General features: G+C 72.5%; 54 protein-coding genes and 7 tRNA genes (2 of these 61 only partly in view). 39 read left to right on the forward strand and 22 right to left on the reverse strand.

Annotated features, from left to right (window positions below; genetic code table 11):
- On the reverse strand, positions 1-1,502 hold the 5' portion of the coding sequence (locus AOM04_RS09320; RefSeq protein ID WP_062464522.1) for a DNA gyrase/topoisomerase IV subunit A. 946 nt of this gene lie to the left of the window's left edge; only the first 1,502 of its 2,448 coding nucleotides appear in the window; its start codon is at positions 1,500-1,502; its stop codon lies beyond the left edge, outside the window.
- A gap of 154 nt (positions 1,503-1,656) precedes the next feature.
- Here AOM04_RS09320 and AOM04_RS09325 point away from each other — a divergent pair, with 154 nt between their 5' ends.
- Positions 1,657-2,232 (forward strand): DUF5998 family protein, encoded by a 576-nt coding sequence (locus AOM04_RS09325; RefSeq protein ID WP_062464523.1) that lies wholly within the window; start codon positions 1,657-1,659, stop codon positions 2,230-2,232.
- On the forward strand, positions 2,229-3,395 hold the full coding sequence (locus tag AOM04_RS09330; RefSeq protein WP_062464524.1) for an alkaline phosphatase family protein: 1,167 nt from the start codon (positions 2,229-2,231) through the stop codon (positions 3,393-3,395). Before AOM04_RS09325 ends, AOM04_RS09330 begins: the two co-directional genes overlap by 4 nt.
- Before the next feature lie 18 nt (positions 3,396-3,413).
- Here AOM04_RS09330 and sepH read toward each other — a convergent pair whose 3' ends face one another.
- Complete coding sequence (sepH, locus tag AOM04_RS09335) at positions 3,414-4,466, reverse strand: septation protein SepH (protein WP_062464525.1); 1,053 nt, start codon at positions 4,464-4,466, stop codon at positions 3,414-3,416.
- A 159-nt stretch (positions 4,467-4,625) separates the two neighbouring features.
- On the opposite strand from sepH, the gene AOM04_RS09340 reads away from it, so the two are divergent.
- From AOM04_RS09340 to AOM04_RS09360, 5 genes are all read left to right on the forward strand, one after another.
- Positions 4,626-5,432: an inositol monophosphatase family protein gene (locus AOM04_RS09340; protein ID WP_062464526.1), complete on the forward strand. Its 807-nt coding sequence runs from the start codon at positions 4,626-4,628 to the stop codon at positions 5,430-5,432.
- Between the two features lie 148 nt (positions 5,433-5,580).
- On the forward strand, positions 5,581-5,880 hold the full coding sequence (locus AOM04_RS09345; protein WP_062464527.1) for a DUF4193 domain-containing protein: 300 nt from the start codon (positions 5,581-5,583) through the stop codon (positions 5,878-5,880).
- Positions 5,881-5,882: 2 nt separating this feature from the next.
- On the forward strand, positions 5,883-6,344 hold the full coding sequence (gene dut, locus AOM04_RS09350) for a dUTP diphosphatase (RefSeq protein ID WP_062464866.1): 462 nt from the start codon (positions 5,883-5,885) through the stop codon (positions 6,342-6,344).
- Complete coding sequence (locus AOM04_RS09355) at positions 6,341-6,625, forward strand: OB-fold nucleic acid binding domain-containing protein (RefSeq protein WP_062464528.1); 285 nt, start codon at positions 6,341-6,343, stop codon at positions 6,623-6,625. The genes dut and AOM04_RS09355 overlap by 4 nt, the downstream gene beginning before the upstream one ends.
- Positions 6,622-7,311 (forward strand): DUF3159 domain-containing protein, encoded by a 690-nt coding sequence (locus tag AOM04_RS09360; protein WP_062464529.1) that lies wholly within the window; start codon positions 6,622-6,624, stop codon positions 7,309-7,311. The genes AOM04_RS09355 and AOM04_RS09360 overlap by 4 nt, the downstream gene beginning before the upstream one ends.
- On the opposite strand, the gene AOM04_RS09365 is transcribed toward AOM04_RS09360, so the two are convergent.
- Positions 7,229-7,915 (reverse strand): potassium channel family protein, encoded by a 687-nt coding sequence (locus tag AOM04_RS09365; RefSeq protein WP_062464530.1) that lies wholly within the window; start codon positions 7,913-7,915, stop codon positions 7,229-7,231. The genes AOM04_RS09360 and AOM04_RS09365 overlap by 83 nt on opposite strands.
- Positions 7,912-8,577 (reverse strand): potassium channel family protein, encoded by a 666-nt coding sequence (locus tag AOM04_RS09370; protein WP_062464867.1) that lies wholly within the window; start codon positions 8,575-8,577, stop codon positions 7,912-7,914. Before AOM04_RS09370 ends, AOM04_RS09365 begins: the two co-directional genes overlap by 4 nt.
- A gap of 41 nt (positions 8,578-8,618) precedes the next feature.
- Here AOM04_RS09370 and AOM04_RS09375 point away from each other — a divergent pair, with 41 nt between their 5' ends.
- The 4 genes from AOM04_RS09375 (at position 8,619) to dxs (ending at position 16,637) form a co-directional block, all read left to right on the forward strand.
- Positions 8,619-10,547 carry an APC family permease gene (locus tag AOM04_RS09375; protein ID WP_169816432.1) on the forward strand — a complete coding sequence of 643 codons (1,929 nt, stop codon included), beginning with the start codon at positions 8,619-8,621 and terminating at the stop codon, positions 10,545-10,547.
- Entirely contained in the window at positions 10,540-11,730 is a 1,191-nt protein-coding gene (locus AOM04_RS09380; protein ID WP_062464532.1) for a class I SAM-dependent RNA methyltransferase, read from the forward strand. Before AOM04_RS09375 ends, AOM04_RS09380 begins: the two co-directional genes overlap by 8 nt.
- 92 nt (positions 11,731-11,822) lie before the next feature.
- Positions 11,823-14,618, forward strand: a complete 2,796-nt coding sequence (gene acnA, locus AOM04_RS09385) for an aconitate hydratase AcnA (protein WP_062464533.1) — start codon at positions 11,823-11,825, stop codon at positions 14,616-14,618.
- Positions 14,619-14,774: 156 nt separating this feature from the next.
- Entirely contained in the window at positions 14,775-16,637 is a 1,863-nt protein-coding gene (gene dxs, locus AOM04_RS09390) for a 1-deoxy-D-xylulose-5-phosphate synthase (RefSeq protein ID WP_062464534.1), read from the forward strand.
- Here the strand turns inward: dxs and AOM04_RS09395 are convergent, their stop codons facing one another.
- Both AOM04_RS09395 and AOM04_RS09400 read right to left on the reverse strand, forming a co-directional pair.
- Positions 16,638-17,888 carry an HRDC domain-containing protein gene (locus AOM04_RS09395; RefSeq protein WP_062464535.1) on the reverse strand — a complete coding sequence of 417 codons (1,251 nt, stop codon included), beginning with the start codon at positions 17,886-17,888 and terminating at the stop codon, positions 16,638-16,640.
- The gene (locus tag AOM04_RS09400) at positions 17,885-18,439 is read right to left on the reverse strand and encodes a DUF3000 domain-containing protein (RefSeq protein WP_062464536.1); all 555 of its coding nucleotides are present in this window, start codon (positions 18,437-18,439) and stop codon (positions 17,885-17,887) included. The genes AOM04_RS09395 and AOM04_RS09400 overlap by 4 nt, the downstream gene beginning before the upstream one ends.
- A 98-nt stretch (positions 18,440-18,537) precedes the next feature.
- On the opposite strand from AOM04_RS09400, the gene gnd reads away from it, so the two are divergent.
- The 4 genes from gnd to AOM04_RS09420 all read left to right on the forward strand — a co-directional run bounded on the left by gnd (position 18,538) and on the right by AOM04_RS09420 (position 21,967).
- Positions 18,538-19,974, forward strand: coding sequence for an NADP-dependent phosphogluconate dehydrogenase (gene gnd, locus AOM04_RS09405; protein ID WP_062464537.1), 1,437 nt, complete (start codon positions 18,538-18,540; stop codon positions 19,972-19,974).
- Positions 19,975-20,055: 81 nt separating this feature from the next.
- Positions 20,056-21,054: a cell division protein ZapE gene (gene zapE, locus AOM04_RS09410; protein ID WP_062464538.1), complete on the forward strand. Its 999-nt coding sequence runs from the start codon at positions 20,056-20,058 to the stop codon at positions 21,052-21,054.
- Between the two features lie 100 nt (positions 21,055-21,154).
- Entirely contained in the window at positions 21,155-21,337 is a 183-nt protein-coding gene (locus AOM04_RS09415) for a hypothetical protein (protein ID WP_062464539.1), read from the forward strand.
- A 12-nt stretch (positions 21,338-21,349) separates the two neighbouring features.
- Positions 21,350-21,967, forward strand: coding sequence for a dihydrofolate reductase family protein (locus AOM04_RS09420; RefSeq protein WP_062464540.1), 618 nt, complete (start codon positions 21,350-21,352; stop codon positions 21,965-21,967).
- 183 nt (positions 21,968-22,150) lie between these two features.
- On the opposite strand, the gene AOM04_RS09425 is transcribed toward AOM04_RS09420, so the two are convergent.
- A complete protein-coding gene (locus tag AOM04_RS09425) occupies positions 22,151-22,444 on the reverse strand; it encodes a hypothetical protein (protein ID WP_156160683.1) in 294 nt (97 codons plus the stop codon).
- A 249-nt stretch (positions 22,445-22,693) separates the two neighbouring features.
- On the opposite strand from AOM04_RS09425, the gene AOM04_RS09430 reads away from it, so the two are divergent.
- A complete protein-coding gene (locus tag AOM04_RS09430; protein ID WP_062464542.1) occupies positions 22,694-24,082 on the forward strand; it encodes an HNH endonuclease in 1,389 nt (462 codons plus the stop codon).
- Positions 24,083-24,173: 91 nt separating this feature from the next.
- Here the strand turns inward: AOM04_RS09430 and treZ are convergent, their stop codons facing one another.
- The 3 genes from treZ to AOM04_RS09445 all read right to left on the reverse strand — a co-directional run bounded on the left by treZ (position 24,174) and on the right by AOM04_RS09445 (position 29,042).
- Positions 24,174-25,937 (reverse strand): malto-oligosyltrehalose trehalohydrolase, encoded by a 1,764-nt coding sequence (gene treZ / locus AOM04_RS09435; RefSeq protein ID WP_082104557.1) that lies wholly within the window; start codon positions 25,935-25,937, stop codon positions 24,174-24,176.
- Complete coding sequence (gene treY, locus AOM04_RS09440; protein ID WP_369401362.1) at positions 25,934-28,390, reverse strand: malto-oligosyltrehalose synthase; 2,457 nt, start codon at positions 28,388-28,390, stop codon at positions 25,934-25,936. Before treY ends, treZ begins: the two co-directional genes overlap by 4 nt.
- A gap of 145 nt (positions 28,391-28,535) precedes the next feature.
- Positions 28,536-29,042, reverse strand: coding sequence for an organic hydroperoxide resistance protein (locus tag AOM04_RS09445; protein WP_082104558.1), 507 nt, complete (start codon positions 29,040-29,042; stop codon positions 28,536-28,538).
- A gap of 132 nt (positions 29,043-29,174) precedes the next feature.
- On the opposite strand from AOM04_RS09445, the gene AOM04_RS14895 reads away from it, so the two are divergent.
- Together AOM04_RS14895 and AOM04_RS14900 are read left to right on the forward strand one after the other, a co-directional pair.
- Positions 29,175-29,759, forward strand: coding sequence for a TetR/AcrR family transcriptional regulator (locus AOM04_RS14895; protein ID WP_062464544.1), 585 nt, complete (start codon positions 29,175-29,177; stop codon positions 29,757-29,759).
- Positions 29,756-30,355, forward strand: a complete 600-nt coding sequence (locus AOM04_RS14900; protein WP_062464545.1) for a DUF1684 domain-containing protein — start codon at positions 29,756-29,758, stop codon at positions 30,353-30,355. Before AOM04_RS14895 ends, AOM04_RS14900 begins: the two co-directional genes overlap by 4 nt.
- Here AOM04_RS14900 and AOM04_RS09460 read toward each other — a convergent pair whose 3' ends face one another.
- The 7 genes from AOM04_RS09460 to AOM04_RS09490 all read right to left on the reverse strand — a co-directional run bounded on the left by AOM04_RS09460 (position 30,356) and on the right by AOM04_RS09490 (position 31,569).
- Positions 30,356-30,862 (reverse strand): hypothetical protein, encoded by a 507-nt coding sequence (locus AOM04_RS09460; protein WP_062464546.1) that lies wholly within the window; start codon positions 30,860-30,862, stop codon positions 30,356-30,358.
- A 128-nt stretch (positions 30,863-30,990) separates the two neighbouring features.
- Positions 30,991-31,066: transfer RNA gene (locus tag AOM04_RS09465), tRNA-Gly, on the reverse strand.
- A gap of 12 nt (positions 31,067-31,078) precedes the next feature.
- A tRNA-Val gene (locus AOM04_RS09470) sits at positions 31,079-31,150 on the reverse strand.
- Between the two features lie 46 nt (positions 31,151-31,196).
- Positions 31,197-31,269 (reverse strand) — tRNA-Gly (locus AOM04_RS09475).
- 49 nt (positions 31,270-31,318) lie between these two features.
- Positions 31,319-31,393 (reverse strand) — tRNA-Val (locus AOM04_RS09480).
- Between the two features lies 1 nt (position 31,394).
- A tRNA-Cys gene (locus AOM04_RS09485) sits at positions 31,395-31,465 on the reverse strand.
- A 31-nt stretch (positions 31,466-31,496) separates the two neighbouring features.
- A tRNA-Gly gene (locus AOM04_RS09490) sits at positions 31,497-31,569 on the reverse strand.
- Positions 31,570-31,728: 159 nt separating this feature from the next.
- Between AOM04_RS09490 and AOM04_RS09495 the strand changes: the two genes are divergently transcribed.
- The 3 genes from AOM04_RS09495 to AOM04_RS09505 all read left to right on the forward strand — a co-directional run bounded on the left by AOM04_RS09495 (position 31,729) and on the right by AOM04_RS09505 (position 33,806).
- Positions 31,729-32,838 (forward strand): chorismate-binding protein, encoded by a 1,110-nt coding sequence (locus AOM04_RS09495; RefSeq protein ID WP_062464547.1) that lies wholly within the window; start codon positions 31,729-31,731, stop codon positions 32,836-32,838.
- The gene (locus AOM04_RS09500; RefSeq protein ID WP_062464548.1) at positions 32,835-33,704 is read left to right on the forward strand and encodes an aminotransferase class IV; all 870 of its coding nucleotides are present in this window, start codon (positions 32,835-32,837) and stop codon (positions 33,702-33,704) included. Before AOM04_RS09495 ends, AOM04_RS09500 begins: the two co-directional genes overlap by 4 nt.
- A gap of 27 nt (positions 33,705-33,731) precedes the next feature.
- Positions 33,732-33,806: transfer RNA gene (locus AOM04_RS09505), tRNA-Val, on the forward strand.
- Between the two features lie 73 nt (positions 33,807-33,879).
- Here the strand turns inward: AOM04_RS09505 and AOM04_RS09510 are convergent.
- Positions 33,880-34,524, reverse strand: coding sequence for a hypothetical protein (locus AOM04_RS09510; protein WP_062464549.1), 645 nt, complete (start codon positions 34,522-34,524; stop codon positions 33,880-33,882).
- 264 nt (positions 34,525-34,788) lie between these two features.
- Here AOM04_RS09510 and AOM04_RS14575 point away from each other — a divergent pair, with 264 nt between their 5' ends.
- The 11 genes from AOM04_RS14575 (at position 34,789) to pdxT (ending at position 44,595) form a co-directional block, all read left to right on the forward strand.
- Positions 34,789-34,947 (forward strand): antitoxin, encoded by a 159-nt coding sequence (locus tag AOM04_RS14575; protein WP_156160684.1) that lies wholly within the window; start codon positions 34,789-34,791, stop codon positions 34,945-34,947.
- A gap of 81 nt (positions 34,948-35,028) precedes the next feature.
- A complete protein-coding gene (locus AOM04_RS09515; RefSeq protein ID WP_062464550.1) occupies positions 35,029-35,565 on the forward strand; it encodes a 2'-5' RNA ligase family protein in 537 nt (178 codons plus the stop codon).
- A gap of 76 nt (positions 35,566-35,641) precedes the next feature.
- Positions 35,642-37,222, forward strand: a complete 1,581-nt coding sequence (locus AOM04_RS09520; RefSeq protein WP_082104559.1) for a deoxyguanosinetriphosphate triphosphohydrolase family protein — start codon at positions 35,642-35,644, stop codon at positions 37,220-37,222.
- 94 nt (positions 37,223-37,316) lie between these two features.
- Positions 37,317-39,308 (forward strand): threonine--tRNA ligase, encoded by a 1,992-nt coding sequence (thrS, locus tag AOM04_RS09525; RefSeq protein ID WP_062464551.1) that lies wholly within the window; start codon positions 37,317-37,319, stop codon positions 39,306-39,308.
- Positions 39,309-39,310: 2 nt separating this feature from the next.
- Positions 39,311-39,853, forward strand: coding sequence for an HIT family protein (locus AOM04_RS09530; RefSeq protein WP_062464552.1), 543 nt, complete (start codon positions 39,311-39,313; stop codon positions 39,851-39,853).
- Positions 39,854-40,513: a phosphatidylinositol phosphate synthase gene (gene pgsA, locus AOM04_RS09535; RefSeq protein WP_062464553.1), complete on the forward strand. Its 660-nt coding sequence runs from the start codon at positions 39,854-39,856 to the stop codon at positions 40,511-40,513.
- Positions 40,510-41,412: a phosphatidylinositol mannoside acyltransferase gene (locus AOM04_RS09540; RefSeq protein WP_062464554.1), complete on the forward strand. Its 903-nt coding sequence runs from the start codon at positions 40,510-40,512 to the stop codon at positions 41,410-41,412. Before pgsA ends, AOM04_RS09540 begins: the two co-directional genes overlap by 4 nt.
- Positions 41,409-42,563, forward strand: coding sequence for a glycosyltransferase family 4 protein (locus AOM04_RS09545; protein WP_169816434.1), 1,155 nt, complete (start codon positions 41,409-41,411; stop codon positions 42,561-42,563). Before AOM04_RS09540 ends, AOM04_RS09545 begins: the two co-directional genes overlap by 4 nt.
- Complete coding sequence (pdxS, locus tag AOM04_RS09550; RefSeq protein ID WP_062464556.1) at positions 42,560-43,468, forward strand: pyridoxal 5'-phosphate synthase lyase subunit PdxS; 909 nt, start codon at positions 42,560-42,562, stop codon at positions 43,466-43,468. The genes AOM04_RS09545 and pdxS overlap by 4 nt, the downstream gene beginning before the upstream one ends.
- Before the next feature lie 9 nt (positions 43,469-43,477).
- The gene (locus AOM04_RS09555) at positions 43,478-43,999 is read left to right on the forward strand and encodes an NUDIX hydrolase (RefSeq protein ID WP_062464557.1); all 522 of its coding nucleotides are present in this window, start codon (positions 43,478-43,480) and stop codon (positions 43,997-43,999) included.
- Entirely contained in the window at positions 43,996-44,595 is a 600-nt protein-coding gene (pdxT, locus tag AOM04_RS09560) for a pyridoxal 5'-phosphate synthase glutaminase subunit PdxT (protein ID WP_062464558.1), read from the forward strand. The genes AOM04_RS09555 and pdxT overlap by 4 nt, the downstream gene beginning before the upstream one ends.
- 75 nt (positions 44,596-44,670) lie before the next feature.
- Here pdxT and AOM04_RS09565 read toward each other — a convergent pair whose 3' ends face one another.
- Positions 44,671-45,006 (reverse strand): hypothetical protein, encoded by a 336-nt coding sequence (locus AOM04_RS09565; protein ID WP_062464559.1) that lies wholly within the window; start codon positions 45,004-45,006, stop codon positions 44,671-44,673.
- 99 nt (positions 45,007-45,105) lie between these two features.
- Here AOM04_RS09565 and AOM04_RS09570 point away from each other — a divergent pair, with 99 nt between their 5' ends.
- From AOM04_RS09570 to AOM04_RS09600, 7 genes are all read left to right on the forward strand, one after another.
- Positions 45,106-45,861 (forward strand): YebC/PmpR family DNA-binding transcriptional regulator, encoded by a 756-nt coding sequence (locus tag AOM04_RS09570; RefSeq protein ID WP_062464560.1) that lies wholly within the window; start codon positions 45,106-45,108, stop codon positions 45,859-45,861.
- 22 nt (positions 45,862-45,883) lie between these two features.
- Positions 45,884-46,438, forward strand: a complete 555-nt coding sequence (ruvC, locus tag AOM04_RS09575; protein WP_062464561.1) for a crossover junction endodeoxyribonuclease RuvC — start codon at positions 45,884-45,886, stop codon at positions 46,436-46,438.
- A gap of 60 nt (positions 46,439-46,498) precedes the next feature.
- A complete protein-coding gene (gene ruvA / locus AOM04_RS09580; RefSeq protein ID WP_062464562.1) occupies positions 46,499-47,089 on the forward strand; it encodes a Holliday junction branch migration protein RuvA in 591 nt (196 codons plus the stop codon).
- Entirely contained in the window at positions 47,082-48,119 is a 1,038-nt protein-coding gene (gene ruvB, locus AOM04_RS09585; RefSeq protein ID WP_062464563.1) for a Holliday junction branch migration DNA helicase RuvB, read from the forward strand. The genes ruvA and ruvB overlap by 8 nt, the downstream gene beginning before the upstream one ends.
- Positions 48,120-48,235: 116 nt before the next feature.
- Positions 48,236-50,032 carry a protein translocase subunit SecD gene (gene secD / locus AOM04_RS09590; RefSeq protein ID WP_228373677.1) on the forward strand — a complete coding sequence of 599 codons (1,797 nt, stop codon included), beginning with the start codon at positions 48,236-48,238 and terminating at the stop codon, positions 50,030-50,032.
- Entirely contained in the window at positions 50,032-51,120 is a 1,089-nt protein-coding gene (gene secF, locus AOM04_RS09595; RefSeq protein WP_062464564.1) for a protein translocase subunit SecF, read from the forward strand. Before secD ends, secF begins: the two co-directional genes overlap by 1 nt.
- A 148-nt stretch (positions 51,121-51,268) precedes the next feature.
- Positions 51,269-53,527, forward strand: coding sequence for a RelA/SpoT family protein (locus AOM04_RS09600; protein WP_228373678.1), 2,259 nt, complete (start codon positions 51,269-51,271; stop codon positions 53,525-53,527).
- On the opposite strand, the gene AOM04_RS09605 is transcribed toward AOM04_RS09600, so the two are convergent.
- The 3 genes from AOM04_RS09605 to AOM04_RS09615 all read right to left on the reverse strand — a co-directional run.
- Positions 53,518-54,063, reverse strand: coding sequence for a hypothetical protein (locus AOM04_RS09605; protein ID WP_062464566.1), 546 nt, complete (start codon positions 54,061-54,063; stop codon positions 53,518-53,520). The two genes, AOM04_RS09600 and AOM04_RS09605, sit on opposite strands and share 10 nt — an antisense overlap.
- A gap of 260 nt (positions 54,064-54,323) precedes the next feature.
- On the reverse strand, positions 54,324-55,913 hold the full coding sequence (locus tag AOM04_RS09610) for a DUF349 domain-containing protein (RefSeq protein ID WP_062464567.1): 1,590 nt from the start codon (positions 55,911-55,913) through the stop codon (positions 54,324-54,326).
- Positions 55,910-56,352, reverse strand: partial view of a peptidylprolyl isomerase gene (locus AOM04_RS09615; RefSeq protein WP_062464568.1) — the 3' portion only. Its footprint extends 364 nt past the window's final position; only the last 443 of its 807 coding nucleotides appear in the window; its start codon lies beyond the right edge, outside the window; it ends in the stop codon at positions 55,910-55,912. Before AOM04_RS09615 ends, AOM04_RS09610 begins: the two co-directional genes overlap by 4 nt.

Consider the following 56,352-nt stretch of genomic DNA (forward strand, 5'->3'; position numbering starts at 1 on the left):
GCGACCGCCGCGGCCGACGACACGGCGCCGCCGTCCGCGAGCAGGATCGTGCGGCGCGGCGTGCCGTACTGGGCCGCCGCGGCATCCATCTCGCGGCCCACCACGTCGCGCAGGACGGCGGGTGAGCCGAGGATCTCCTCGAGCTCGGCTATCTCGGCGAGCAGCTGCGCCTTCTCGTTCTCGAGCTCGAGGCGCGAGAACTTGGTGAGGCGGCGCAGGCGCAGCTCGAGGATGTACTCGGCCTGGATCTCCGACAGGTCGAACGCCGTCTGGAGGCGCGAGCGCGCCGTCGCCGTGTCGTCCGACGACCGGATGATCTGGATGACCTCGTCGATGTCGAGGATCGCGATGAGGAGGCCGTCCACGAGGTGAAGGCGGTCCTGGCGGGCCTTGAGCCGGAAGGCGGAGCGGCGGCGCACCACGTCGAGGCGGTGCTCCACCCACACGCGCAGGAGCTCCTTGAGCCCCAGCGTGCGCGGCTCGCCCTCGACGAGCGCGACGTTGTTGATCGAGAAGGACTCCTCGAGCGGCGTGACCTTGTACAGCTTCTCCAGGACGGCCTCGGGGTTGAAGCCGTTCTTGACCTCGATGACGAGGCGCAGGCCGTGGTGGCGGTCCGTGAGGTCCGTGACCGCGGAGATGCCGTCGAGCTTCTTGGACGAGACGCCGTCCTTGATCTTCTCGATGACCTTCTCGGGTCCCACCATGTAGGGCAGCTCGGTCACGATGATGCCCTGGCGGCGTGCCGTGACCTTCTCGATGCGGGTGGTGGCGCGCGTGATGAACTTGCCGCGGCCGGACTCGTAGGCCTCCTTGACGCCCTCGAGGCCGACGATCTTGCCGCCCGTGGGCAGGTCGGGCCCGGGCACGAAGCGCATGAGCTCCTCGAGCGTGGCGCCGGGGTTGGCGAGCAGGTGGCGCGCGGCCGAGACGACCTCGATGAGGTTGTGGGGCGCCATGTTGGTCGCCATGCCGACCGCGATGCCCGCGGCGCCGTTGACCAGCAGGTTGGGCACGGCGGAGGGCAGCACGGCGGGCTGCTGGAGCTTGTTGTCGTAGTTCGGGACGAAGTCGACGACGTCCTCGTCGAGGTTCTCCGTCATCACCAGCGACGCGGGCGCGAGGCGGCACTCCGTGTAGCGCGACGCGGCCGGGCCGTCGTCGAGCGAGCCGAAGTTGCCGTGGCCGTCGACCAGCGGCAGGCGCAGCGAGAAGGACTGCGCCATGCGCACGAGCGCGTCGTAGATCGCGCTGTCGCCGTGCGGGTGCAGCTTTCCCATGACCTCGCCGACCACGCGGGCCGACTTCACGTAGCCGCGCTCGGGGCGCAGGCCCATGTCCTGCATCATGTAGACGATGCGGCGCTGCACCGGCTTGAGGCCGTCGCGGGCGTCGGGGAGCGCGCGGGAGTAGATCACCGAGTACGCGTACTCGAGGAACGACGCCTCCATCTCGGCGCTCACGTCGATATCGACGATCTGCGCGTCGGGTGCGTCGGTCATCTGCCACCTCGTTCCATCGGGGTCGGGTCCAGCCCGTATTGTCTCGCGCCCGTCCGACACCGGCGGACAGGCTCGCGGCCGCCCGGCGCGACCCGCGCATCGTCCCTGGGGACGGCGGGGGTCGGGTGCCCACGAAGGTGAGAGAATATCGGGCATGGCTCAGACCCTCGACCAGGCGGTGCGGATCGCGGGGTACTACCCGGCGCTCGCCACCTCCGTCCTCCGTTCCGCGATCGGCACCGAGACCGTGCGCGCGCACTTCGTCCACGCCGAGACCACGTTCGACGACCGCGAGGTGCGCCGGCACATGACCGTGCTGGTCATCACCGACACCCGCCTGCTGCGCGTGCACATGGACGACGGCGCGGGCCCCGCGGTGCCGGGCGTGTCCGGAGGGCACGAGGCGTCGGCGACGGTGGAGACCACCGCGCTGTCCGCGATCCGGAACACGGCGATGACGCACGTGGTCCACGACCCCGAGGGCTTCTCCGAGGGGGACCTGCCGAGCGAGCTCGTGCTCGCGGTGGGCGGCTCGGTGCACTCGCGCATCGACCTCGAGCCCGCGTCGTGCGGCGACGAGCAGTGCGAGGCCGACCACGGCTACACCGGCAACGTCACGTCCGACGACATCCTGGTGCGCGTCAGCCTCATCGCGGACGGCGAGGACTCCATCCGCGCCCTCCAGGACTTCTCGTCCGTGCTGCAGCGCGTCATCGGGGCGCGCGGGTGACACCTGCGGACCGGCTCGCTGCCGCGGGCCTGTCCCTGCCGGACTACGGCGGCCTCGAGCTCGGGGCCGTGCTCCCCGGCGCCCTCGCGGCCGTCGGGGCGGCCGATGCGGTCCTCGCCCGTGACGCCGAGGCCGACCGGGCGCGGCTCGGGATCCCGCACGCCGACCACGCCGTGGTGGTCCTGCTCGACGGCCTCGGGCACCACCAGCTCGACGCGCGCCGCGGGCACGCGCCGTTCCTGCGCTCGACCGAGTCCGGCATCGTCACCGCGGGCTTCCCCACGACCACCGCGACGTCGCTCGCGCTGTTCGGCACGGGCCGCGCCTCGGGCGCGACCGGCATGACCGGCTACACGGCGCACAACCCACGCACCGGCGAGGCCGCGAACCTCGTGTCGTGGGAGGGCGCCGACGACCCCGAGACGTGGCAGCGCGAGCCCTCGCTGCTCGCGGCGGCGGCGGGCCGCGGCGTGCCCGTCGCGACCCTCGGCAAGCACCGCTTCGAGGGGTCGGGCCTCACGCGCGCCGCGCTGTCGGGCGGCGAGTTCGTGGGCGCCGACCGCCTGTCCGACCGCGTCGACGAGGCGATCCGCCGCGCGCGCACGCCCGGGCTCACCTACCTCTACTGGGGTGACATCGACGCCGCCGGGCACAGGCACGGCTGGCAGTCGGACGAGTGGGTCGCCGCGCTCGAGGACGCGGACCAGGAGCTGCGGCGTCTGCGCGCGCGCCTGCCGCGCCACGCGGTGATGATCGTCACCGCCGACCACGGCATGGTGGACGTCACGGGCGCGCCGCGCTGGGACCTGGGCGCCTCGCCCGAGCTCGCGCGCGACGTGCGCCTCGTCGCGGGGGAGCCGCGCGCGGTGCACCTGCACATGGACGATGCGTCCCTCGCGCCCGCGGTCGCCGACCGGTGGCGCGGCGTGCTGGGCGACCACGCCGCCGTGCTGCTGCGCGCCGAGGCCGTCGAGCTGGGGCTGTTCGGGCCGGTCGCCGGCCACGTCGAGGAGCGCATCGGGGACGTCGTGGTCGCGATGGCCGGGCGCGCTACCGTGGTGGACTCCCGCACGCAGACGCCGCAGGCGATCGGGCTCGTGGGCGTGCACGGCTCGCTCACGCCGGAGGAGCTGCAGGTCCCGCTGCTGGTCGCCGAGGGCTGAGCCTCCGGCAGGGTCCCGTCAGCCCTGGTCGTTCTTGGCGCCGAAGACGATCTCGTCCCAGCTGGGCACCGACGCGCGGCCGCGCTTGACGGTGCGGCGCTCGCCGGTGTCGTCGGCCTTGGGCTGCACCACGGGCGCCGGGGCGGGCTCGGGCTCGCTCTCGCGGGCACGGGACGTGCCGAAGCCGGTCTCGGCCTGACGGGCGCGCGCGGGACCGAAGCCCTCGAACTCCTCGTCGTCGTCCTCGTCCTCCTCGGGCTCCGCCATCGACTCGCGGGTGCCACGGCGCAGGTCGAGGTCGCTCAGCAGCAGCTCGGTGGCGCTGGGCGCCGGACGGGGCAGCTCGACCGCCTCGGTGACCGGCGCATCGTCCTCCCGCACCACCGGGGTCGCCTCGGTGACCGGGGCGTGGGGGCGCGAGGGGATGAGCGGGATGGTCGCGTCGGCCTCGGAGTCGCGCACCGCGCTGAGGTGGCGGCGGGGGATCGGCACGTCGAGCAGCTCGGTCTCGGAGAGCCAGCGGGCCTCCTCGTCCTCGGCGGTCACGGTCCGCGCGGTGTGGTCGAACGTCCACAGGGCGCGGACGCCGCGGCCGGAGACCTGGTAGTCGGCGGCCACGCGCCACGGGCCGTCGGCCTCGCGCCACGCGTCCCACGCGACGGACTCGGGGTCCACGCCGCGGGCGGCGAGGCGGTCGGTGACGAGCTCGCCGAGCTGCGGGGCGCTCGGGTCGCGGCCGATGCGCGTCTCGCGCGCGAGGTCCGCGATGTAGGAGCGCTCGGCGGCCACCGGGCCCTCGTACTTCTCGATCGCGCCGAGCGACATGCCGGTGAGCTCCGCGAGCTCGGCCGCCGTGAGGCCGGCGCGGATGCGCTGCTGGATCTCGCGCGGGGACAGGGTCGGGGCGTCGGACTCCTCGGGAGCCTCGGCGGCGGCGCGGGCGGGGCGCGTGTAGCGCACGGCGTGGCGCAGCTCGTCGGTCAGGGGGAGCTCGTAGCGGTCGCCCGACTCGGCCTCCACGATGAGGTGAAGGCCGTCCTCGGAGGGACCTACGAGGGTGAGGCGAGTCATGGCATCAGGGTGCCACGCGCGGGAGGCGGCGCACGCGCGACACCCCGGTTCACGCGGATTGCGCGGTTCGGCGTCGAAGGCGCGTCACCGGGGTGACGGACGGGTGACGATGCGGTGACGGCCGGGCGACGCGCGCGGAGTCCCTCCTACGATGGCGGCATGACCTCGCCGACCGCACTGCTGGACGTCGCCTCCACCCTCGCCACCGAGGCGGGCCGCCTCATCATCGACGGGCGGCGCGACGCGCGCGTGGCCCTCACCAAGTCGTCCTCGGTCGACATCGTCACGCAGATGGACCTCGCCGCCGAGCGGCTCATCCGCGACCGGCTCGCGGAGCTGCGGCCCGACGACGGCATCCTGGGGGAGGAGGGGGACGACGTCGAGGGCACGTCCGGCATCACGTGGGTGGTGGACCCGATCGACGGCACGGTCAACTACCTGTACGGCATCCCGTTCTACTCCGTGTCCGTGGCGGCCGTCTCCGGCCCGCCCTCGCCGCGCGGGTGGACCCTCGAGGCCGGCGCGGTGCACGACGGCGCCGGGGTGCTGTGGACGGCCGCCAGGGGAGCGGGCGCGTGGCGCGACGGAGAGCCGCTGCGCCGCACCGCGGGTCCGGCGCTCGACGGCACGCTCGTCGCGACGGGCTTCCAGTACATCGCCGAGCGCCGCGCGCTCCAGGGACAGGTGGTCGCGCGGCTGCTCCCGCAGGTGCGCGACATCCGGCGCCTCGGCTCCGCGTCGGTGGACCTGGTGCACGCCGCCGCCGGCCTCGTCGACGCCTACTACGAGCAGGGCCTGCAGCCGTGGGACTTCGCGGCGGGGGCGCTCATCGCGTCAGAGGCGGGCCTCAGGGTCGGCGGCATGGACGGCGGCGCGCCCGACACGGACCTCCTGATCGCGGCCGTGCCCGAGGCGTGGGAGAGCCTGCGCGACGCCCTCGCGGCGGCGGGCGCGCGCCCCTTCTGAACGCCTCTCGGGTCGACCCGAGGGACGCGCAGTCCCGCACGAGTCGCATTCTTGTCGCGGATGGTGCACAATTCGACGGCCCCGCGGGAACAAAACGCCCTCGCGAGGCATTAGACAGCCGCAACCATCGAGGAAGGACGCAAGCCGCATGGCAACGGATTACGACGCGCCGCGCAAGACCGACGACGAGATCTCGGCCGACTCGATCGAGGAGCTGAAGGCTCGTCGCGCGGACAAGACCTCCGGCGTGGTGGACGAGGACGAGACGGAGGCCGCCGAGGGCTTCGAGCTCCCGGGCGCCGACCTGTCGGGCGAGGAGCTCTCGGTCCGCGTGCTGCCCCCGCAGCAGGACGAGTTCACCTGCATGTCGTGCTTCCTGGTGCACCACCGCAGCCAGCTCGCGACGTTCAAGAACGACCAGCCGATCTGCTCGGAGTGCGCGGCCTGACGATGGCCGACCTCGAGATCCTCGTCAGCACGACCGAGCCGGACGTGCCGCTCCCGCGCTACTCCCACCCGGGGGACGCGGGCGCGGACGTCACCACGCGCATCGACGTCACCCTGGCGCCGGGGGAGCGGGCGACCGTCCCGACCGGGCTGAGGATCGCCCTGCCGGCCGGCTACGCCGCGTTCGTCCACCCCCGCTCGGGCCTCGCGGCCCGGCACGGGGTGACGATCGTCAACGCGCCCGGCACGGTCGACGCCGGGTACCGCGGCGAGATCGCCGTGACCCTGCTCAACACCGACCCCCACGAGCCCGTGACGCTCGCCAAGGGCGACCGCATCGCCCAGCTGGTCATCCAGCGGGTCGAGATCGCCGACTTCGTCGCCGTCGAGTCCCTCCCGGGCTCGCACCGTGGCGAGGGGGGCTTCGGCTCCACCGGCGTCGCGACCACCGAGGCGGCCCGGTGACCGTCACGCCCGTCGTCACGATCGCGGAGGTCGCCCCCCGCGAGATCGTCCACGTCGCCGGCCGCGTCGTCGCGATCCAGGTCGAGCCCAGCGACGCCCCGCCGGCGTTCACCGTGCGGCTCGACGACGGCACCGGCCGGATCGACGCCGTCTTCATGGGCCGCCGCGAGGTCCCCGGCATCGTCCCGGGCGCCCGCCTGCACCTCGAGGGCCGCGTGTGCGAGAGCGAGGCGCTCAAGCGCCTCTACAACCCGCGCTACGAGCTCGTCCCCACCGCATGACGGACGAGCAGCCCGCCGCCGACAGCCCGGCCGCGGACAGCCGCGCCGTGCGCCTGCTCGGCGGCGACACCTTCGACCTCCACGAGGCGATCGGCGGCTGGCGGGGCTTCATCGAGTCGTCCCTGCCGGGCATCGCGTTCGTCGCCGCGTACCTCGCGTGGGGCGGCTTCAAGGTCCCCGTGCTCGCGGCCGCGGCTGTCATGGCCGTCGTCGTGGCGCTCCGGCTCGTCCAGCGCACGCCCGTCACGCAGGCGCTCTCGGGCGCCGTCGGCGTGGTCATCGGCGCCGTGTGGGCCTGGCGGTCGGGCGACGCGTCCGGCTACTTCGTGCTCGGCCTGTGGACCAACGCGCTCTACCTCGTCGGCATCGTCGTGTCGATGGTCGTGGGCTGGCCCGTGGTCGGCATCGTGATGGGCCTCATCCGCGGCGAGGGCGCCGCGTGGCGCCGCGATCCCGCGGAGCGGCGCCGCTACCAGCTCGGCTCGGCCGTGCTGGCGGGCATGTTCGCCCTGCGGCTGGCGGTCCAGGTGCCGCTCTACCTCGCGGGAGCGGTGGCCGTGCTCGGCACCGCGAAGCTCGCGATGGGCCTGCCGCTCTTCGCGCTCACGCTGTGGGGCGTATGGCTGCTGGCCCGTGGCGAAGAACCTGCTCCAGGGACTTCGGCTCCGCCTCCGACGACACGATGAACATCAGCTCGTCGTGAGCCTCGAGGGTGTCGTCCGGCGTCGGCGCGATCGTGCGGTCGCCCCGGACGATGCACGACAGCACGATGTCGACGGGCCACTGGATCTCGCGCAGCAGGACGCCCACCACGGGTGACGAGGCGGGAAGCGTCACCTCGACCATCGACGCGCCGGACTGCCGGAACGTGAACACGCGCACGAGGTCGCCGATCGCGACCGCCTCCTCGACCATCGCGGTCATGATGCGCGGCGTCGACACGGCGACGTCGACGCCCCACTGGGCGTCGTACATCCACTCGTTGCGGGGATTGTTGACGCGCGCCACCGTGCGGGGAACGCCGAACTCGGTCTTGCACAGGAACGACACGACGAGGTTGGCCTTGTCGTCGCCCGTCGCGGCCACCACGACGTCCATGGTCTCGACCTGGGCGTCGCGCAGCGCGGACATCTCGCACACGTCGGCGAGCATCCACTCGGCGTCGGCGACCTGGGCGACGCGCATCGCGGTGGGGTTGGAGTCGACGAGCAGCACCTCGTGGCCGTGCTCGAGCAGGTCGCGCGCGATCGAGCGCCCGACGGAGCCGGCACCGGCGATCATGACCTTCATCGGGAGACCTCCGGGGAGCGGCCGGTCACGCGGGCGGGATCGCCTCCCGCGGACGGGACCATGGTGAAGTACGCCTCGTCGCCCTCCTGGACGAGCGTGTCGGCATCTGGCAGCAGCGGCTCGCCGAAGCGCACGAGGTACGCCACGCGCGCGCCGGCCCGCTGCTCGAGCTCGGTGTAGCGGCGGCCCACCCATCCGCCGTCGAGGGGCAGGCGGCTCAGGCTGACGCCCGCGCTGGGGTCGTGATAGAGCGCGTCGCTCACGCCGGGCAGCAGGCGCGAGACGATCTGCGCGGCCGTCCACGGGACGGGCGCGACGGTGGGGATGCCGAGGCGCCGGTACACCTCGGCGCGCCCGAAGTCGGCGATGCGGGCGACCACGTTGTCGATGCCGTACGTCTCGCGCACCACGCGCGCCGCGAGGATGTTCGAGTTGTCGCCGTCGGACACCGCGGCGAACGCGTACGCGTCCTCGACGCCGGCGGACACCAGCGTGTCGCGGTCGAAGCCGATGCCGGTGATGCGCTGGCCCTCGAACGTCGGGGGGAGCCGGCGGAACGCGTCGCCCGACTGGTCGATCACCGCGACCGTGTGGCCTCGGGCCTCGAACTCCGTCGCCAGCGTCGCTCCGGTGCGGCCGCAGCCCATGATCACGATGTGCACGGGCACCCACGGTATACCCCGTGAGCCTAGGATGGTGCGACGTGCGAAGGTTTCTCGAGAGCCTGAAACTGCTGGTGTTCGGGCGGCCCATCGCGACGGGCCGCGCGCAGAAGGCGGTGTTCAAGACGCGGCTCGCCCTGCCCGTGTTCGGCGCGAGCCTGCTGTCGACGGTCGCCTACGCGCCCGACGCGGTGGTCGACGCCCTGCGCAAGGGCGGCGTCCAGTCGACGCTGCCGCTCATGGCGGGCGGCGTCGTCGCCATCATGATCCTCCTCGGGTTCGCGTACCGCTCGAACGTGCGCAAGCGCCCCGACGAGCGCGGCGACTACGGCCTGGTGTCCGACAAGCTCGGCCCCGCGGCGGCGCTCGTCACGGGCGCCTCGCTGCTGGTCGACTACATCTTCACCGTCGCCGTCTCGGTGTCCGCGATCGCGCAGTTCATCGCGTTCACCATGCCCGCGGTGGGGCAGCGGCACACGCTCATCGCCGTGACCGCGATCCTCATCATGACGCTCGCGCACCTGCGCGGCGTGGCCGAGCGCGCCCGCGTGGTGCTGGTCGTGTGGTTCGGCTTCCTCGTCGTGATCTTCGGCGTGCTGCTCGTCGGCGGCACGCGTGACGACGTCGCGCCGCTCACGACGGCGCCGCCCGAGCCCACCTGGTCGTCGGTCATCGCGTTCGCCGGCGCGATCGCCTCGGGTGCCGTGATGCTCACCGGCATCGAGCACCTCGCGTCCTCGGGCCCGTACCACGCGCCGCCGCGCGGGCGTCGCGCCGGCCGCACCCTCATCCTCGCCGTGTTCGCCGGCGCAGCCGGCTTCGTCGCGGTGGTGCTCATGGTGTGGCGGTACCACGTGTCGGGGTGGAAGTCCGGCCCGGTGCTGCTGCAGGCGACCGAGCGCATCTTCGACGCCTCCTGGGTGCTGTGGGTGGTGACGATCCCGACGGTCGCGATCCTCTACGCCGCCGCCTCGGCCGTGTTCCGCCGCTTCTCCAACCTCACGTCGCTGCTCGCGCGCGACTCCTACCTGCCGCGTCAGCTGGCCCAGCAGAGCGAGCGGCTGGTGTTCCGCGGCGGCGTGCTGTGGGTCGCCGGCGCGTCGGCGATCATCGTCGTCGCGACCGGCGCGCGGCTCGACCAGCTCGTGCACATGTACCTCATCGGCGCCTTCACCGCGATCGTGCTGAGCCAGGTCGCGATGGTGCGCCTCCAGGGGCTGCGCATCGCCCTGCAGCCCACGGGCCGCGAGCGCCTGCGCATGAAGGGCACCCGCGTGCTCCACGGCGCGGCCGCGATCGTCGCCGCGGCCGTGTGGCTCGTCATCGCGATCTTCAACTTCGCCGCCGGCGCCTGGGTCGCCATCGTGCTGGTCGCGGGGCTCGTCGTGCTCATGCGCGGCATCCGCAAGCACTACGACAACGTGCGCCGCCAGCTCGAGATCCTGCCCAACGACCGCGCCTCGGCCCGGCCCAGCGCGACCCACGGCATCGTCCTGGTCGCCCAGCTGCACCGCCCCCTGCTGCGCGCGATCGCCTACGCGAAGGCCGCGCGGCACTCCTCGCTCGAGGCCGTCACCGTCCAGACCGACCCCGCGGCCACGCGCGACCTGCAGCGCCACTGGGGCGCGCTGGGGCTCGGCGTGCCGCTCGTGATCCTCGACTCGCCGTACCGCGACCTCGTGGGGCCCGTGCTCGAGCACGTCCGCTCGATCCACCGCGTGTCCCCGCGGGACATGGTCGTCATCTACGTGCCGGAGTTCATCGTGGGCCGCTGGTGGGAGCGGTTCCTGCACAACCGCTCCACCAACCGCCTGCGCGCGCGCCTGCTGTCCGTGCCGCGCGTGGTCGTCGCCGCGGTCCCGTGGCACCTCGAGTCGTCGCTCGAGGCCATGGGCGGCAACGCGTTCACGCGCGAGCTCCCGCGCGTCGACGGCGACGTCACCACCGAGGAGGCCACGACCCGTGGATGAGATCGAGCTCGAGATCGGCGCCGTCGCGCACGGCGGCCACTGCGTCGCGCGCCACGAGGGCCGCGTCGTCTTCGTCCGGCACGCGCTGCCCGGCGAGGTGGTCCGCGCGCGGCTCACCGAGGCGGGGGACGATGCGCGGCTGTGGCGGGCGGACGCCGTCGAGATCCTCACGGCCTCGCCCGACCGCGTCGAGTCCGTCTGGCCGGACGCCGGACCCGGGGGAGTGGGCGGCGGCGAGCTCGCGCACGTCGCGCTGCCCGCGCAGCGCCGCTGGAAGCACGACGTGCTCCGCGAGGCCTTCGTGCGCTTCGCCGACATGGAGTTCCCCGGCGAGGTCCACGCCGCGCCCGGGGACGATGCGCGGGGCGGCCTCGGATACCGCACCCGGGTGAGCGCGATCGCCGGGCCAGACGGCCGCGCGGCCATGCACCTGCACCGCTCGCGCGTGGTGCGGCCGCTCACCGCGCTGCCCATCGCGGCCCCGGCGCTCGAGGAGCTGCTGCTCGCGACACGCTTCCCGGCCGGCTCGCACATCGCGGGCGTCGCTCCCGGCGGCGTGGGCCCGCGCCTCGTGGTCGACGGCGTGCCCTGGCGCGCCGGGCGGCCGGACCACCGCGAGAACGCGCCGAGGCGCGTGCGGGAGTCGGTAAGCACCACCCTGGGCGAGCTGTCCTATCAGGTGGACGTCGAGGGCTTCTGGCAGGTCCACGTCGACGCGCCCGAGGTGCTGGTCGACGCGGTGCTGACGCGCGTCGGCGATGCCGAGGACGTGCTCGACCTGTACGCCGGCGCCGGCCTCTTCACCGTGCCCCTGGCGGCGAGCGGCCGCCGCGTCACGTCGGTCGAGGCCGACGCCCGCGCCTCGCGCGACGCCCGCCGCAATGTGCACGACCTGCCCGGGGTGCGCATCGTCCACGGCGACACGCGCGCGTTCCTCGAGGCGGGCGCGACCGCGGACGCGATCGTCCTCGACCCGCCGCGCTCCGGCGCGGGCGGCAAGACCGTCGACGCGCTCGCCGCGACGGGCGCCGCCCGGCTCGTGTACGTCGCGTGCGACCCGGTCGCGCTCGCGCGCGACACCGCGTTGCTCGCGCATCACGGGTACCGTCTCGAGGAGGCGCAGGGCTTCGATCTGTTCCCGATGACGCACCACGTGGAGACCGTCGCGACGTTCGTGCGATGACCCCCGACGGGCGTGATTTCCAGGTCGGGGGCGCCCGATAGGATGTGGCCAGACCCAGTGCTGGGAGACCCCGAACCTCGCGGAGGAGACGCATGAGCGCGAACACCCTTGGATCCAAGTCGACGCTGCAGGTTGGTGCGCAGCAGTACGAGATCTTCCGACTCGACGCGGTCCCTGGGCTGGACGCCCTCCCGTACTCGCTGAAGATCCTGGCCGAGGCGCTCCTGCGCACCGAGGACGGCGCGAACATCACCGCCGATCACGTGCGCGCGCTCGCCGCGTGGGAGCCCACCGCGGAGCCCGACACCGAGATCCAGTTCACGCCGGCGCGCGTGGTCATGCAGGACTTCACGGGCGTGCCGTGCGTGGTGGACCTCGCGACGATGCGCGAGGCGGTGAGCGAGCTCGGCGGCGACCCGAGCGTCATCAACCCGCTCGCGCCCGCCGAGCTGGTCATCGACCACTCGGTCGTCATCGACATCTTCGGCCGCGGCGACGCGCTCGAGCGCAACACCGACCTCGAGTACCAGCGCAACCGCGAGCGCTACCAGTTCCTGCGCTGGGGCCAGACGGCGTTCGACAACTTCAAGGTGGTGCCCCCGGGCACCGGCATCGTCCACCAGGTCAACCTCGAGTACCTGGCGCGCGGCGTCATGACGCGCGAGAAGGACGGCGCCACGCAGGCGTACCCGGACTCGTGCGTCGGCACCGACTCGCACACGACGATGATCAACGGCCTGGGCGTGCTCGGCTGGGGCGTCGGCGGCATCGAGGCCGAGGCCGCGATGCTCGGCCAGCCCGTGTCGATGCTCATCCCCAAGGTCGTCGGCTTCAAGCTCACCGGCGCGATCCCGGCCGGCGCGACCGCGACCGACGTGGTGCTCACCATCACGCAGATGCTGCGCCAGCAGGGCGTGGTCGGCAAGTTCGTCGAGTTCTACGGCGAGGGCGTCGGCCAGGTGCCGCTCGCCAACCGTGCGACCATCGGCAACATGAGCCCCGAATTCGGCTCGACCGCCGCGATCTTCCCGATCGACTCGGTCACGATCGACTACCTGCGCCTCACCGGCCGCTCTGCCGACCAGGTCGCGCTCGTCGAGGCGTACTGCAAGGAGCAGGGCCTCTGGCACGACCCGTCGCGCGAGGCCGCCTACTCGGAGTACCTCGAGCTCGACCTGTCGACCGTGGTGCCGTCCATCGCCGGGCCGAAGCGCCCGCAGGACCGCATCGAGCTCACGGCCGCCAAGGAGGCGTTCGGCCGCTCGATCCTCGACTACGCGCAGCACGAGGACCTGCACGGCCTCGACGAGTCGGTCGAGGAGACCTTCCCGGCGTCCGACCCGATCGCTGCCGAGGCCCACGCGGGCGACGCGCCCGAGCCGGCCCACGCATCGTCCACCGTCACGAAGGCGCGCCCGCACAAGCACGTGCCCGTGACGCTCGCGGACGGCACGGAGACCGCGCTCGACCACGGCGCCGTCGTGATCGCGTCGATCACGTCGTGCACCAACACGTCGAACCCGTCGGTCATGCTCGCCGCGGCGCTCCTCGCGCGCAACGCCAACGAGAAGGGCCTGACGTCCAAGCCGTGGGTCAAGACCTCGATGGCGCCCGGCTCGCAGGTGGTCACCGACTACTACGAGAAGGCCGGCCTGTGGCCCGACCTCGAGGCGCTCGGCTTCCACCTGGTGGGCTACGGCTGCACCACGTGCATCGGCAACTCGGGCCCGCTGCCGCAGGAGGTCTCGGACGTCGTCAACGCCAACGACCTCGCGGTCGTCTCGGTGCTGTCCGGCAACCGCAACTTCGAAGGCCGCATCAACCCCGACGTGAAGATGAACTACCTCGCGTCGCCGCCGCTGGTCATCGCGTACGCGCTCGCCGGCACCATGGACCACGACTTCGAGAACGAGCCGCTCGGCACGGACTCCGAGGGCAACGCCGTGTTCCTCAAGGACATCTGGCCGGACCCGGCCGAGGTCGAGGCCATCGTCGGGTCGTCCATCACGCAGGAGATGTTCGAGGACGACTACGCGGACGTGTTCGCGGGCGACGCGCGCTGGCAGAACCTGCCGACGCCCGCCGGCGCCACGTTCGAGTGGGCCGACGACTCCACCTACGTGCGCAAGCCCCCGTACTTCGAGGGCATGGGCGTCGAGCCGGAGCCCGTCGAGGACATCACCGGCGCGCGCGTGCTCGCGCTGCTCGGCGACTCGGTCACCACCGACCACATCTCGCCGGCCGGCTCGATCAAGGCGGACAGCCCCGCGGGCCTGTACCTCGCGGAGCACGGCGTGGACCGCAAGGACTTCAACAGCTACGGCTCGCGCCGCGGCAACCACGAGGTCATGATCCGCGGCACGTTCGCGAACATCCGCCTGAAGAACCTGCTCCTCGACGGCGTCGAGGGCGGCTTCACGCTCGACCACCTCACCGGCGAGCAGACCACCATCTACGACGCGTCCGTCGCGTACCAGGCGGCCGGCGTGCCGCTCGTGGTGCTCGCGGGCAAGGAGTACGGCACCGGCTCGTCGCGCGACTGGGCGGCCAAGGGCACCTCGCTGCTCGGCGTGCGCGCGGTCATCACCGAGAGCTTCGAGCGCATCCACCGCTCGAACCTCATCGGCATGGGCGTGCTGCCGCTGCAGTTCCCGGCGGGCTCCTCCGCCGCGGACCTCGGCCTCGACGGCACCGAGACGTTCGACATCACGGGCGTCGCCGCGTTCTCCGCGGGCGAGCACCCGAGGTCGCTGCCGGTCAAGGCCACCAAGGCCGACGGCACGGTCGTCGAGTTCGACGCGGTGGTCCGCATCGACACCCCCGGCGAGGCGGACTACTTCCGCAACGGCGGCATCCTGCAGTACGTGCTGCGGTCGCTCGTCTCGTAGCGGCACCCGGCCGCGTGGCCCCGTCCGGCGCTCGCCGGGCGGGGTCGCTGGCTTTCGGGTGGACGATGCGGCGGGTGGGGTGGGGGACCACGCTCGCCGGGCGTCGTGACCCGAAGGCCGTACAGTGGAACGTCAACAGCAGTAAGGAGTGCACGGGTGCTGGAGCGCATCGGGTCGCCGCGGGATCTTCGCGGGCTGACCTACGAGGAGCTGGGGGAGCTCGCCGCGGAGATCCGCGACTTCCTGGTCGACAACGTGTCGCGCACGGGCGGCCACCTGGGCCCCAACCTGGGCGTGGTGGAGCTGACCCTCGGCATCCACCGCGTGTTCCACTCGCCGCACGACTCGATCGTGTTCGACACCGGCCACCAGTCGTACGTGCACAAGCTGCTGACGGGGCGCCAGGACTTCTCGACGCTGCGGCGCCGCGGCGGGCTGTCCGGGTACCCGGACCGCCAGGAGAGCGTCCACGACATCGTCGAGAACTCGCACGCCTCGACGGCGCTGTCGTGGGCGGCGGGCATCGCGCGAGGGCACACGCTGCGCGGCGAGACGGAGCGCACCACGATCGCCGTGATCGGCGACGGCGCCCTCACCGGCGGCATGGCTTGGGAGGCCCTCAACTCGCTGGGCGCCTCGCACGACCGCGTCGTGGTGGTCATCAACGACAACGGCCGCTCGTACGCGCCGACCATCGGCGGGCTCGCGCGCAAGCTCGACACCATCCGCACCGACCGCCGCTACGAGGAGTTCCTCGGCTGGGGCAAGCGCACGTTCCAGGGCCGGGGGCGCCTGCGCGGCTGGACCTACCAGAGCGTCATGCACGGCAAGCGGGCGCTCAAGGGCCTGCTCACGGAGGATGGCGTCTTCTCCGACCTCGGCCTCAAGTACATCGGCCCCATCGACGGGCACGACCTGCGCCAGGTCGAGCACGCGCTCAAGCGCGCCCACGACTTCGCCGGCCCCGTCATCGTCCACGTCCTGACCGAGAAGGGCCGCGGCTACTCGCCGGCCGAGCAGGACGCCGCCGACCGGTTCCACGCGGTGGGCAAGATCCACCCCGAGACGGGTCTGCCCATCGAGCCGTCGCGGTTCGGCTGGACGGCCGTGTTCGCCGACGAGATCGTCGCCGCCGCCGAGGAGCGGCCCGACCTGGTCGCGATCACCGCCGCGATGCTGGCGCCCGTGGGCCTGCAGCCGTTCGCCGACGCGTACCCCGAGCGGGTCATCGACGTCGGCATCGCGGAGCAGCACGCCGTCACGAGCGCCGCGGGCCTCGCGTACGCGGGCCTGCACCCGGTGGTCGCCGTCTACGCGACGTTCCTCAACCGCGCGTTCGACCAGGTGCTCATGGACGTGGCGCTGCACCGGGCGGGCGTGACGTTCATGCTCGACCGCGCGGGCCTCACCGGCGACGACGGCCCCAGCCACAACGGCATGTGGGACATGGCGCTGCTGCGGCACGTGCCGGGCCTGCGCCTCGCGGCGCCGCGCGACGAGGCGACGCTGCGCCAGGCGTTCCGCGACGCGATCGACGTCGACGACGCGCCGACCGTGGTGCGCTACCCGAAGGGCGCGGTGTCCGACCCGATCCCGGCGATCCGGTCCGTCGGCGGCCTCGACGTGCTCGCCGAGCACGGGGACGCCCCGCGGGTCGTCGTGGTGGGGCTCGGGTCGATGGCCTCCACCGCGATCGACGCGGCCGAGAAGATCGCCGCCGACGGCATCGACGCGCTCGCCGCCACCGCCACCTGGGTCCACCCGGTGCCCGAGGGCCTGCGCGAGCTGATCGCCGACGCCGAGCTGGTGGTGACCGTCGAGGACGGCCTCACCGACGCGGGCATCGGCCAGGAGTGGGCCGCCTACGCGCGGCTCGCGGGGATCGGCGCGGACTGGGCCCACCACGGCATCCCGCGCGAGTTCCTCCAGCACGCGTCGCGCGCGCAGCTGATCGGGGAGCTGGGCCTCGACCCCTCGGCGATCGCGACGGACACCCTGGAGCGGCTCGAGAAGGACTAGCTACTCGGTCGGGGCCTCCGCCTCGGTGAACGCCGTCGCCAGCTCGGGCGCGACCACGTCGAGCTGCCACGCGCGGGCACCCCGGCTCGCGAGGAAGTCGCGGATCCACGCCTCGCCGCCGCCGGCGTACTCCCAGCAGGCGCGACGCATGGCGTCGGGCTGCAGGAGGTTCTCGGCGGGCACCTCGTGCCGCTCGACCAGGGTCGCGATCCGGTCGCGCGCGGCGCCCAGCCGCGCGAACGCCTCCGGACGCTTGTCCTTCCACACGCGCTGCTGCGGCGGGCCGTCGCCCTGGGGCGCACGGCGGGCCGGCAGCTGCTTCTCGGGCAGCGTCATGGCCTCCTCGATGGCCTTGTACCACTGCGGAGCGCGGCGCTTGGTGCCCTTGGACTGGAACTCGCGGACGCCCAGCAGGGCGTCGAGCGACGCGGGCCTGGCCTGCGCGGCGGCCACGATCGCCTGGTCGCGCAGCACGCGGCCGGGGGAGATGTCGCGGCGGCGCGCCTCCTTGTCGCGCGCCTCCCACAGGGAGCGCACGATCGCGAGGCCGCGCTGGTCGCGGACCATGTGCGACCCGGACGTGCGGCGCCACGGCTCCTCGCGGGGCTCCGGCGGGGGAGCGAGGCGGACCGCCTCGAACTCCTGCTCGGCCCACTCCAGCTTGCCGGCCGCCACGAGGTGGCCGGCAAGGCGCTCGCGGAGGTCGAGGAGCACCTCGACGTCGAGCGCGGCGTACACCAGCCAGTCGTGGGGGAGCGGTCGCGTCGACCAGTCCTGCGCCGAGTGCTCCTTCGCGAGCGCGAAGCCGAGCTCGCGCTCGACCACCGCGGCGAGACCCACGCGCGGCCAGCCGAGCAGGCGTGCGCCCAGCTCGGTGTCGAACACCTTCGCGGGGCTCATGCCCAGCTCCCGCATGCCCGGCAGGTCCTGGCTCGCGGCGTGGAAGATCCACTCCGCGTCGCCGAGCGCCTCGCCGAAGCTCGACAGGTCGGGCAGCGCCGCCGTGTCGATGAGCGCGATCCCCGCGCCCTCGCGCTTGAACTGCGCGAGGTAGGTGCCCTGGCCGTAACGGAAGCCCGACGCCCGCTCGGCGTCGGCCGCGACCGGGCCGGTGCCGGCGGCGAAGGCCTCGCATGCGGCGGCGAGCGCCTCGGGGGTGTCGATGATCGGCGGGACGCCGCCCTCCGGCTCGGTCAGCGGGATGGGGGCGGGCGCATCGTCCTTGGTGGACGGGGCCGCGTTGTCGGTCACAGGGTCCTTCCCGGCGTCGTGCGCACCGCTCGGGGCGTCGGGGGGACGCCGGCGCAGGCCGCCAATAGATCCGTCCACGCCGCGATGTGCGGGGCCAGATCGGTCGTGGTGGGCGTCCACGACGCCCGGAGCTCGATGCTGACCTCGTCAGGTCGGTCGGCCATCTCGCCGAACGATGTCGAGGTCACCTTGGTCACGGTACCGCCACGCGCGCGGTGAGGTGCGTGCGCGAGGGAGTCCGACAGCCAGGACCACGCGACGTCGCCCCACATGTCGTCGCGGCCGACCTCGGGATCGGCCGTCGCCTTGACGAGGGCGACGATGCGCATCGTCCCCTCCCAGGCGTCCTGGCCGTCCGGGTCGTGCAGGATGACGAACCGGCCCGACGCCTCCTCGCCCTCGACCTCCCCGTTGATCGCGGCCGCGTACGGCGCGATGCGATGGGGGGCCGGGACCTCGGTGAGGCGGACCGCCGGGTGGGTGGGGGCGTCGCGCAGCGACAGGAGCGCCTCGCGGAAGTCCGCGGGTGCGGATTCGAGGTCGCTGGCCATATGCGGAGCCTAAGCCCGTGCCTGGTGGGACCGCGTACGCCACGCTTTGCGTGAGCGTCTAGGCTGACCCAGGTATCCCCGACACGAAGGAATGGACGATGGCGCTCGCTCAGATCGGTGTGACCGGACTCGCGGTCATGGGCCGCAACCTGGCTCGTAACTTCGCACGCAACGGCTTCACGGTCGCGGTGCACAACCGTTCCGCGGAGAAGATGCACTCCCTGATCGCCGAGCACGGCGACGAGGGCACGTTCATCGGCTCCGAGTCGCTCGAGGACTTCGTCGCCTCGCTGCAGAAGCCCCGCACCGTCGTCATCATGGTCCAGGCCGGCGGCCCGACCGACGCGGTCATCGACCAGCTCACCGGGCTGCTCGAGACCGGCGACATCATCGTCGACGCGGGCAACGCGCTGTACACCGACACCATGCGCCGCGAGAAGGACCTCGCCGCGAAGGGCCTCCACTTCGTGGGCTCCGGCGTGTCCGGTGGTGAGGAGGGCGCGCTCCTCGGCCCGTCGATCATGCCCGGCGGCCCCGCCGAGTCGTACGTGACGCTCGGCCCGATCCTCGAGAAGATCGCCGCGAAGGCGGAGGACGGCACGCCGTGCTGCGTGCACATCGGCCCCGACGGCGCCGGCCACTTCGTCAAGATGGTCCACAACGGCATCGAGTACGCCGACATGCAGCTCATCGGCGAGGCGTACGACCTGCTCCGCACGGGCCTTGAGCTCGAGCCCGCCGAGATCGCCGACATCTTCGCCGAGTGGAACCAGGGCGACCTGGAGTCCTTCCTCATCGAGATCACCGCCGAGGTGCTGCGTCAGAAGGACGCGATCACCGGCAAGGCGCTCGTCGACGTCATCAAGGACGAGGCGGGCCAGAAGGGCACGGGCCGCTGGACCGTGAAGTCCGCGCTGGACCTCGGCGTGCCCGTCACGGGCATCGCGGAGGCCACGTTCGCGCGGGCCATCTCGTCGCAGGTGGCGCAGCGCGCCGCGGCGCGCGACGTGCTCACCGCGTCGACCGGCGACTTCCACATCAACAACCGCGAGGGCTTCATCGAGGACGTGCGCCTCGCGCTGTACGCCTCGAAGGTGGTCGCGTACGCGCAGGGCTTCGACCAGATCCGCGCGGCCTCGGAGGAGTTCGGCTGGGACATCACGCTCGGCGACATGGCGAAGATCTGGCGCGCCGGCTGCATCATCCGCGCCCGCTTCCTCGACCGCATCACCGAGGCGTTCTCGCGTGACGCCGACCTGCCGACCCTGCTCGTCGACCCGTACTTCGCGGACGCGGTCGCCGGCGGCGTGGGCGCGTGGCGCCGCGTCGTCGCGCAGGCGGCGCTGACCGGCGTGCCGGCCCCGGCGTTCGGCTCGTCGCTGTCGTACTACGACTCGCTGCGCGCGGAGCGCCTGCCCGCCGCCCTGATCCAGGGCCAGCGCGACTTCTTCGGCGCGCACACGTACAAGCGCACCGACCGCGAGGGCACCTTCCACACCCAGTGGTCGGGCGACCGCACCGAGATCTCCGCCTGATCATTCGGACGGGACGATGCGAGGCGCGCCGGGGATCCCCGGCGCGCCTCGCGCGTTCCTCGGGCCGATAGCCTGGGCGCCGTGAGCATCGAGCTGGTCGGGCGCAGGCCCGTGGTCGCCCCCGAGGACCTCATCGCCGGGCTCGTGCCGCCGCCGCACTTCGGCCAGGCCTCCTTCGAGACCTACCGACCTGACCCCATGCACCCGTCACAGGCCGCGGCCCTGGCCGCGGTGCGCGCCTTCGCGTCGCCGCACCTCAAGCGGTTCCGGTCCCGCAAGGGCGCTGGCGTCGGGCTCTACCTCGACGGAGGGTTCGGCGTCGGCAAGACCCACCTGCTGGCGTCGCTCGCGCACGCGCTCGGGCCCGACAAGGCGGTCTTCGGCACGTTCGTCGAGTACACCAACCTGGTCGGGGCGCTGGGGTTCATCGCCGCGCGCGAGGCGCTGTCGCAGTTCGCCGTGGTGTGCATCGACGAGTTCGAGCTGGACGACCCGGGCGACACCCTCATCATGGCGCGGCTCATGCGCGAGCTCACCGACGCGGGCGTGTGCGTCGCCGCGACCTCGAACACGCTGCCCGATGCGCTCGGCGAGGGGCGGTTCGCCGCCGACGACTTCCAGCGTGAGATCCAGGCGGTCGCGCGCGTGTTCGACACGGTCCGGATCGACGGTCCCGACTACCGTCACCGCGGCGACCTGGACTTCCCGCCGCCCGCCTCGGACGCCGCGGTCGCCGCCATCGCGGCCGGTGCGCGTGGGGCGCTGGCCTCGTGGCCCGCGCTGCTGGCCGACCTCACGCAGGTCCACCCCTCGCGCTACGGCGCGTACGTCGACGGGGTCGGCGCCCTCGCGATCACCGACGTCGCGCCGCTCGACGACCAGAACCAGGCGCTGCGCGTGGTCGCGCTCGTGGACCGCCTGTACGACCGCGACGCGGCCGTCGCCGCCGCGGGGGTGCCGCTCACCGAGATCTTCACCCCCGAGATGATGCGCGGCGGCTACCGCAAGAAGTACCTGCGCGCGCTGTCGCGCCTCGCGGCAATGTCCCACGCCGCGATCGCTCACGCACGCCCCGTGTAGGCGCGCGCCGCATCGTCCCGGCCGCCGCATCGTCCCCGCGCTCGCGCCGCCGCCCGACTGCTGGTAGACCGGAACGGGCGTCTCTTCTTGGGGGTGTGCGATGGCGAGCAGCACGGGGGCCGCGGCCGGCGGCGGCGGGTACTTCCTGGCGATGGTCGGCTCGGCGGTGTGGTTCTGGCAGCAGGCGGACGGGTTCTGGGAGCACGTCGGGGCGCTGCTGCAGGCGCTGGTGTGGCCGGCGTTCCTCATCTACGACCTGTTCCAGTTCCTCAACGCGACCTGAGGGGCGTGGGTCATGGGACGCATCAGCATCGACCTGTTCACGACGCTCGACGGCGTCGCGCAGGCGCCGGGGGCGCCCGAGGAGGACCCGTCGAGCGGGTTCGAGTTCGGGGGATGGCAGGCGCCGCTCCAGGATCCGCTGGTGGGCGAGCGCGTGCTCGCGGGGATCCTCGAGATGGATGCGCTGCTGCTCGGGCGGCGCACCTACGACATCTTCGCCGCCTATTGGCCGTTCCATCTCGACGGGCCTCCCGGCCCGATCGGGCGGAGGTTCGCGGAGGTGCCCAAGTATGTGGCGTCGCGTGGGCCGCTGGAGCTGTCGTGGGAGGGGTCCTCGTTGCTCGGGAGCGACCTCGTGGCGGAGGTCGGCGCCCTGCGCGAGCGGCACGAGGACGTGCATGTGATCGGGAGCATCGGCCTGGTGCAGACGCTGCTCGCGCACGATCTGTTCGACGTGCTCAACCTCTGGATGCATCCCGTGGTGCTGGGGCAGGGCAGGAAGGTGTTCCCCGACGGTGCGCACCCGGAGCGGCTGCGGCTGCTGTCGCCTGCCGAGACGGGGGAGCGGGGCGTGGTCGCGCTGCGCTACGGGCCCACCGGCGAGCGGCCCGGGGCCGGGGTGATGGGGTAGGGGGTCCGGCTTGTCGGCGGCGCCGGACGTGGACGTGGACGTGGACGTGGACGTGCGCGGGGTCGGCGGGTGTGCGTGCATCGACCTCGTGGGCGCGGGGTCGGGGCGGCGCACCCCCGCCGGATCCTGGTGCGACGGGGTGTCCAAGGGAGCAATTCGTCAATGCACACTCGTGAAGCGACCTCAGTCTCGCGCTTGGTTCGGGCGGCCGAGAATGTCATCGAGGCGCCGCGCGTAGTCGGCGCCTGCGAGCCCCGCGCCGACGCACAGGTCGCGCCAATCCAGCAGTGCGAGTGACATCGCGTCCTCTAGCCAATCCATGCGCCCGTTGGCGGTGATGAGCACTGCGGCGTGAACCCGCTCAAGATCGACCTGCAGTGGCGGGTTGAGCAAGCCGAGCCGCGCGATTACCTCCGGCGCTGCCGAATCGAAGTCCTGCACCGCGCGCGCGGCGACGCGGCGGGTGACGTTCTCCATGGTCACGAGCATTCCACGGCCCGACAAATCATCAGAGCGTCGGCACGCTGAGACGAGCACCGCCCACCGGACGCCCTGGGCGCGGCGGGTGCGCGTGCCACGGTGACGGTGAAGGGAGCTTCTCTGTGCCCGTACGCCGGTCGACCCTCATGGCGCTGATGTCCACAGGCTGGTAGCCATGCCGACTTATCCACATACCAGGGATGATGCCTCGGAGTGAGTGTCAGACCCCTCTGTTTGACTGGTCTCATGACGATCTCCTTGACTCGGATCACGCAGGCGCTGGCGGCGCTGCGTGGGTACGAGTCGCGCCTGGTCGTGAGCCTCACTGGCGCCGAGCTGGTCGCGTTGCAGGACGCGGTGGCCAAGTTGATGCGGCTGGTGGAGGTCCTCGCGGCGATCGTCGCGGCCGAGGTCAAGCGACGCTCGGACGAGGACCACGCCAAGGGCGGAGGGCTCGCAAGGCGGCAGGGGCACGCGAACGCGCAGTCGATGGTGGCCAAGTCCACCGGCGGGTCCTCGGCGCAGGCCAACGACCTCATCCACTCCGGCGGCCTCTTCGGCGAAGGTGAGGGTGAGGACGAGGGGTCGGACGACCCCGAGGGCGGCGGCGACACCAACTCCGGCGCGGGCGGTTCGGGCGAGGGCGGGTCCGATGGAAAGGCGCGGGGGCGTGCGCCGCGCTATCGGCATGTGGCGGCGGCCTTCGAGTCCGGGGAGATCTCGGCGGCGAAGGCGGCCCTGCTGCGTCGCACGTTGGACCGCATCGACGGCGGCGACGACGGTATCGAGAGACGCATCGTGGCCCGCGCGATCCGGCTGTCGTTGGCGGACCTGAAGAAGGTCTGCGAGCAGGTCGTCGCCCTGTGGGACGCTGGCAAGACCAAGGAGGCCGAGAAGCGTCGGCGCGACGCACGCTTCCTGAGCCTCAGCGAGGGTGCGGACGGGATGACGACCCTCTACGGAAAGCTCGACCCCGAGTCCGCGGCCGTGATCGCGACCTACCTCGACGCGCAGGTCAGGGCCGGCCTCCGCACCCGGCAGGAGATGAGGCTGGGCAAGGCCGAACCGGGCGAGGCCGGACGGCTCCGCGTCGATGCCCTCGTCGAGCTGGCCCGCCACGGCATGCGGTGCGACCAGCCCGGCTCGGGCGTGTCGACCGAGGTGGTGATCCGTATCGGCTACGAGGACCTCAAGAAGGGGCTGGGCCTGGGCGAGTGCGACGCGATCAGCACGCCCCTGTCGGGCGGAGCGCTGCGCCGCCTGGCGGTAGATGCCAAGCTGCTGCCTATCGTGCTGGGCTCGAGGTCCCAGCCGCTGGATGTGGGCTACGCCGTGCGCTCGTTCACCCCGGGGCAACGCCATGCGTTGGCCGAACGCGACGGCGGCTGCGCCTTCTGCCACCGCCCCGTCGCGTGGTGCAACGCCCACCACATCGACTGGTGGGCCAGGGACCTCGGCCCGACCGACCTGTCCAACGGAGTGCTCCTCTGTGTGACGTGCCACCACCGGATCCATGACGATGGCTGGCAGGTCAAGGCCACCGCGACCGAGGTGTGGTTCATCCCTCCCGCATCCGTCGACCCCGAACGCACGCCACGACAAGGCGGGAAGGCCGCGCTCCATGTCCCCCTGTGATCGCCCCGCCCCCACGGCGCCAACCCGGCCACACCGGAGGCGCCGCACCGGCACGCCCGGCCGCCGTCACACCGGCGCGGACACGGCAGGATCAGCCGTCGACGGCCACCAGCGCCACCGCATCGGGTGCGAGCATGAGTGTCCCGCGCGAGCCGTTGGCGCCCTCGACCGCGACGTTGCCGAAGACCCCGACGACGTCCCCCGTGAGCGGCACCGCCATGGGTGCCGTGGACAGGTTGGCATGCACCGCCACGGGCCCGTGCATCGTGAGCTGGCGAGGCGCCGCCTCGGACGCGCCGGCGGGATGGGCGGCCCACGCCCCGTCGGCGAGCGTGCGGGGTCGCGCCGCCATCACGGACGCGACCCACTCCTCGAGCCGGCGATGCGCCTCCGAGGACGCGGCGACGCCCGAGCCGAGCTTCGAACGCAGGAACGTCTGGCGGTCCTGGGGGTCGGGGACCGAGACCGCGCCCCCGTAGAGCTCCTCCCAGCCGTGCCCCGCGAACTCGCTCATGCGGCCTTCGGACACGGCCGAGCCAAGCGGCTCGTCGTGATCGGTGAAGAACATGAACGGCCGGGTCTCGCCGTACTCCTCGCCCATGAACAGCATCGGCGTGAAGGGCGACAGCAGCACGAGCGCCAGCGAGGCCGCCTGCGCGCCGGGGGACAGACGCGACGCAGGCCGGTCGCCGATCGCGCGGTTGCCCACCTGGTCGTGGTTCGAGGCGAACACGACGAACCGCCGGCGATCCACCGAGGGCGGCACCGGAGCCCCCCACGCGCGCCCGCGGAAGGTCGAGAACGAGCCGTCGTGCAGGAACACCTCGCGGTACACCTTGTCGAGCACTTCGATCGAGCCGAAGTCGCCGTAGTAGCCGTGGCGCTCGCCCGTGAGGTACGCGTGGAGGGCGTGGTGGACGTCGTCGGCCCATTGGGCGGTCATCCCGAGCCCCCCGGCCGAGGTGGGGGTCACCATCGTGACGTCGTTGAGGTCCGACTCCGCCGTGAGCGACAGCGGCCGCCCCAGGGAGGAGGCGAGCCCGGCGACCGCGTCGGACAGCTCCGCGAGCAGATGCCGCGGCGAGTCGTCGACGAGGGCGTGGACGGCGTCGAGCCGCAGCGCGTCGATGTGGAAGTCGCGGAACCAGCGCACCGCGTTGTCGATGATGAACGCGCGCATGCCGGCGGCGCCCGGCTGGTCGAGGTTGACCGCCCATCCCCACGGCGTCTCGTGGGCATCCGTGAAGTACGGCCCGAACTGGGCGAGGTAGTTCCCGTCGGGACCCAGATGGTTGTAGACCATGTCGAGGCACACGCCGAGGCCGTGCCGGTGCGCCCGGTCCACGAACCGCTGGAGCGCCTCCGGGCCCCCGTACGCCGCGTGCACGGAGTACAGCGACGTCCCGTCGTAGCCCCAGCCCCGCGAGCCGGGGAAGGCCGCGAGGGGCATGAGCTCGATCATCTCCACCCCGCGGGCCGCGAGGTCCCGCAGCTGGTGCCCGTCGATCGCGTCGAGCGTCCCCCCAGGCGTGAACGTGCCCACGTGGAGCTCGTAGTGGACCGCCCCGCGCGCGTCGATGCCCGCCCAGGAGCCGTCCGACCATGCGTACGAGGACGCGTCGAACGTCCGCGACGGCCCGTGCACGCCCTGCGGCTGCCACGCGCTGCGCGGGTCGGGGAAGGGTCCGTTGCCATCCACCACGAACGCGTAGTCGGTGCGCGCGGGCAGCCGCGGGCCCTCCCACCACCCGTCGTCGGTGGGGCGCATGGCCGCGGTGACCGGCGCATCGGCCGGGCCGATCCTGCACTCGACGCGCGACGCGGCGGGCGCCCAGACCCGCACGGGGGCGCTCACGCACGCTCCAGGAGCGCCACCGGGTGGGACCGCAGCAGCTGCGCGAGCGGCACCGAGCCGCCCGTGACGGTGTGCCGGCCGATCACGTCGCGCCAGCGTCCCTCGGGCAGCTGGACCGTGTGCTCCGCCCAGCCGCCCAGGCGCTCGAGCTCGAGCGCGGCGCGCGTCGCGACGGTGACCGTCACGGGAGCCTCGCCGACCGTGCGCGCGAAGACCACCGCGTGGCCGGAGGACGATGCGAGGGGCACGTACCCCGCATCGTCGCCGATGAAGGCGGCCGGGTGGGCGCGGCGGATGCGCAGCGCGGACGCGGTGACGAGCATCTTCTCCTCGGCCAGCCCGCGCGGCTTGGCGCCGGTGAGGGCCCGCTGGAGCATGTCGGCGCGCAGGTCGAAGTCGACGGGACGGCGGTTGTCGGGGTCGACGAGGCTCGGCGCGAGCGTCTCGGTGCCCTGGTAGACGTCGGGGACGCCGGGCATCGTGAGCTGGAGGAGCTTCTGGCCCAGGACGCTCGCGCGGACGCCGGTCGCCGTGAGCCGGTTCCAGCCCTCGACGGCCTCGCGGACCGCCGGATCGGCGTGCGTGGCCTGCGCGAACCACAGCACCTGCGACTCGTACGACTCGTTGATGGAGGTCCACGTGGTGTGCGACTTGGCCTCGCGCATCGCCTTGACCAGGTAGCCCTCGAGGCGGTCCCACTCCATGACGCCGTCCTCGTCGGAGGTGCCGACCAGGGTCTGCCACCAGAGGTTCTCAGTGCGGCCGTCGAGCTCGGCGGGCCGCAGCTCGGACGTGCTCGCGCGCAGCTGCTGCACCAGGTCGTCCCACTGGTCCGCCGCCTCGGACAGCACTCCCAGCCGCGCCCGCACGTCCTCGGAGCGCTTGGTGTCGTGGGTTGAGAGGCAGGTCATCGCGTGGGGATAGAGCTGCTGCTGCTCGTGCGCCCACGCGTGGAACGCGGCCGGGGGCATCGCGAAGCGTCCGGCGGGGGAGCCGACCTCGCACAGCGGCAGCAGGTGGGTCCACCGGTAGTACGCGGTGTCCTCGACGCCCTTGGCCATGACCGCGCCGCACGCCTGCTGGAAGCGGGTGATGAGCTCGCGCCGGTTGGCGTCCGCGGTGCGGCCCGCGGAGCCGACCTCGGCGCCCTTGAGGAGGTCCACGACCACCTCGAGCGTCTCGAAGCGCTCCGGGTCCAGCACCCGTCGGGCACGCTCGGCGGCGTGGTCGATGGTCTCGATCGAGCTCGGGCGCGGCTGCTCGCCCTCGACCACGTAGGCGCGGTACCGGTCGAACGTGACGAGCAGGGTGCGCAGGCAGTCGTAGAGCGCGCGCCACGTGTGGTCGCGCAGCCGCACGTCGGTGATGCAGATGGTGTGCGCGATGGTCGCGAGCCGGTGGACCTCGCTCGACAGCGACTCGCGCACGATCTCCCACTTGGCCGCGTCGATCATCGCGGGCAGCTCGCCCATCGCGTCGCCCGTCACCCGGTGGAGCGTGCCGGCGAGCGGGGCCGCGCCCGCGGGGTCCCGCAGCAGCGCGCCCACACGCCACGACGCGTCGTAGCCGGTCGTGCCCGCCGTCTTCCAGGTGGTGGGAAGCCGCTCCTCGTCCTCGAGGATCTTCTCCACCACGATCCACGCGCCGTCGGTCGCCTCGGACAGGCGGGAGATGTAGCCGGCCGGGTCGGCGAGGCCGTCGGGGTGGTCGATGCGCAGCCCGTCGAGGGTGCCGTCCTTGACCAGGGAGACGATGCGCTCGTGGGTCGCGTCGAAGACGTCCTGGTCCTCGACGCGCACCGCCACGAGCGAGCCGACGTCGAAGAACCGCCGGTAGTTGAGCTCCTCGTTCGCGACCCGCCAATAGGCGAGGCGGTAGTGCTGCTGCTCGACCAGGCTCGCGAGCGGCAGGCTCTCCGTGCCGGGGCGGATGGGGAACACGTGGTCCCAGTAGCGCAGCACCGGCACCTCGCCCCGGTCCTCGAGCCCGGGCACCACCATGTGGTCGATGCTCAGCTCGCCGGCCGCGAGGACGGTGCCGATGCGCTGGCCCAGCACCGGCATGAGCACCGGCTCGCCCGAGCCCCAGTCGACGTCGAACCAGTGCGCGAAGGGCGACTCGTGGCCCTCCTCGAGCACGGACCACAGCGCCCGGTTGTGGAAGGCGGGGGTGGGCACCGCCATGTGGTTGGGCACCACGTCCGCGATGAGCCCGATGCCGCGCTCGCCGGCCTGCCAGGACAGGTCGCGCAGGCCCCGCTCGCCGCCGAGCACCTCCGCGATCCGCGAGTGGTCGACCACGTCGTAGAAGTGCGTCGAGCCGGGCGCGGCGGTGAGGATGGGGGAGAGGTACAGGTGCGCGACGCCCAGCGCGGAGAAGTAGTCGAGGCGGGCGGCGGCGTCGGCGAAGGTGAAGTCCTCGCTCAGCTGGAGCCGGTACGTGGAGACCGGCACCGGCGCATCCGGCCGGTGCCCCAGCCGCTTCGTGCTCCTCGTGCGTTCCTGCGTGGCGTCTGACATGGACCGAATCAGCCTCCTCGAAGTGTGACCATCATGGCAGACACGCCCCGAGGAGGCTGATATTCCCTTGGGCGGGGCTTTACTTCGCCGTGACCGTGATCTCCACGGGGATGTTGCCGCGGGTCGCGTTGGAGTACGGGCACATCTGCTCGGCCTTCTCCATCACGCGCTCCGCGGTCTCCTGGTCGATGCCCTCGGCGGTGACGTGCAGGCGCACGCCCAGCCCGAAGCGGTTGAGCGCCACCGGGCCGATCCCCACCTTGGCGGTCACCGTGGAATCGGTGAGCTTGACCTTCATGAGCTTCGCCGCGCCCTGGAACGCCGAGTTGAAGCAGGCCGCGAAGCCGGAGGCGAACAGCTGCTCCGGGTTGGTCTTCTTGGGCTTGGTGATCGGGTTGGGGATGACGAGCTCGACGTCGAGCAGCCCGTCGCTCGTGCGGACGTGGCCGTTGCGGCCGTCGCCGGTCGCCGTCGCCTCGGCGGTGTAGAAGGCCTTGGGGTGGCGCGGCTCCTTGTCGTGGGCGGCGCCCTCGCCGGGGGTGACGTCCAGGTCGTCGACGGCGGGGGTGGCGGTCTGCTCGGTCATGCGTGCTCCTCGGGATGATCGGTACGGGTTGTAGAGTTACTAGTACGTCTACTTCAGGCCCAACGCAAGTCGAGGCAGGATGGATTCCCGACAGGCGCCGCGGGAAAGGCGCCCGAGCAGGAGGAGCACGCGATGACCGTCACCACCGACGCCGCCCCACGGCCCCAGCGCGGCCCGGCCGTGCGCGACGCGATCGTCGACGCCGCCGCCACGCTGTTCTCCGAGCACGGCATCCGGGCCGTGAGCGCCGACCGCATCCTCGCGGAGGCCGGGTTCTCCAAGGTCACCTTCTACCGGCACTTCCCGTCCAAGGACGATGTGGTGGTCGCCTACCTCGAGCGCGAGCTCGCCTACGTGCGGGGCGTGATCGCGGCCGGGGCGGGGGAGCACGTCGACCTCGATGCGCTCGCGTCCGCACTCGTCGACGAGATGTGCCGGCCCAGCTTCCGTGGCTGCCCCTTCATCAACGCCGCCGCCGAGTATCCAGAGGCCGGCCACCCGGTGCGCGCCGTGGTCGCCGAGTTCCGCGCCCTCATGGTCGGCGCGATCGACGCGTGGCTCGCGCGGCAGGGGGTCGAGGACCGCGGCCGCATGGCGGAGCAGATCATGATGCTGCGCGACGGCGCGCTGGTCGCGGGCTACCTCGACGGGGATCCCGACGCCGTCTCGGCCGCGCTCGCGGACGGCCTCCGCGCCCTCGTGGGAGGCGCCCGGTGATCACGGCGTGGCAGGTGCGCGACTGGCGCATCCGCGTCGCCGACCTCTACGCCGACGTGCGCGCCGAACCCGATCCCGAGGCGGCCCACCGCGCGTGGGCCCAGGGCCGCGCCGCCCTGCTGCGCGAGCATCCGGCGACCGCCGTGCCCGCCGCCGCGCGCGCATCGTTCACCCCCGAGGTCGCGCCCTACGACCCGGCGATGCGCTTCGTGGTGCCCGTCCTGGGGGCCGATGCGGAGCGTCGGGAGGTGCCGACGCCCACCGACGGCGTGGTCCCGTTCGAGCGCGTGGGCCGGGTCGAGCTGTCGGGAGTCGGCTCGCTCGACGTGTGGTGGCTCGACTCGTACGGCGGAGGGATCTTCATCCCGCTGCGCGACGCCGCGCCGCGCACGTACGACGGCGGTCGCTACCTGCTCGACACCGTCAAGGGCGCCGACCTGGGCGGCACGCGGGATGCCCTGGTGGTGGACCTCAACTTCGCCTACCAGCCGTCGTGCGCCTACTCGTCCGACTGGGTGTGCCCCCTGCCCGGGCCCGGCAACCGGCTCGAGGTCGCCGTGGAGGTGGGGGAGCTGTACGTCCCGGCGGAGGCGTAGTCAGTCCGCGTCGTCCGGGTGCGTCGCGCTCACGCGCAGCAGCTCGATCACGGTCCTCGGGTGGTAGGTGGACCAGCGGTCCGCGCCGAGGACCATCGTGGCACCGGTCGCGTCGTCGACCAGGGTGAGCTCGATGTCCAGCAACCCGCCGCGCACGCGCACCTCGAGCCCGTCGCGCGGGAAGGTGCCCATGAGGTACGCGCGCTCGGGGTGGGCGGCGAAGAAGCCGTGCGGCAGGCCGAGCACGTGCACGCTCGTGGGGGTGACGGCGAGGCACACGTGCGGCGGCAGCTCCACCTCGCCGGTCGCGAGGTCCTCCGCGAGGTGCGCGCCCGCCTCCACGGTCTCGAGCCCGCCGTGGGCATTGACGGGGACGCGGCGGTCGGCCCGCTCGTTCCAGATCGGGTCGTCGAGCGCGCTCGCGGGCATGAACTCCGCCGCCGCCATGATCGCCTCGTCGCCGGTGACCTCGCGGGCCGCCGTGATGAGCCTGTCCTCGCGCGTCATCGCCGCCTCCTCCGGGCGCCCGCCGCGGACGGCCCTCCCTGCCACCGTACGCGGGTCGCGCGCCGACCGGTGAGCGGCGCCGGGAAACAAAGAACCGCCGCCTCCCGAGGGGGAGACGGCGGTTCCGATGGAGCGGACGACGGGACTCGAACCCGCGACCCTCACCTTGGCAAGGTGATGCTCTACCAACTGAGCCACGTCCGCATGGATGCTGCGTGGGCGATACTGGGATCGAACCAGTGACCTCTTCCGTGTCAGGGAAGCGCGCTACCGCTGCGCCAATCGCCCGTCGTCGTAGACGGATCGACCGCCTCCCGGGGGAGAGCGGTCAACGAGCGGACGACGGGACTCGAACCCGCGACCCTCACCTTGGCAAGGTGATGCTCTACCAACTGAGCCACGTCCGCGTTGCCGGGGCAGAAGCCTCGGACTTCAGAGGATCCCGAAGGAACCTCGTGGTGGGCGATACTGGGATCGAACCAGTGACCTCTTCCGTGTCAGGGAAGCGCGCTACCGCTGCGCCAATCGCCCGAGGTGGAGATGGGATTCGAACCCACGTATACGGCTTTGCAGGCCGCTGCCTCGCCTCTCGGCCACTCCACCGTAGTGCCGTCACCAAGGTGACGACCCTCCGAGCGGACGACGGGACTCGAACCCGCGACCCTCACCTTGGCAAGGTGATGCTCTACCAACTGAGCCACGTCCGCATGTCTGGGCTGTTGCCCTGACGAGAGATAGACCTTAGCGGATTTCCGGGCCCGGAACCAAATCGGCCCTTGGTCCCGCGTGGCGTGCCGCACGGCTCCCGTTCAGGGGGCGGGGGAGCGACACCCGACGTAACGACGTACACCGCTAGCGTGGGCGCCATGAGGTGGGAGGACGATGCGCGACGCGCCGGGAGCGCGGCGTTCCGCGGCGTGCGGGCGTGGGATCCCGTCGAGCACGTCGACCTCGCCCGCGACGGCGCGCGCATCGCCGCCGGCGGCTTCTGGGTGGTGGTCGCGACCTTCGAGGGTCGCCTCGACGCGTGGCGCATGGCCTCCGTGGAGAGGGACGATGCGGCGGTCGCCCCCGCGCCCGAGCCCGGTCCCGGACGGGCCTGGGAGGGTCCGGGCGCCTCGTCTTGGACGACCTCGCTCGACCGCGACGCCTACGTGGCCGGCGTTGAGGCGATCCGCGGGGACATCCGCGAGGGCGACGTCTACCAGGTCAACCTCTGCCGCATGCTGGCGGCGCCCCTCGCCGCACCCGAGCCGGGGCCGGACGCGGTGGCCCTCGCGCATCGTCTCGCGACGGGCAATCCCGCGCGCTACGCGTCGCGCATCGCGATCCCGCGGACCGAGGCGTGGCCGGGCGCGTGGGTGGTGTCCGCGTCGCCCGAGCTGTACCTGCGCGTCGACGGCGGCACGGTGACGTCCAGCCCCATCAAGGGCACCGCCGCGCCGGGCGAGGCGATGCTCCCCAAGGACGAGGCGGAGAACGTGATGATCACGGACCTCATCCGCAACGACGTCTCGCACGTGGCCCGGCCCGGATCGGTCGCGGTGCCCGAGCTGCTGGGCCTGCACGAGCACCCCGGCCTGGTCCACCTGCAGTCCACCGTGACCGCCGCGCTCGCCCCGGACTTCGACTGGACGGACGCGCTGTGGCCCGCGCTGCTCGACGGCACCTTCCCCCCGGGATCGGTGTCGGGGGCGCCCAAGGAGTCCGCGCTGCGGATCATCGCGCGCGAGGAGCCGGGCCCGCGCGGGGCCTACTGCGGGGGCATCGGCTGGATCGACGCGGACGCCCGCTCGGCCGAGCTGGCGGTCGGGATCCGCACCTTCGAATGGGTTCCGGACCAGGGCGGACGCCTCCGATTCGGTACCGGCGCGGGCATTACGTGGGGGTCTGACCCTTATGGGGAGTGGGAGGAGACCGAGCTCAAGGCGCGCCGCTTGATCGGGCTCGCCTCGGGCACCACACTGTCCGCATGACAACGCTGGTGTGGGCTGGGGGGCTCCTGCGTGCCGAGGACGAGCCGATCGTCTCCGCGCAGGATCACGGATGGACCGTCGGGGACGGTGTCTTCGAGACGCTGGAGGTGGTCCGAGGTCGCGCGTTCGCGCTGAGCCGCCACCTCAAGCGGCTGGCGTACTCGGCGGCGCGCATGGGGATGGCGGAGATCGACGCGGAGGCCGTCCGCGAGGGCGTGGGCGAGATCCTCGCCGCGGGCCCCGACTCGACGCGCCTGCGCATCACCGTCTCCACCGGACGCGGACCGCAGGCGACCGCGCGCGGCACCGGCCCCCACACGATCGTGGTGACGGCGACGGACGGGCCGCGGCCCGCCGAGTGCCGCGCGGTGCGGGTCCCGTGGCGCCGCAACGAGCGCTCGCCGCTCGCCGGTGTCAAGAGCACCTCCTACGCGGAGAACGTCGTGATGATGGAGTTCGCGCGCTCGCGGGGCGCCGACGAGGCGCTCATGGCCAACACCCACGGGCACCTGTGCGAGGGCACCGGCTCGAACATCCTGATCGAGCGCGGCGACGAGATCGTCACGCCGCCGCTCGCCTCGGGCTGCCTCCCCGGCATCACGCGCGGCCTCGCGCTCGAGTGGGGCGCCGACGCGGGGCTGCCGATCCGTGCCGCCGCGCCCGGCGAGCTCGAGATGAGCGTGCTCGACGAGGTGCTGCGCGGCGAGGCGTTCGCGGCCGTGTCGTCGTCGACACGCCGGATCCAGCCGCTCGCCTCGCTCGATGGCACCGCTCTCGTAGCAGGGCCTTTGCTCAGCGGTCTGCGGGACGTCTTCGAGTCGGCCGCGGCACTTGATGTCGATCCTGGTCCGAGACGCGGGAAATAGCCGCTATAGTTGTCGTCGCACCGCAAGGGGCGATTGGCGCAGGGGTAGCGCGCTTCCTTCACACGGAAGAGGTCACTGGTTCGATCCCAGTATCGCCCACCAACAGGGTCCTGGTTCCTCCCTCAGGGGAGAGACCAGGGCCCTTTCTGCATCCCCGGGACGTCCGGGCTGTCGATCAGCCCGTGTAGCCGCCCTGGGCGCCCGGGTCCGCGACGACGGGAGCGGCGGCGCCCGCCGTCGTCGGAGCCGTCGTGGTGACCCGCGTCCGGGCGGTGGTCGTGACGTCCGGGGAGACGGTGTCGCTCGGGCTGCCCGTGGTCGTGGTCGTGGGCTCGCCCGCGGTGGTCGGCGCGCCGGTCACCGGGGACCTGTCAGTCCCGCCGCCCCGGACGGACGTCGTCGCGCTCGCCGCCAGCGGGCTCGGGATGCCCGGAGGGGTGGCCTGGGGGACCGGGGTGGGGATGGGGTACTGGTCGGGCGTCGCCTGCGGCGTCGCCTGGGGCACGGCCAGGGGCACGGGCGTGCCCTGGGGGAGCACCTCCGGGGTGGGGAGCTGGTCGGGCGTCGCCTGGCTCGGCGTGACCGCCTGCGAGCTCACCGGGGCCGGCACCGCGTAGCAGCCGTCGGACGCCAGGCGGTCGCCTGTCGCCTCGTCGGCCTCGATGCTGGCGCGGTACTGGAGGTAGCCGCCGCCGGGGGCGTCGCAGACGATGACTACGTCGTGTCGTCGCGTCTCCGCGCTCGCTGCCGTGGTCATGACGATGCCGAGCGGCGCGGCGAGCGCGACGGCGGTGGTGACGATGCGGGTGGGCCTCTTCATGGTGGGGTGTCCTCTGATAGTGGGTGGGCCTGCGTGCGCGCGCCGTGGGGCGGTGGTCGGTCTGCACGGATCGCGACGCATTCATCGTCTCGGGCGGCGGCCGCCGTGTCGTCGTCCCGTCGTCGGCATGCGCGGCTACCACGTCCGCGGTACGCGCCCGCTGGGCAGGCGCTCTGCCAGGCACGATGCCGGGGAGGGGAATATCGTCCACGGCGCGTCCCGTTGCCGATCGGGTCCACCGATCGACGACGAAAGGGGTCCACCATGGACATGGACGACCTGAAGAAGAAGGCCGAGGAGGCCCTCCCCGGCGACGACACCGTCAAGAAGGCGGGGGAGAAGGTCCGCGAGCACACGCCCGACGCGGCGGACGTGCCGGTCGCGAAGGCCGAGCAATGGGCGAAGGACCACAACAAGGACTGACGGTCCGACGAAAGCGCCGCGCCGGAACCTCACCTGGCCGGCGCGGCGCCTTCGTCGCGTCGGCATGCCTACGCTCGGCGCATGCGCCTCTTCGTGGGGATCATGACGCCGGCCGCGATCGACGACGCGCTCGACGCCGTCCTCGACCCGGCGTACGTCGCGCGGGCCCGCGAGGCGGGACTCGACCGCTGGACGCCCCGCGAGGAGCGGCACATCACCCTCCGGTTCGTCGGCGCGACAGACGCGGATGCCGCGATCGAACGTGCGACCGCGGCCGCGGCGGCCATGAGCGACGCACCCGCGCTCGTGATCGGCCCGCACGCCGTGCAGCTGACCTCGCGCGTGGTCGCGTTCCCCGTGGCGGGAGCCGCCGACCTCGCCGCCGTCCTCGACGCGGCGCTCGTGCCCGCAGGGATCCCCACGCGCGACCGTCCCTTCACCGGGCACCTCACCATCGCGCGCTCGCGGCGACGCCTGCGCCCGGGCCAGCTCGGCGAGGCCCTGTCCCACCCCGCGCTCGCGATCCCGTGGGCCCCGCCGGCGCTCGAGGTGGTCCAGAGCGTGCCCGGCGAGGGGCCGCGCTACCGCGTGCTCGCCGCGTTCCCGTTCACGGGGTGAGGGCGGGCTCGGCCGCGACCCTTGCCGCGCATCGTCGCCCTCGCTACCGTCCCCGTAAGGATGACGGGAGACGCGGATGACGGGCACGGCGGGACGCGAGCCGGTGGACACGTCGCCGTCGCCGACTGTCACGGACGAGCGCGTCGCGCGCGGGGTGCCCGAGGAGCTCGACGAGTTCCAGCTGGTGGAGTACCGGCCCGAGTACCGCGTCGACCTCGAGCGGATCCGCTTCTCGCCGTACTTCTCGCGCCTGTCCGCCGTCACCCAGGTGATCTCGCAGTCGGGCGCGGGCCTGGCCGTCCACAACCGCCTCACGCACTCGGTCAAGGTGACAGCGGTGGCCCGCGCGATCGCCGTGTCGCTCGCGGGTGACTGGGGCGAGCGGGGCGCGCTCGTGCGGGACCTGGGCGGCTGCGACGCCGTGGTGGTGCAGGCGGCCGCGGCCGCGCACGACCTGGGCCACCCGCCGTTCGGCCACCTGGGCGAGCAGACGCTCGACCGCCTCGCGCGCGAGCGCTTCGGGCTGTCGGAGGGCTTCGAGGGCAACGCGCAGACCTTCCGCATCCTCACCCGCCTCGACGAGTACGACCGCGCCGGCCACGGCCTCAACCTCACCGCCGCCGTCCGCGCCGCCGTCCTCAAGTACCCGTGGACCCGGGAGCAGGGCGAGGGATGGCGCGCGGGCGCCGGGACCCCCAGGGGCCTCGCCCCCCACCGTCCGGGCGAGGGTGCCCGCAAGTTCTCCGCCTACACGCTCGACCTCGACGACATGCTCGACGCCCGCAGCGCGTACCCCGAGATCGCGCGCCGGCAGCAGACCGTCGAGTGCTCCGTGATGGACATCGCCGACGACATCGCCTACTCGCTGCACGACCTCGACGACTTCTACCGGGCTGACCTGCTCAACCAGGCGGCCGTCTCCGCCGAGTTCCGCACCTGGATCCGCGACCGGGCCGCGCTCGCGGTCGTGCCGCTCGAGGACCTGCGCCGCGCGCGCCGCACCGCCGGCCACGGGCTCGAGCTGCTGCGCCGCCGGCTCGTGAGCCACGACCCGTGGATCGCGGGGGACGATGCGTTCGGCGAGTCGGTCGCGCGCGTCGCCGAGGAGGTGGTGGACGGGCTGCTGTCGGTGCCCTACGACGGCTCGCTGGCCGCGGACCGCGCGCTCGCGGTCTTCATGGCCGGCTGGATCGCGCGCCTGCAGCACTCGATCACGGTGTCCCGCGACCCTCACATCCGCTCGGGCCACGTGAGCCTCGACGCCGCCGCGTTCCACGACGTCGCCGTCCTCAAGTTCCTGCAGGAGAGGTTCGTGCTCCACCGCCCCGACCTCGCGCTCTACCAGCGGGGACAGGCGAGCGTGATCGAGCGCCTGGTGCTGAGCTTCGAGGCGTGGCTCGACGACGACGACGAGGTGCGCCGTGCTCCCCGCCGCCTGCTCGACCTCGTGGAGCTCGCCGCCGAGGACTACCTCGTGCTGCGCGACCGCGCGCCAGAGCTGCTGCCCACCACCGACGCGTCCGCGCTGCGCCGCTTCGCGACGGGCCGCGGGATCATCGACTACGTCGCGTCGCTGACCGACGCGCAGGCGATGTCGGTCGCCAACCTGGTCTCCGGCGCCTCCGAGCGCCTGTGGGACGGGGGGCAGGGGCTGTAGGGCGCGTCGCCTCCTCAGCCACGCGGCGCGGCGACCCGACCGCCCGCGGATCGGTAGCATCGTCCCGTACAACCGAACGTCCGAGGAGTGACCTGTGCCCAGCGTGAATGCGACCATCGACGGCGTCGAGCGAGAGCTCGAGGCGGGCACGACGGGCACCGACCTGTTCGCGGACCGCCGGGACGTCGTCGTCATGCGCGTCGACGGCGCCCTGTGGGACCTCGCGCGCGAGGTCCCTGCCGGCGCGAGCGTCGACGCCGTGACCGTGTCCGAGCCCGACGGCCTCATGGTGCTGCGCCACTCGACCGCGCATGTCCTCGCGCAGGCCGTGCAGCAGGTCAACCCCGACGCGAAGCTCGGCGTCGGCCCGCCGATCGAGAACGGCTTCTACTACGACTTCGACGTCGAGACCCCCTTCACCCCCGAGGACCTCAAGGCGCTCGAGAAGGCGATGCAGCGCATCGTCAAGGAGGGCCAGGCCTTCGTGCGCCGCGAGGTGACGCGCGAGGAGGCGCTCGCCGAGCTCGCCCACGAGCCCTTCAAGTGCGAGCTGCTCAGCCACGAGGCCGACGGCGCCGAGGGCGCGTCCGTCGAGATCGGCGACGGCGAGATCACCATCTACGACAACGTCCGCCGGGGTGGCGAGCGCGCGTGGGGCGACCTGTGCCGCGGCCCGCACGTGCCGTCGACCCGCGTCCTCCAGAACGGCTGGGCGCTCATGCGCTCCGCGGCCGCCTACTGGAAGGGCTCGGAGAAGAACCCGCAGCTCCAGCGCGTGTACGGCACCGCGTGGCCCACCAAGGAGGAGCTGGTCGCGTACAAGGAGCGCCTGGCCGAGGCCGAGCGCCGCGACCACCGCAAGCTCGGCGCCGAGATGGACCTGTTCTCCTTCCCCGACGAGATCGGCTCGGGCCTCGCGGTCTTCCACCCCAAGGGCGGCATCGTCCGCATGGAGATGGAGGAGTACTCGCGCAAGCGCCACATCGAGGAGGGCTACGAGTTCGTCTACACGCCCCACGCGACCAAGGGCAAGCTGTTCGAGGTCTCTGGCCACCTCGACTGGTACAAGGACGGCATGTACCCGGCGATGCACCTCGACGAGGAGCGCGACGCGGACGGCAACGTCACCAAGCAGGGCCAGGACTACTACCTCAAGCCCATGAACTGCCCGATGCACAACCTCATCTTCGACTCGCGCGGCCGCTCGTACCGCGAGCTGCCCCTGCGCCTGTTCGAGTTCGGCACGGTCTACCGCTACGAGAAGTCCGGCGTGGTCCACGGCATGACCCGCGCGCGCGGCTTCACGCAGGACGACGCCCACATCTACTGCACCCGCGAGCAGATGAAGGACGAGCTCACCAAGACCCTCGAGTTCGTGCTCGGCCTGCTCAAGGACTACGGCCTGGAGGACTTCTACCTCGAGCTGTCGACCAAGAACCCCGAGAAGTTCGTGGGCTCCGACGAGGTATGGGAGGAGGCCACCGAGACGCTGCGCGAGGTCGCCGTCGCCTCCGGCCTCGAGCTGGTCCCGGACCCGGGCGGCGCCGCGTTCTACGGCCCCAAGATCTCGGTGCAGACCCGCGACGCGATCGGCCGCACGTGGCAGATGTCGACCATCCAGCTCGACTTCAACCTGCCCGAGCGCTTCGAGCTCGAGTACACGGCTCCCGACGGCTCGCGCCAGCGCCCCGTCATGATCCACCGCGCCCTGTTCGGCTCGATCGAGCGCTTCTTCGCGATCCTCACCGAGCACTACGCGGGCTCGTTCCCCGTGTGGCTGGCCCCCGTCCAGGTCCGCGCGATCCCGGTCGCCGAGCCGTTCAACGACTACCTCGCCGAGGTGTGCGCCACGCTCAAGGCGGAGGGCATCCGCGTCGAGCTCGACGCCTCGGACGAGCGCTTCCCCAAGAAGATCCGCACCGCCTCGAAGGAGAAGGTGCCCTTCGTGCTCATCGCCGGCGGCGACGACGCGGACGCGAACGCCGTGTCGTTCCGCTACCGCGACGGCAGCCAGGACAACCAGGTGCCGGTCGACGAGGCCGTGCGCCGCATCGTCGAGGCCGTGCGCACGAAGGCGCAGGTCTGACGATGGCCGAGGCCTTCGACGCGGAGACGATGGGGGGTGTCCCGGACGGCTTCGAGCGTCTGTGGACCCCGCATCGTCTCGCGTACGTCGAGGGCGACCGGCCCGACGACGGCCCCACCGGCTGCCCCCTGTGCCGCAAGGCGGAGGAGGGCGACCGCGAGGCGCTCGTGGTGCACCGGGGCGAGCACTGCTACGTGGTGCTCAACCTCTACCCGTACAACCCGGGCCACCTCATGGTGTGCCCGTACCGGCACATCGCCTGGTACACGGACTGCACGGACGAGGAGCGGGACGAGATGGCCGCGCTCACCCAGCAGGCGATGCGCGTGCTGCGCGAGGTGAGCGGGCCCCAGGGCTTCAACATCGGCATGAACCAGGGGAGCGTGGGCGGCGCCGGCATCTCGGGCCACCTGCACCAGCACGTGGTGCCGCGCTGGGAGGGGGACACCAACTTCCTCCCGATCATCGCGCGGACCAAGGCGGTGCCCCAGCTCCTCGATGACACGTGGCGTCGCGTGAGCGACGCCTGGAGAGAGGACCACTAGATGCTCGGCAGGCTCCGGCCGTACATGGCCGCCCTGTGGCAGGCGCCCGCGCGCCTCCTGCTGTCGAAGGGGATCCATCCCAACGTCATGACGGTGCTCGGCACCGTCGGCGTGGTGCTGGGCGCGGTGCTGTTCTTCCCGCACCAGGGGATCTGGTTCTTCTGGGGCACGCTGTTCATCACGTTCTTCGTGGTGACCGACATGCTCGACGGCACCATGGCGCGCCTGGGCGGCAAGAGCTCGCGGCTCGGCGCGTTCCTCGACTCGACGCTCGACCGCGTGGCCGACGCCGCGATCTTCGGCACGCTCGCGTGGGTGTTCATCGACATCGACCGCTTCACCGCGCTGGGGGCGCTGCTGTGCCTCGCGATCGGCTCGCTGGTGCCCTACGCGCGCGCCAAGGCCGAGGGCATGGGCGTGGCCGCGAACTTCGGCATCGCCGAGCGTTCCGACCGCCTGGTGATCTCCCTGGTCGCGGTCGGGTTCTACGGCCTCGGGCTGTTCCCGCTGTGGGTGCTCACCGCCGCGCTGTGGATCCTCACGGTGCTCGCGGCCATCACGGTCGGCCAGCGGATCTGGGCCGTGGTGCGTCAGGCACGCCTGCACCCCGAGTGGAACGCGCGCCTCGACGGGCAGCCGCAGCCGTACCCGCACGAATGAACGTCTTCCTCGTCGCGTTCCGCGCCTCGCGGTACGCGCCGGTCCCGCTCACCCGTGGGCTGCTGTGGTCGGGCACGATGCTGCAGTGGGCGCGGCGCGCGAAGCCCGCGCGGCGCCTCGAGGACAACCTCCACCGCGTCACCGGGCTCGAGGGACGGGAGCTGCGCGCCCTGAGCCGGAAGGGCATGGCGTCCGCCGCGCGCTACTACGCGGAGACGTTCGAGCTGGGCCGGATGTCCGAGGCGACCGTCGACGCGCGCGTGCGCGTCGAGGACCCGCACGGCGCGCTCGATCGCATCGCGACGGCCGGCGGGCGCGGAGTCCTGGCGCTGTCGCACTCGGGCAACTGGGACCTCGCGGGCGCGTACGCGTGCCGTCACATCGCGCGGGTCGTGACCGTCGCGGAGATCCTCGAGCCGCGAGAGGTGTTCGACGAGTTCGTCGCGCTGCGCGAGGGGATCGGCATGACCGTCCTCGGGCACGAGGGCGGCGTGACGTTCCGCGAGCTCATCCGCATCGGCCGCAGCGCCGACCCGGGCATCATCTGCCTGCTCGCGGACCGCGACCTGTCGGGCTCCGGCGTCGAGGCCGGGATGTGGGGCGAGGGCGTCAAGGTCGCGCCCGGCCCCGCGGCCCTCGCCGTCGCGACGGGCCTGCCGCTCATCCCGGTGCACGTGCGCTACGAGCGCCTCCACGGCCGGCGCCGTCGCGCCGCCCGCTCGCGCTGGGGCGTCGTGCTCCACTTCGGACCCCCCGTCGCGCCGGACGATGCGCCCGCCGACGACCGCGTCGGGCACCTCACCCGGTCCTGGGTACAGTTCATCGCAGCGGGGATCCAGGAGCACCCCGAGGACTGGCACATGCTCCAGCGCTTCGGATGGACGGAGACCGCAGGGTGAGGATCGGGATCGTGTGCCCGTACTCGCTCGACGCCCCCGGCGGCGTCCAGCTGCACGTGCTCGACCTCGCGCAGGCGCTGATGGCGCGCGGCCACGAGGTGTCCGTGCTCGCGCCCGCCGCCAAGGACACCCCCGTGCCGGCCTACGTCTCGAGCGCGGGCCGCTCGGTGCCGATCCGCTACAACGGCTCCACGGCACGCCTCACCTTCGGCCTGATCGCCGCCGCGCGCGTGCGCGAGTGGCTCAAGCTCGGCCACTTCGACGTGGTCCACCTGCACGAGCCGGGCGCGCCGTCGCTCAGCGTGATCGCGATGTGGGCACGGATCGGCCCCACCGTCGCGACGTTCCACTCGTCGCAGTCCGAGTCCGTCGCGATGCGGCTCGCCAAGCCGTGGATCAAGCCCGGGTACGAGGAGCTCGACGCGCGCATCGCGGTGTCGCCCTCGGCCGCCGCGACCGTGCGCGACCACCTGCGCGTCCAGGCGACCCACATCATCCCCAACGGCGTCGACACCACCCGGTTCGTCGAGGCGACCGTGGCGCCGCGGTGGGCGGGCACCCCGGCCGCGCCGACCATCGGCATCCTGGGTCGCCTCGACGAGCCCCGCAAGGGCCTCGAGGACCTCCTGGCCGCGATCCCGGCTGTGCGCGCCCGTCACCCGCACGCGAGGTTCCTGGTCGCGGGCCGCTTCTCCGATCGCATCGCGGCGAAGGCGGCGCGTGCCGGCGCCGAGGTCATCGGCGAGCTCGACGAGGACCAGAAGGCCCGCTTCATGGCCTCGGTCGACATCTACTGCGCACCCAACACGGGCGGCGAGAGCTTCGGCATCGTCCTGGTGGAGGCCATGGCGGCGGGTGCCGCTGTCGTCGCCTCCGACCTCACGGCCTTCCTGGACGTGTCGACGATGGCGGACGGCGGCCACGCCGCCGCGCATCACGCGGTGGGCGACCCGGAGTCGCTGGCCGCGAGCATCACCGCGCTCCTCGACGACCCGGCGGGTCGCGAGGAGCTCGCCGAGCGGGGCCGCGAGTGCGCGGCCGCGTTCGACTGGTCCAATGTCGCGCCTCGCGTCGAGGAGACGTATCGCGACGCCATTAGGATGGACGCCGAGTTCCATCCCCATCCGACGAAGGACGTCAGCACCCCATGAGCACCATCGATGAGACCACGAAGCCCCAGGTGGGGACCGACCTTGTGAAGCGCGGCATGGCCGAGATGCTCAAGGGCGGCGTCATCATGGACGTGGTCACCCCCGAGCAGGCGAAGATCGCGGAGGACGCCGGCGCGGTCGCCGTCATGGCGCTCGAGCGCGTCCCCGCCGACATCCGCGCGCAGGGCGGCGTGTCGCGCATGAGCGACCCGGACATGATCCAGGGCATCATCGAGGCCGTCTCCATCCCCGTCATGGCGAAGGCGCGCATCGGCCACTTCGTCGAGGCGCAGGTGCTCGAGAGCCTCGGCGTCGACTACATCGACGAGTCCGAGGTCCTCACCCCGGCCGACTACACGCACCACATCGACAAGTGGAACTACACGGTTCCGTTCGTGTGCGGCGCGACCAACCTGGGCGAGGCGCTCCGCCGCATCTCCGAGGGCGCGGCGATGATCCGCTCGAAGGGCGAGGCCGGCACCGGCGACGTCTCGAACGCGACCACCCACATGCGCAAGATCCGCGCCGAGATCAAGGCCCTCACGGCCATGCCGAAGGACGAGCTGTACGTCGCGGCCAAGGAGCTCCAGGCGCCGCTTCCGCTCGTGCAGGAGATCGCCGAGACCGGCAAGCTGCCCGTCGTGCTGTTCACCGCGGGCGGCATCGCCACCCCGGCCGACGCCGCGATGATGATGCAGCTCGGCGCCGAGGGCGTGTTCGTCGGCTCCGGCATCTTCAAGTCGGGCAACCCGGCGCAGCGCGCCGCGGCCATCGTCAAGGCCACCACGTTCTACGACGACCCGTCGGTCATCGCGGACGTGTCGCGCGGCCTGGGCGAGGCGATGGTCGGCATCAACGTCGACGAGATCCCCGAGCCGCACCGCCTCGCCGAGCGCGGCTGGTAAGTGTCACGCATGGGCGCCGCGTCGGAGGATCGCATCCACCGTCGCGGCGCCCGCGTGCTGCTCGTCTCCCATGAGGAGAACGAGCCGCGCCTCCTCATGGTGAGGGGGCACGACCCCCACGACCCCGGGCGCTACTTCTGGTTCACGCCGGGCGGCGGCCTCGAGGCGGGGGAGACGATGCGCGCGGCGGCGATCCGCGAGCTCGCCGAGGAGACGGGTCACGTCCTCCTCGACGACGAGCTGGTGGGCCCCGTGTGGCGGCGCACCGCGGTCTTCGACTTCGCGTCGCGGCCGTACACGCAGTTCGAGGAGATCTTCGTCGGGCTGCACGCCCACGCGGCGTCCCGGTCACGGACCGACGCGGCGTGGACCGAGATCGAGCTGGAGACCATCGACGAGGTGGCCTGGCTGACCGAGCGCGAGCTGCGGGAGTCCTCCATCGAGGTGTTCCCGGCGCAGCTGCGCGAGAGCTGGACGTGGTTCCTCGACTGGGACGGCGTCACGCGAGACCTGGGAGAGGTGGACGAATGAGCACCGTCGGTGTGCTGGCCCTGCAGGGAGACGTGCGCGAGCACCTGGCCGCGGCGACGCGGGTCGGGGCCACCGCGGTGGGCGTGCGCCGCCTGTCCGAGCTCGAGTCCGTCGACGCGCTCATCATCCCCGGCGGCGAGTCCACCACGATCGACAAGCTGCTGCGCGCGTTCGACCTCTTCGAGCCCCTGCGCGACCGGATCCACGCCGGGATGCCCGTGATGGGCTCGTGCGCGGGCATGATCATGCTCGCCACCGACCTCGTGGGCGGCATCCACGACCAGCAGAGCCTCGGCGCGATCCCCATGACGGTGCGCCGCAACGCGTTCGGCCGCCAGGTGGACTCCGCCGAGACCGAGCTCGTGTGGGAGCCCGACGGCTCGGTCATGCACGCGACCTTCATCCGTGCGCCCTGGGTCGAGGCGTACGACCCGGCGGTCGAGGTCCTCGCGACCGCCGAGGGCCCCGACGGCTCGCGCCACCCCGTGGCGGTGCGGCACGGCAACGCGATCGCGACGTCGTTCCACCCCGAGATCGCCGAGCCGGGCGCGGTCCACGACGACCGCGTCCACCGCCTGCTGCTGTCGCTGGTCTGAGTCTCGCGCGGAGCGACGTCGCCCTCCGCGCCGCCTCGTGCCCATTGGTACCAATCGCTGGGCGCGCGCCGTGGGTCAGCCCTCGATGCCGGGAGGCGCCTCGCCCGTGACGCCGTCGATGACGTCCCGGTCGCCGAGGTCGGCCCCGAGCGGGACCTTGAGCACGTCCAGGCATGCGTCGCCGGGGTTGCGCTTGGTCGACGTCACCGTGATGGTCACCGTCGCGTCCGTCTCGACCACGGCTGCGACCGGGTCGCCGTTGCACGTGTCCACGTGGACCACCTGGATGTCGCCGCCGTTGGACCAGCCCACGATCGGCATGGGCCCGCGCACCTCGGTCGGCTCGGACGCGGCGCACGCGGCGAGAGCGAGGGCGAGGGCCGGGAGGAACGCGACACTGCGTAGCGGCATGCGGCCACGCTAGCGCGCCCGGCCGGGCCACCGCATCGTCCCTCGCGCTTCGCACTACACTGGACGGGATTCCAGACCGACATTCGACGAGGAGCACACGTGTCCGGGCATTCCAAGTGGGCGACGACCAAGCACAAGAAGGCCGTCATCGACGCCAAGCGCGGCAAGCTGTTCGCCAAGCTGATCAAGAACATCGAGGTCGCGGCCCGCACCGGCGGCGGCGACCTCGCGGGCAACCCGACGCTGTTCGACGCGGTTCAGAAGGCGAAGAAGTCGTCCGTCCCCAACGACAACATCGACCGCGCCGTCAAGCGCGGCTCGGGCCTCGAGGCCGGCGGCGCCAACTACGAGACCATCATGTACGAGGGCTACGGCCCCAACGGCGTCGCGGTGCTCATCGAGTGCCTCACCGACAACAAGAACCGTGCGGCCACCGAGGTGCGCGTGGGCCTGACCCGCAACAACGGCACGCTCGCGGACCCGGGCTCGGTCTCGTACCTGTTCTCGCGCAAGGGCCAGGTGATCGTCTCGAAGGAGGGCGGCGCCACCGAGGATTCGCTCATGGAGGCGACGCTCGAGGCGGGTGCGGAGGAGATCAACGACCTCGGCGACGTGTTCGAGATCATCTCCGAGGCCACCGACTTCGTCGCGGTCCGCACCGCGCTGCAGGATGCGGGCATCGACTACGAGAGCGCCGAGGCGACGTTCATGCCCTCGATGAAGATCGAGCTCGACGTCGACGGCGCCCGCAAGATGCTGCGCCTCATCGACGCCCTCGAGGACTCGGACGACGTCCAGAACGTGTGGGCAAACTTCGACGCGTCCGACGAGGTGCTCGAGGCCGCCCAGGCGTAACGGCCCACGGTAGCGGGGGACGATGCGCATCCTGGGGGTCGACCCCGGCCTCACCAGGTGCGGCCTCGGCGTGGTCGAGTCCGGCGCGGCGCGCCGCGTGACGATGCGCGACGTGCGCGTCGCCACGTCCCCCTCGACCCTCGAGACGCCCGCGCGTCTCGCCCAGATCGCGACGGTCCTCGAGGCCATGCTCGACGAGCATGAGCCCGAGGCCGTCGCGATGGAGCGCATCTTCGCGCGCTCCGACGTCTCGACCATCATGGGCACCGCCCAGGTGTCGGGCGTCATCATGCTTGCGGCCGAGCGCCGCGGCCTGCCGCTCACGCTGTACACGCCGTCCGAGGTCAAGGCCGCCGTCACGGGCAACGGCCGCGCCGACAAGGCGCAGGTCACGTTCATGGTGACGCGGCTGCTCGGCCTCGAGGAGGCCCCGCGCCCGGCCGATGCGGCGGACGCCCTCGCGATCGCCATCGCCCACGCGTGGCGCGGGGGAGCGGCCCCGGCCGGCTCGGGCGCGACCACCCCCGCGCAGCGTCGCTGGGCCGAGGCGGAGAAGGCGGCGCGCCGCAGGGGCTGATCCGGTGATGTCGGGCCCGTCCGCTAGCCTGTTCGCACAGGTGTTCGAAAGGGGATCCGGGTGATCGCGCAGCTCACGGGAACGGTGGCGCACGCGGGGGCGACCTCGCTGGTGCTGGACGTCCAGGGGGTCGGCTACCGGGTGCTGTCGACGCCCGCCACGCTCGGCGAGCTGCGGGCCGGCCTCGACGCGACGCTGCACACCCAGCTGGTGGTGCGCGAGGACTCGATGACGCTGTTCGGCTTCCTCACGTCGGGGGAGCGCGACACGTTCGAGCAGCTGCAGGGCGTGCAGGGCGTGGGCGCCAAGCTCGCCCTCGCGATGCTCGCGGTCCACTCGCCCGAGGCGCTGGCGCACGCGGTCGCCGCGGGCGACCAGAAGGCGCTCACCAAGGTCCCCGGCATCGGGCCCAAGGTGGCCGCGCGGCTGCTGCTCGAGCTCGGCGGGCGGCTCGTGCTGCCCGAGGACGCTCCCGGAGCCCCCGCCGCGGACTCGCGCGGCGAGGTGGTCGAGGCGCTCGTGGGCCTGGGCTACCCGGCCAAGAACGCGCAGGCCGCGGTCGACGCGGTCGCACCCGACCCGATCGAGCCGTCGGCCACGGCGGCCACCCTGAGGGCCGCGCTCAAGCACCTGGGAGGCACGCGTGGATGACCGCGTGGTGGACCCGGACGCCGACGCGATCGAAAGGTCCAACGAGGCGGCGTTGCGGCCGTCCAACCTCGACGAGTTCGTCGGCCAGCGGGTGGTGCGCGAGCAGCTCTCCCTGGTGCTCAACGCCGCCACGGGCCGCGGCACGCCGCCCGACCACGTCCTCCTGTCCGGCCCGCCCGGACTGGGCAAGACCACCCTCGCGATGATCATCGCGGCCGAGCTCGGCGCGACGCTTCGCCTCACCTCCGGCCCCGCGATCCAGCACGCGGGCGACCTGGCCGCGATCCTGTCCTCCCTCGACGAGGGCGACGTGCTGTTCCTCGACGAGATCCACCGCCTCGCGCGGCCCGCCGAGGAGATGCTCTACCTGGCGATGGAGGACTACCGCGTGGACGTGGTGGTGGGCAAGGGCGCCGGCGCGACCTCGATCCCGCTGAGCCTGCCGCCGTTCACGGTGGTGGGCGCGACCACGCGCGCCGGCCTGCTCCCCGCGCCGCTGCGCGACCGCTTCGGGTTCACCGGCCACCTCGACTTCTACGAGGACGACGAGCTCATGGCGATCGTCGTGCGCTCCGCGGGTCGCCTCGGCGTCTCGATCACCCACGACGCGGCGCACGAGATCGCCTCGCGCTCGCGCGGCACCCCCCGCATCGCCAACCGCCTGCTGCGCCGCGTGCGCGACTGGGCGCAGGTGCACGGCACGGGCCGCGCGAACCTCGAGGCGGCGCGCGAGGCGCTCGCCGTGTACGAGGTCGACGAGCGCGGGCTCGACCGGCTCGACCGCGCCGTCCTCAAGGCGCTGTGCACGCGCTTCGCGGGCGGACCCGTCGGCCTGTCGACGCTCGCGGTGACGGTGGGCGAGGAGACCGAGACCGTCGAGACCGTCGCCGAGCCGTTCCTCGTGCGCGAGGGGCTCATGAGCCGCACCCCCCGCGGCCGCATCGCGACCGCGGACGCGTGGCTGCACCTGGGCCTCAAGCCGCCGGCGGACGCCATCGGCGGCGAGTCCGGCGGGCGCCTGTTCGACTGACGGCCGCGGAGGGGCCGCCGCGTGAGACGCGCCGGGACCTGGGGTGTTCCGCGCGGGGTGCCCGGTCCCTCTAGAATCACTCGGGGCTCAAGCGAGCCGTTACCGTGAGGATTCCTGTGGCACGTGTGAAGAACGAGGCGCGTCGTGCGCTGACCTGGCTGGGCGTCATCGTCGTCGCCATCTATGCAACCCTGGCCGTCGGGGTGTGGACCGGGCAGGCGTCGTGGACGCCCAACCTCGCCCTCGACCTGGCCGGCGGCCGCGAGATCGTGCTCGCGCCGACGCTGGCCGAGGGCAGCGACCAGACGGTCGACCAGGCCGACCTCGACCAGGCGGTCGAGATCATCCGCAAGCGCATCGACGCCTCCGGCGTCGCCGAGGCGGAGATCTCCACCCAGGGTCAGAACATCGTGGTGGCGCTGCCGGGCAACCCGTCCGAGGAGACGGTGAACCTGGTCCGCCAGAGCGCCCAGCTCCAGTTCCGCCCCGTGCTCGTCGCCGGCTCGCCGTCGCCCACCACGTCGGCCTCCGCGTCGCCCTCGCCGAGCGCATCGGCCTCCGCCGACGCGTCCGCGTCCGACCCGTCCGCGTCGGCCAGCCCCGAGCCCAGCGCATCGGCCTCCGCGTCCGCCGAGCCCAGCGCGTCCGCCTCGGCGGAGCCCGCCGCGGGCACCGACGCATCGTCCCTCGACTGGGTCACCCCCGAGGTCCAGGCCAAGTACGACGCGCTCGACTGCACCGACCCGGCGAACCTCTCGGGCGTCACGCCCGGCGACCCGGCGAAGGCCGACGCGGTCTGCGACCAGGACGGCCTCGCCAAGTACATCCTCGGCCCCGTCGAGATGGACGGCTCGGACATCGCGACGGCGACATCGGGCCCCGAGTACTCCTCGACCGGCACGCTGACGGGCCGCTACGAGGTCCGCATGGACTTCACCAAGGCGGGAGCTAAGACGTTCGCCGAGATCACCGGCCGCATCAAGGACCTCGAGTCGCCGCGCAACCAGTTCGCGATGGTGCTCGACGGCGTGGTCATCTCGGCCCCCTCGGTCTCGACCACCATCTCCGGCGGTCAGGCGTCCATCACGGGCAACGGCATCACCAAGGACTCGTCCGAGCAGCTCGCGAACCAGCTGAAGTTCGGCGCGCTGCCCATGACCCTCGAGGTGCAGTCCGACCAGCAGATCTCCGCGACGCTCGGCGCCGACCAGCTCCACAAGGGCCTCATCGCGGGCCTCATCGGCCTCGTGTTGGTGGTCATCTACTCGCTGATCCAGTACCGGGCCCTCGGCCTGGTGACGGTCGGCTCGCTCGTGATCTCCGGCACCATCACGTACGGCCTCATCGCGCTGTTGTCGTGGGGAATCGGCTACCGCCTGTCCCTCGCCGGCGTCGCGGGCCTCATCGTCTCGATCGGTGTGACGGCGGACTCGTTCATCGTCTACTTCGAACGCGTGCGTGACGAGCTGCGCGAGGGCCGCACCCTCAAGGCCGCGATCGACCACGGCTGGCGCCGCGCCCGCCGCACCATCCTGGCCTCCGACGCGATCAACCTGCTCGCGGCCGTGGTGCTCTACATGCTCGCCGTCGGCGGCGTGCGAGGCTTCGCGTTCACGCTCGGCCTCACGACGCTCGTCGACATCGCCGTGGTGTTCCTCTTCACCCACCCGATCCTCATGCTCATCGCGAAGCGACCGTTCTTCCGCGACGGGCACAAGTGGTCGGGACTCGACCCGCGCCAGCTGGGCCGGGACACCATGTACAAGGGCCGCGGCCGCGTCAAGAGCGCCGGCGAGCCCACGCTCGCGGAGCGCAAGGCGGCCGCCGCGCTGGCGGGTGCCCCCGCCTCCACCGATGCCGATGCCGATGCCGACGCCCCGGCCGACGCCCGCCCCGAGGGGGAGGAGAAGTAATGAAGCTCAACCTGGCTGAATGGGGCAACAAGCTCCACTCCGGCGAGAAGACCTACCCGATCGTCCAGCAGCGCAAGCGCTGGTTCATCGTCTCCGGGGTCCTGGTCGCGCTCTCGCTCGCGCTCATCCTCATCAAGGGCCTCAACCCGGGCATCGACTTCGTCGGCGGCACCGAGTTCCAGGTCACCGGCACGTCCACCACCGACACCTCCATCGCGGAGCAGGTCGTCGCGCAGGAGGCGCCCGGCGAGACGCCCCGCGTGACCGTGCTCGGCTCGGACGGCATCCGCGTCCAGATCGGCGTGGTCGAGGGCCCGGTCGCGCAGTCCATCACCGCCGAGCTGGCCAAGGGCTACGACGTCCCCGAGGCGCAGGTCAGCTTCACGCAGATCGGCCCCACGTGGGGCGCGTCGGTCGGCAAGGCCGCGATCCAGTCGCTGATCGTGTTCCTCGTGCTGGTCGCGATCGTGATGTCGCTGTACTTCCGCGCGTGGCGCATGTCGGCGGCGGCGCTCGTCGCCCTCGCGCACGACCTCATCATCACCGCCGGCGTCTACGCGCTGTCGGGCTTCGAGGTCACGCCCGCGTCGGTGATCGGCTTCCTCACCATCCTCGGCTACTCGCTCTACGACACGGTCGTGGTGTTCGACAAGATCCGCGAGAACACCGCGAACCTCACGTCGCAGCACCGCTACACCTACGACGAGCTCGCCAACCTGGGCCTCAACCAGACCCTCGTGCGCTCGATCAACACGTCCGTGGTCGCCCTGCTCCCGGTCTCCGCGATCCTCTTCATCGGCGCGTGGGTGCTCGGCGCCGGCACGCTCAAGGACATCTCGCTCGCGCTGTTCGTCGGCATGGCGGTCGGCACCTACTCGTCGATCTTCGTCGCGACGCCCGTCGAGGTCGCGCTGCGCGACGGCGAGGAGCGCATCGCGGAGCACACCAAGAAGGTCCTCGAGCTGCGCGCGTCGGGCCAGACCGACGTCGCGATCAACGACGAGGGCGAGGTCCGCGTGGGCGCCGTGACCAAGGGCGCCCACCAGGGCGCGGCATCCCAGCCGCGACGCAAGAACCGCAAGGCCTGACCCGGCCCGACGGAAGGGGGACGATGCGGTGGCCACCGCATCGTCCCCCTTCCGTCGTTCCCGGGGTCGGGGGAGCGCGCTACCAGGGAGGTCACCCGTTGTCGGGGTGCGCGGATAGACTGGCCGCCTACCAGCCTCGGAGGTGCGCGTGACAGAGACCCGTCCGTCGACCGGCACGCTCGGGCTCGGGTTCCTGCGCCGCGGCAGCCGTGAGGCCAGCGCGATCGACGGCGTGCTCGACACGTACCGCCGGATGTATCCGCGCGGACGGACCGGGCTGATCGAGCGCGCGTACAAGGTCGCCGAGGAGGCGCACCGGGGGCAGGCGCGCAAGTCGGGCGAGCCGTACATCACGCACCCCATCGCGGTCGCGCAGATCATCGCGGACCTGGGGCTCACCGACACGGTCATCGCGGCGGCGCTGCTGCACGACGTGGTCGAGGACACCGAGTACCCGCTCGAGCGGATCACGGAGGAGTTCGGCGACGAGGTCGGGATGATCGTCGACGGCGTCACCAAGCTCGACAAGGTCAAGTACGGCGACGCCGCGCAGGCCGAGACGGTGCGCAAGATGGTCGTGGCGATGGCCAAGGACATCCGCGTGCTGCTGCTCAAGCTGTGCGACCGCCTGCACAACGCGCGCACGTGGAAGTACGTCTCGCCCGAGTCCGCGCGCAAGAAGGCGCAGGAGACGCTCGAGATCTACGCGCCGCTCGCGCACCGCATGGGCCTCAACGCCATCAAGTGGGAGCTCGAGGACCTCAGCTTCCAGACGCTGTACCCGAAGATCTACCAGGAGATCGTCGACGTCGTCACGGACCGCGCGCCGGAGCGCGAGAAGTACCTCGCGCAGGTGCGCGCCGAGATCGAGAAGGATCTCAAGGCGATGAAGATCAAGGCGGAGATCACCGGCCGCCCCAAGCACTACTACTCCGTGTACCAGAAGATGATCGTCCGGGGCCGTGACCTCAACGACATCTACGACCTGGTGGGCATCCGCATCCTCGTCGAGACGGTGCGCGACTGCTACGCGGTCCTGGGCGCGATGCACGCCCGCTACCAGCCCGTCCCGGGCCGGTTCAAGGACTACATCGCGATGCCGAAGTTCAACCTGTACCAGTCGCTCCACACGACCGTGATCGGGCCGACCGGCAAGCCCGTCGAGCTGCAGATCCGCACGTACGACATGCACCGTCGAGCCGAGTACGGCCTCGCGGCGCACTGGCGCTACAAGGAGAACGCGAAGACCGGCCAGCGCGCCACGGGCGACGCGGGCGACATGGGCTGGCTGCGCCAGATCGCCGACTGGCAGCAGGAGACCGCGGACCCGTCCGAGTTCCTCGACAGCCTGCGCGGCGAGATCTCCAAGGCCGAGGTCTACGTGTTCACCCCGCGCGGCAAGCTGCTGTCCCTGCCGCAGGGCGCGACCCCCGTGGACTTCGCGTACGCCGTCCACACCGAGGTGGGCCACAAGACCATCGGCGCGAAGGTCAACGGCCGCCTGGTGCCGCTCGACTCGACGCTGGAGAACGGCGACACGGTCGAGGTGCTCACCACCTCCGACGAGAACGCGCACCCCAAGCGCGACTGGCTCGAGTTCGTGCAGTCCACCCGCGCGCGCAACAAGATCCGGCAGTGGTTCACGCGCGAGCGCCGCGAGGAGTCGATCGAGACCGGTCGCGACATGCTCGCCCGCGCGATCCGCCGCCAGCAGCTCCCGATGCAGCGCCTCATGAGCCGCCCCACGCTCCTCGCCCTCGCGAAGGAGATGCACTACGAGGACGTCGACTCGCTCTACGCCGCCATCGGCGAGCACAAGGAGCAGGCGTCCGACGTGGTAGTGCGGATGGTGGAGGCCGTCGGCGGCCAGGAGGGCGCCGACGAGGACATCACGGAGATCACCCGTCCCGGGCTGCCGGCGCAGCGCACGCCCGCGCGCCGCGGGGATCCGGGCGTCGCGGTGCACGGCCTCACGGACGTGGTGGTCAAGCTCGCGCGCTGCTGCACCCCGGTGCCCGGCGACGCGATCCAGGGCTTCGTCACCCGCGGCCAGGGCGTGTCCGTCCACCGGGCCGACTGCGACAACCTCGCCCAGCTCAAGAGCCAGAGCGAGCGGCTCATCGACGTCGAGTGGACCGGCCACAACGCCGGCACGTTCCTGGTGCAGATCGAGGTCGAGGCGCTCGACCGCAACCGCCTGCTCTCGGACGTCACCCAGGTGCTGTCCGACCACCACGTCAACATCCTGTCCGCGAACGTGTCGACCAACCGCGAGCGGGTGGCGATGTCGAGCTTCGTGTTCGAGATGGCGGACCCGTCGCACCTCGGCGCGATCCTCAGCGCGGTGCGCCGCATCGACGGCGTGTACGACGCGCGCCGCATCACCAACACCAAGCGTCACTTCTGAGGCGTCGCCGCCCCCACGACGGCGCGCACGAGCGAGTCGAGCCGCGCGAACCCGGCCCCGTTCGCGGGGTCGCAGGCCAGGGCGGCCAGCAGGTCGGCCGGGACGATGCGCCCCTCGCGCAGGCCCCGCACCGCCGCCGGGAGCGCATCGCCGGGGTCCTCCCAGCGCAGCGCGTCCACGCACGCGCGCGGCGGGGGAGCGAGCGCGAGCCCGCTCGGGGTGCGGATCCCGAGCCTCGCGGTCACGCCCGAGTGGAGCATGACGAGCGCGCCGGGAGGCCGGTAGAGCCCGCGCAGCCCGACGGCGTGCCACGCGAGCGGCGGCGCGGTCAGCCAGCCGTGGACCCAGAGCGCGGCGAGGCCGGTCAGCACCACGTGGCCGGGCACCCGGGGTGCGGCGGCGAGGGCACGCAGGCCGGGGGAGTCGGGCACGTCGATCGGGCGCGCCGTCCCCGGGGTGAGGGGCGCGATCGCATGGTCACGCGCCAGGCGCGCGTAGGCGAGCCGGCCCACCTCATCGGCGCGCAGCAGGATCACCGCTTCAGGGTCGCTCGCGGAGCCCCGGCGGCGCGAGGGGGTGTGGATGGCGCCCGCGCGCCCGCCCGCGCGCCCGCCCCGTGACCTCTTCCCACACATGAACTGCAGTGGCGCCACCTCTGGTCGAGGTTTGCGACGCGAAGTGCATCGGGCGAGCGTTCACATGCCGGTCGCCGTGTGGGAAGCGGTCGGCGCGTCCCCGCGGGCATGCAGAAGCGCCCCGCCACCAACGGTGACGGGGCGCCCTGAAGGGATCCGGCCTAGGAGAGGCCCTCGATCTGGGTCAGCCACGCCTTGCGGGCGGCAAGCGACTCCTCGAGCTTCTTGGTGTCCTTGCCCTTGGCCTTCGCCTCGGCGATCTCGTCCTCGATGCCGGCGATCGCGGAGTGGAGCTGCGCGGCCGCACCCGAGGCGCGGGCCTCGAGCTCGGGGTTGCGCGAGTTCCACTCGGCGTCCTCGGCGTCGCGCACGGCCTTCTCGACCACGCCCATGCGCTTGGCGAGGCGTGCGGCGTCGGCGCGCGGCACGCGTCCGGCGGCCTCGAAGCGGTCCTGGATGGGACGCAGCGCCTGCTTGGCGGCGGCCAGGTCCTTGATCGGCAGGATCGCCTCGGCCTCGACCACGGCGGCCTCCTTCGCCTCGACGTTGCCCGACAGGGCCTCGTCCTCGGCGTCGGCAGCACCCCGACGGGCCTCGAAGAACGCGTCCTGGGCGGCCTGGAACCGCTTCCACAGCGCATCGTCCACCGAGCGGCGGCCGCGGCCGGCGGTGCGCCAGTCGTTCATGAGGTCGCGGAACCCGCGGGCGCCGCGGTCCCAGTCGGTGGTCTCGGCGAGCTGCTCGGCGCGCGCGACGAGGTCCTCCTTGCGCGTCGCGACGTCCGAGTTGGAGCGGTCGAGCTCGGCGAAGTGGTGCTTGCGCGCCTTCTCGAAGGCGGAGCGGGCGTGCGTGAAGCGGGTCCACATGGCGCGCTCGGCGTCCTTGGGGATGCGGGCGCCGGAGCGCTGCGCCTCCTTCCACTGGTCGAGCAGGCCGCGCAGCGCGGCGGTGTCGTTCTTCCAGTGGACCTGGTTCTCGGGCTTCGCGGCGAGGGCCTCGGCCATCGCGACGATCTCCTCGCGCGCGGCCACCGCGGCTTCGCGGGCGACGCGACGCTCCTCGTGGATGCGCGCGCGGACGGTCTCGGCCTCGGCCTTGACCGCGCCGTAGCGCTCGGCGAGGGTCTCGAGGTCGCCCACGACGCTCGGCGGCGTGAGCACGCCCTCGATCGACGTGATCGAGTCGTCGATGTCCTTGGGCGAGAGCTCCGCGGAGGACAGGCGTGCGTGGAGGCGCTCGACGGCGGCCTCCAGCTCGAAGAACGCGTGGGCGTAGGCCTCGAGCGCGGCGTCGTCGGCGGCCTCGCCGACCTCGACCCGCTCCTCGGCGATGATCACGTAGGCCTTGCCGTCCTCGACGAGGCCGTGCGCGAGGGCCTCCTCGAAGCGCTCCTGCGGGACCTCCGACGCGACGGGCACGACGACGACCGGGTGGGTCGCCTGCTTGGCCACGGCGGCGGGGGAGGGGGCCTTGAACGCGCCCGGCTTGGGAGCGCGGGGACGCGGGGCCTTCGCCGCGGGTGCGGCGGGTGCCTCGGCGGCGGGGGTCTCCTCGGCCACGGGGGCCTCGGCATCGGGAGACTCGACTGCTGCGTCGGCGGCGGGCGCGGCGTCCTCGGAGGCGACGGGCGCCTCCTCCGCGGCGGCGTCGGCCACCTCGGGAACGGCCGCGACCTCGGTCTCGGGGGTGGGCTGGGGCGTGGCCTGAACGGCCTCGGTCTGCGACGCCGCGGCGTCGGGCGACTCGGTCATGAGACGGATACCTCGTTCACGATGACGGACATGGCCGGAGGACCGTCGGTGTCCCCGGTGATGGTGCCTGCTTCGGCAACACGCCCCACCTTATCGGTCCCGGAGGTCAAGTGGCCGAGCACGGTGTAGCCGCCCGCCTGGTCGGCGGGGATGGTGGAGTCCTGGTAGACGATGAAGAACTGGCTCCCCATCGAGCTGCCATCGCCGGAGGCGCGTGCCATCGCGACCGTGCCCGCGGGGTAGACGTCGTCGCCGGGCGCGTTCTCGACCGGCCCGAACCGGTAGGCCGGGCCGCCGGTGCCGTCGCCGCGCGGGTCGCCGCACTGGAGCACGTAGATGCCTGCCGTGGTCAGGCGGTGGCACTGCGTCCCGTCGAAGAAGCCGTCCTCGGCGAGCTTGACGAAGCTCGCGACCGCCTGCGGTGCGTCCTTGCCGTCGA

Source organism: Demequina soli, from assembly GCF_000971195.1.
Lineage (GTDB): Bacteria > Actinomycetota > Actinomycetes > Actinomycetales > Demequinaceae > Demequina > Demequina soli.

Coding starts and splice junctions, on each gene's coding strand:
- secF (WP_062464564.1), top strand. CDS start 50,032: ATGAAGCTCAACCTGGCTGAATGGGGCAACAAGCTCCACTCCGGCGAG.
- AOM04_RS09565 (WP_062464559.1), bottom strand. CDS start 45,006: ATGCCGCTACGCAGTGTCGCGTTCCTCCCGGCCCTCGCCCTCGCTCTC.
- pgsA (WP_062464553.1), top strand. CDS start 39,854: ATGCTCGGCAGGCTCCGGCCGTACATGGCCGCCCTGTGGCAGGCGCCC.
- AOM04_RS09540 (WP_062464554.1), top strand. CDS start 40,510: ATGAACGTCTTCCTCGTCGCGTTCCGCGCCTCGCGGTACGCGCCGGTC.
- pdxS (WP_062464556.1), top strand. CDS start 42,560: ATGAGCACCATCGATGAGACCACGAAGCCCCAGGTGGGGACCGACCTT.
- ruvC (WP_062464561.1), top strand. CDS start 45,884: ATGCGCATCCTGGGGGTCGACCCCGGCCTCACCAGGTGCGGCCTCGGC.
- dut (WP_062464866.1), top strand. CDS start 5,883: ATGGCCGACCTCGAGATCCTCGTCAGCACGACCGAGCCGGACGTGCCG.
- AOM04_RS09495 (WP_062464547.1), top strand. CDS start 31,729: ATGAGGTGGGAGGACGATGCGCGACGCGCCGGGAGCGCGGCGTTCCGC.
- gnd (WP_062464537.1), top strand. CDS start 18,538: ATGGCGCTCGCTCAGATCGGTGTGACCGGACTCGCGGTCATGGGCCGC.
- AOM04_RS09500 (WP_062464548.1), top strand. CDS start 32,835: ATGACAACGCTGGTGTGGGCTGGGGGGCTCCTGCGTGCCGAGGACGAG.
- AOM04_RS09520 (WP_082104559.1), top strand. CDS start 35,642: ATGACGGGCACGGCGGGACGCGAGCCGGTGGACACGTCGCCGTCGCCG.
- AOM04_RS09345 (WP_062464527.1), top strand. CDS start 5,581: ATGGCAACGGATTACGACGCGCCGCGCAAGACCGACGACGAGATCTCG.
- AOM04_RS09340 (WP_062464526.1), top strand. CDS start 4,626: ATGACCTCGCCGACCGCACTGCTGGACGTCGCCTCCACCCTCGCCACC.
- AOM04_RS09460 (WP_062464546.1), bottom strand. CDS start 30,862: ATGACGCGCGAGGACAGGCTCATCACGGCGGCCCGCGAGGTCACCGGC.
- AOM04_RS09510 (WP_062464549.1), bottom strand. CDS start 34,524: ATGAAGAGGCCCACCCGCATCGTCACCACCGCCGTCGCGCTCGCCGCG.
- sepH (WP_062464525.1), bottom strand. CDS start 4,466: ATGACTCGCCTCACCCTCGTAGGTCCCTCCGAGGACGGCCTTCACCTC.
- acnA (WP_062464533.1), top strand. CDS start 11,823: ATGAGCGCGAACACCCTTGGATCCAAGTCGACGCTGCAGGTTGGTGCG.
- AOM04_RS09420 (WP_062464540.1), top strand. CDS start 21,350: ATGGGACGCATCAGCATCGACCTGTTCACGACGCTCGACGGCGTCGCG.
- pdxT (WP_062464558.1), top strand. CDS start 43,996: ATGAGCACCGTCGGTGTGCTGGCCCTGCAGGGAGACGTGCGCGAGCAC.
- AOM04_RS09325 (WP_062464523.1), top strand. CDS start 1,657: ATGGCTCAGACCCTCGACCAGGCGGTGCGGATCGCGGGGTACTACCCG.
- AOM04_RS09360 (WP_062464529.1), top strand. CDS start 6,622: ATGACGGACGAGCAGCCCGCCGCCGACAGCCCGGCCGCGGACAGCCGC.
- AOM04_RS09515 (WP_062464550.1), top strand. CDS start 35,029: ATGCGCCTCTTCGTGGGGATCATGACGCCGGCCGCGATCGACGACGCG.
- AOM04_RS09555 (WP_062464557.1), top strand. CDS start 43,478: ATGGGCGCCGCGTCGGAGGATCGCATCCACCGTCGCGGCGCCCGCGTG.
- AOM04_RS09365 (WP_062464530.1), bottom strand. CDS start 7,915: ATGAAGGTCATGATCGCCGGTGCCGGCTCCGTCGGGCGCTCGATCGCG.
- AOM04_RS09415 (WP_062464539.1), top strand. CDS start 21,155: ATGGCGAGCAGCACGGGGGCCGCGGCCGGCGGCGGCGGGTACTTCCTG.
- AOM04_RS09425 (WP_156160683.1), bottom strand. CDS start 22,444: ATGGAGAACGTCACCCGCCGCGTCGCCGCGCGCGCGGTGCAGGACTTC.
- AOM04_RS09400 (WP_062464536.1), bottom strand. CDS start 18,439: ATGGCCAGCGACCTCGAATCCGCACCCGCGGACTTCCGCGAGGCGCTC.
- AOM04_RS14575 (WP_156160684.1), top strand. CDS start 34,789: ATGGACATGGACGACCTGAAGAAGAAGGCCGAGGAGGCCCTCCCCGGC.
- AOM04_RS09445 (WP_082104558.1), bottom strand. CDS start 29,042: ATGACCGAGCAGACCGCCACCCCCGCCGTCGACGACCTGGACGTCACC.
- AOM04_RS09610 (WP_062464567.1), bottom strand. CDS start 55,913: ATGACCGAGTCGCCCGACGCCGCGGCGTCGCAGACCGAGGCCGTTCAG.
- AOM04_RS09530 (WP_062464552.1), top strand. CDS start 39,311: ATGGCCGAGGCCTTCGACGCGGAGACGATGGGGGGTGTCCCGGACGGC.
- AOM04_RS14895 (WP_062464544.1), top strand. CDS start 29,175: ATGACCGTCACCACCGACGCCGCCCCACGGCCCCAGCGCGGCCCGGCC.
- AOM04_RS09430 (WP_062464542.1), top strand. CDS start 22,694: ATGACGATCTCCTTGACTCGGATCACGCAGGCGCTGGCGGCGCTGCGT.